This is a genomic window from Qipengyuania sphaerica (assembly GCF_019711595.1).
GTDB lineage: Bacteria > Pseudomonadota > Alphaproteobacteria > Sphingomonadales > Sphingomonadaceae > Qipengyuania > Qipengyuania sphaerica.
In genome coordinates this window covers 1-55,609 of the sequence record NZ_JAIGNR010000004.1, presented here as the reverse complement: position 1 = coordinate 55,609, position 55,609 = coordinate 1, and the positions used below count along the sequence as shown (strand labels likewise).

The 55,609-nt window shown below is 62.5% G+C and carries 62 protein-coding genes and 1 riboswitch (1 of these 63 cut by a window edge); of the genes, 45 read left to right on the top strand and 17 right to left on the bottom strand.

The genetic code is table 11. The annotated features are described in order from the left end of the window. The 4 genes from addA to K3178_RS12230 all read left to right on the top strand — a co-directional run. On the top strand, window positions 1-2,545 hold the 3' portion of the coding sequence (gene addA / locus K3178_RS12245; RefSeq protein WP_221571722.1) for a double-strand break repair helicase AddA. 938 nt of this gene lie to the left of the window's left edge; only the last 2,545 of its 3,483 coding nucleotides appear in the window; the start codon falls outside the window, past its left edge; its stop codon occupies window positions 2,543-2,545. Between the two features lie 54 nt (window positions 2,546-2,599). Next, window positions 2,600-2,920, top strand: a complete 321-nt coding sequence (gene trxA / locus K3178_RS12240; RefSeq protein WP_221571721.1) for a thioredoxin — start codon at window positions 2,600-2,602, stop codon at window positions 2,918-2,920. A 70-nt stretch (window positions 2,921-2,990) separates the two neighbouring features. Beyond that, the gene (locus tag K3178_RS12235) at window positions 2,991-3,779 is read left to right on the top strand and encodes a LysR substrate-binding domain-containing protein (protein ID WP_221571720.1); all 789 of its coding nucleotides are present in this window, start codon (window positions 2,991-2,993) and stop codon (window positions 3,777-3,779) included. Between the two features lie 31 nt (window positions 3,780-3,810). Then, entirely contained in the window at window positions 3,811-4,302 is a 492-nt protein-coding gene (locus K3178_RS12230) for a GNAT family N-acetyltransferase (RefSeq protein ID WP_221571719.1), read from the top strand. Here K3178_RS12230 and K3178_RS12225 read toward each other — a convergent pair. After that, entirely contained in the window at window positions 4,263-4,895 is a 633-nt protein-coding gene (locus tag K3178_RS12225) for a GNAT family N-acetyltransferase (RefSeq protein ID WP_221571718.1), read from the bottom strand. The genes K3178_RS12230 and K3178_RS12225 overlap by 40 nt on opposite strands. A gap of 138 nt (window positions 4,896-5,033) precedes the next feature. Further along, window positions 5,034-5,672 carry a hypothetical protein gene (locus K3178_RS12220; protein WP_247713769.1) on the bottom strand — a complete coding sequence of 213 codons (639 nt, stop codon included), beginning with the start codon at window positions 5,670-5,672 and terminating at the stop codon, window positions 5,034-5,036. A gap of 212 nt (window positions 5,673-5,884) precedes the next feature. On the opposite strand from K3178_RS12220, the gene K3178_RS12215 reads away from it, so the two are divergent. The 36 genes from K3178_RS12215 (at window position 5,885) to K3178_RS12040 (ending at window position 32,183) form a co-directional block, all read left to right on the top strand. Then, window positions 5,885-7,867, top strand: a complete 1,983-nt coding sequence (locus K3178_RS12215; protein WP_221571717.1) for a hypothetical protein — start codon at window positions 5,885-5,887, stop codon at window positions 7,865-7,867. Window positions 7,868-8,216: 349 nt separating this feature from the next. Continuing rightward, window positions 8,217-8,588, top strand: a complete 372-nt coding sequence (rpsL, locus tag K3178_RS12210; protein WP_006831873.1) for a 30S ribosomal protein S12 — start codon at window positions 8,217-8,219, stop codon at window positions 8,586-8,588. Between the two features lie 23 nt (window positions 8,589-8,611). After that, window positions 8,612-9,082, top strand: a complete 471-nt coding sequence (rpsG, locus tag K3178_RS12205) for a 30S ribosomal protein S7 (protein WP_221571716.1) — start codon at window positions 8,612-8,614, stop codon at window positions 9,080-9,082. 113 nt (window positions 9,083-9,195) lie between these two features. Next, window positions 9,196-11,328 carry an elongation factor G gene (gene fusA / locus K3178_RS12200; RefSeq protein WP_221571715.1) on the top strand — a complete coding sequence of 711 codons (2,133 nt, stop codon included), beginning with the start codon at window positions 9,196-9,198 and terminating at the stop codon, window positions 11,326-11,328. 91 nt (window positions 11,329-11,419) lie between these two features. Beyond that, on the top strand, window positions 11,420-12,595 hold the full coding sequence (gene tuf / locus K3178_RS12195; protein ID WP_221571714.1) for an elongation factor Tu: 1,176 nt from the start codon (window positions 11,420-11,422) through the stop codon (window positions 12,593-12,595). A gap of 319 nt (window positions 12,596-12,914) precedes the next feature. Continuing rightward, entirely contained in the window at window positions 12,915-13,226 is a 312-nt protein-coding gene (rpsJ, locus tag K3178_RS12190) for a 30S ribosomal protein S10 (protein WP_006831877.1), read from the top strand. Window positions 13,227-13,472: 246 nt separating this feature from the next. Next, window positions 13,473-14,342, top strand: coding sequence for a 50S ribosomal protein L3 (gene rplC / locus K3178_RS12185; protein ID WP_221571713.1), 870 nt, complete (start codon window positions 13,473-13,475; stop codon window positions 14,340-14,342). A gap of 3 nt (window positions 14,343-14,345) precedes the next feature. Beyond that, window positions 14,346-14,969, top strand: coding sequence for a 50S ribosomal protein L4 (gene rplD, locus K3178_RS12180; protein ID WP_221571712.1), 624 nt, complete (start codon window positions 14,346-14,348; stop codon window positions 14,967-14,969). Beyond that, on the top strand, window positions 14,962-15,282 hold the full coding sequence (locus K3178_RS12175; RefSeq protein ID WP_221571711.1) for a 50S ribosomal protein L23: 321 nt from the start codon (window positions 14,962-14,964) through the stop codon (window positions 15,280-15,282). The genes rplD and K3178_RS12175 overlap by 8 nt, the downstream gene beginning before the upstream one ends. Then, complete coding sequence (rplB, locus tag K3178_RS12170) at window positions 15,282-16,118, top strand: 50S ribosomal protein L2 (protein ID WP_221571710.1); 837 nt, start codon at window positions 15,282-15,284, stop codon at window positions 16,116-16,118. The genes K3178_RS12175 and rplB overlap by 1 nt, the downstream gene beginning before the upstream one ends. Window positions 16,119-16,124: 6 nt before the next feature. After that, on the top strand, window positions 16,125-16,400 hold the full coding sequence (gene rpsS, locus K3178_RS12165; protein ID WP_160728631.1) for a 30S ribosomal protein S19: 276 nt from the start codon (window positions 16,125-16,127) through the stop codon (window positions 16,398-16,400). Beyond that, on the top strand, window positions 16,400-16,777 hold the full coding sequence (gene rplV / locus K3178_RS12160) for a 50S ribosomal protein L22 (protein ID WP_006831883.1): 378 nt from the start codon (window positions 16,400-16,402) through the stop codon (window positions 16,775-16,777). The genes rpsS and rplV overlap by 1 nt, the downstream gene beginning before the upstream one ends. Window position 16,778: 1 nt before the next feature. Further along, entirely contained in the window at window positions 16,779-17,474 is a 696-nt protein-coding gene (gene rpsC / locus K3178_RS12155; RefSeq protein WP_221571709.1) for a 30S ribosomal protein S3, read from the top strand. A gap of 21 nt (window positions 17,475-17,495) precedes the next feature. After that, entirely contained in the window at window positions 17,496-17,930 is a 435-nt protein-coding gene (rplP, locus tag K3178_RS12150) for a 50S ribosomal protein L16 (protein WP_221571708.1), read from the top strand. Continuing rightward, window positions 17,930-18,139 carry a 50S ribosomal protein L29 gene (gene rpmC, locus K3178_RS12145; protein WP_221544684.1) on the top strand — a complete coding sequence of 70 codons (210 nt, stop codon included), beginning with the start codon at window positions 17,930-17,932 and terminating at the stop codon, window positions 18,137-18,139. The genes rplP and rpmC overlap by 1 nt, the downstream gene beginning before the upstream one ends. A 10-nt stretch (window positions 18,140-18,149) precedes the next feature. After that, window positions 18,150-18,440 carry a 30S ribosomal protein S17 gene (gene rpsQ / locus K3178_RS12140; RefSeq protein WP_221428659.1) on the top strand — a complete coding sequence of 97 codons (291 nt, stop codon included), beginning with the start codon at window positions 18,150-18,152 and terminating at the stop codon, window positions 18,438-18,440. 56 nt (window positions 18,441-18,496) lie between these two features. Beyond that, the gene (gene rplN / locus K3178_RS12135; protein WP_006831888.1) at window positions 18,497-18,865 is read left to right on the top strand and encodes a 50S ribosomal protein L14; all 369 of its coding nucleotides are present in this window, start codon (window positions 18,497-18,499) and stop codon (window positions 18,863-18,865) included. After that, on the top strand, window positions 18,865-19,188 hold the full coding sequence (gene rplX / locus K3178_RS12130; protein ID WP_221571707.1) for a 50S ribosomal protein L24: 324 nt from the start codon (window positions 18,865-18,867) through the stop codon (window positions 19,186-19,188). Before rplN ends, rplX begins: the two co-directional genes overlap by 1 nt. After that, the gene (gene rplE / locus K3178_RS12125) at window positions 19,181-19,759 is read left to right on the top strand and encodes a 50S ribosomal protein L5 (protein ID WP_221571706.1); all 579 of its coding nucleotides are present in this window, start codon (window positions 19,181-19,183) and stop codon (window positions 19,757-19,759) included. Before rplX ends, rplE begins: the two co-directional genes overlap by 8 nt. A 41-nt stretch (window positions 19,760-19,800) precedes the next feature. Continuing rightward, a complete protein-coding gene (rpsN, locus tag K3178_RS12120; RefSeq protein ID WP_040963574.1) occupies window positions 19,801-20,106 on the top strand; it encodes a 30S ribosomal protein S14 in 306 nt (101 codons plus the stop codon). A gap of 11 nt (window positions 20,107-20,117) precedes the next feature. Continuing rightward, window positions 20,118-20,513, top strand: coding sequence for a 30S ribosomal protein S8 (gene rpsH / locus K3178_RS12115; protein WP_221571705.1), 396 nt, complete (start codon window positions 20,118-20,120; stop codon window positions 20,511-20,513). Continuing rightward, a complete protein-coding gene (gene rplF, locus K3178_RS12110) occupies window positions 20,513-21,046 on the top strand; it encodes a 50S ribosomal protein L6 (RefSeq protein ID WP_221571704.1) in 534 nt (177 codons plus the stop codon). Before rpsH ends, rplF begins: the two co-directional genes overlap by 1 nt. 1 nt (window position 21,047) lies before the next feature. Beyond that, window positions 21,048-21,392 carry a 50S ribosomal protein L18 gene (rplR, locus tag K3178_RS12105; protein WP_221571703.1) on the top strand — a complete coding sequence of 115 codons (345 nt, stop codon included), beginning with the start codon at window positions 21,048-21,050 and terminating at the stop codon, window positions 21,390-21,392. Beyond that, window positions 21,392-22,189, top strand: coding sequence for a 30S ribosomal protein S5 (rpsE, locus tag K3178_RS12100; protein WP_247713768.1), 798 nt, complete (start codon window positions 21,392-21,394; stop codon window positions 22,187-22,189). The genes rplR and rpsE overlap by 1 nt, the downstream gene beginning before the upstream one ends. 5 nt (window positions 22,190-22,194) lie before the next feature. Next, complete coding sequence (gene rpmD, locus K3178_RS12095) at window positions 22,195-22,380, top strand: 50S ribosomal protein L30 (protein WP_221571702.1); 186 nt, start codon at window positions 22,195-22,197, stop codon at window positions 22,378-22,380. A gap of 483 nt (window positions 22,381-22,863) precedes the next feature. After that, window positions 22,864-24,201 carry an SGNH/GDSL hydrolase family protein gene (locus tag K3178_RS12090; protein ID WP_221571701.1) on the top strand — a complete coding sequence of 446 codons (1,338 nt, stop codon included), beginning with the start codon at window positions 22,864-22,866 and terminating at the stop codon, window positions 24,199-24,201. Between the two features lie 135 nt (window positions 24,202-24,336). Beyond that, window positions 24,337-24,861 carry a 50S ribosomal protein L15 gene (gene rplO, locus K3178_RS12085; protein ID WP_221571700.1) on the top strand — a complete coding sequence of 175 codons (525 nt, stop codon included), beginning with the start codon at window positions 24,337-24,339 and terminating at the stop codon, window positions 24,859-24,861. A 104-nt stretch (window positions 24,862-24,965) separates the two neighbouring features. Further along, a complete protein-coding gene (gene secY / locus K3178_RS12080) occupies window positions 24,966-26,330 on the top strand; it encodes a preprotein translocase subunit SecY (protein ID WP_221571699.1) in 1,365 nt (454 codons plus the stop codon). Between the two features lie 31 nt (window positions 26,331-26,361). Next, on the top strand, window positions 26,362-27,006 hold the full coding sequence (locus tag K3178_RS12075; RefSeq protein WP_221571698.1) for an adenylate kinase: 645 nt from the start codon (window positions 26,362-26,364) through the stop codon (window positions 27,004-27,006). A 58-nt stretch (window positions 27,007-27,064) separates the two neighbouring features. Further along, entirely contained in the window at window positions 27,065-27,634 is a 570-nt protein-coding gene (locus K3178_RS12070; RefSeq protein ID WP_221571697.1) for an SRPBCC family protein, read from the top strand. A gap of 284 nt (window positions 27,635-27,918) precedes the next feature. Then, complete coding sequence (gene rpsM / locus K3178_RS12065) at window positions 27,919-28,287, top strand: 30S ribosomal protein S13 (protein ID WP_221571696.1); 369 nt, start codon at window positions 27,919-27,921, stop codon at window positions 28,285-28,287. A 56-nt stretch (window positions 28,288-28,343) separates the two neighbouring features. After that, window positions 28,344-28,733: a 30S ribosomal protein S11 gene (gene rpsK, locus K3178_RS12060; protein WP_160607305.1), complete on the top strand. Its 390-nt coding sequence runs from the start codon at window positions 28,344-28,346 to the stop codon at window positions 28,731-28,733. Window positions 28,734-28,843: 110 nt separating this feature from the next. Next, window positions 28,844-29,899, top strand: a complete 1,056-nt coding sequence (locus tag K3178_RS12055; protein ID WP_221571695.1) for a DNA-directed RNA polymerase subunit alpha — start codon at window positions 28,844-28,846, stop codon at window positions 29,897-29,899. 101 nt (window positions 29,900-30,000) lie between these two features. Continuing rightward, complete coding sequence (gene rplQ, locus K3178_RS12050; protein ID WP_221571694.1) at window positions 30,001-30,420, top strand: 50S ribosomal protein L17; 420 nt, start codon at window positions 30,001-30,003, stop codon at window positions 30,418-30,420. Window positions 30,421-30,619: 199 nt separating this feature from the next. Beyond that, window positions 30,620-31,228, top strand: a complete 609-nt coding sequence (locus K3178_RS12045; protein ID WP_221571693.1) for a hypothetical protein — start codon at window positions 30,620-30,622, stop codon at window positions 31,226-31,228. 160 nt (window positions 31,229-31,388) lie between these two features. Beyond that, complete coding sequence (locus K3178_RS12040; protein WP_221571692.1) at window positions 31,389-32,183, top strand: hypothetical protein; 795 nt, start codon at window positions 31,389-31,391, stop codon at window positions 32,181-32,183. On the opposite strand, the gene K3178_RS12035 is transcribed toward K3178_RS12040, so the two are convergent. Genes K3178_RS12035 through K3178_RS12025 form a run of 3 tightly spaced genes read right to left on the bottom strand, consistent with a single transcriptional unit; the run spans window position 32,180 to window position 34,895 of the window. Then, on the bottom strand, window positions 32,180-32,815 hold the full coding sequence (locus K3178_RS12035; protein WP_221571691.1) for a trimeric intracellular cation channel family protein: 636 nt from the start codon (window positions 32,813-32,815) through the stop codon (window positions 32,180-32,182). The two genes, K3178_RS12040 and K3178_RS12035, sit on opposite strands and share 4 nt — an antisense overlap. Continuing rightward, window positions 32,812-33,516, bottom strand: a complete 705-nt coding sequence (locus tag K3178_RS12030) for a PepSY domain-containing protein (RefSeq protein WP_221571690.1) — start codon at window positions 33,514-33,516, stop codon at window positions 32,812-32,814. Before K3178_RS12030 ends, K3178_RS12035 begins: the two co-directional genes overlap by 4 nt. A gap of 44 nt (window positions 33,517-33,560) precedes the next feature. Further along, window positions 33,561-34,895, bottom strand: coding sequence for an amidase family protein (locus tag K3178_RS12025; protein ID WP_221571689.1), 1,335 nt, complete (start codon window positions 34,893-34,895; stop codon window positions 33,561-33,563). Between the two features lie 124 nt (window positions 34,896-35,019). On the opposite strand from K3178_RS12025, the gene K3178_RS12020 reads away from it, so the two are divergent. Next, the gene (locus tag K3178_RS12020) at window positions 35,020-36,693 is read left to right on the top strand and encodes a dipeptidyl-peptidase 3 family protein (RefSeq protein WP_221571688.1); all 1,674 of its coding nucleotides are present in this window, start codon (window positions 35,020-35,022) and stop codon (window positions 36,691-36,693) included. Window positions 36,694-36,748: 55 nt separating this feature from the next. On the opposite strand, the gene K3178_RS12015 is transcribed toward K3178_RS12020, so the two are convergent. The 8 genes from K3178_RS12015 to K3178_RS11980 all read right to left on the bottom strand — a co-directional run bounded on the left by K3178_RS12015 (window position 36,749) and on the right by K3178_RS11980 (window position 45,887). Next, a complete protein-coding gene (locus K3178_RS12015) occupies window positions 36,749-37,540 on the bottom strand; it encodes a hypothetical protein (RefSeq protein WP_221571687.1) in 792 nt (263 codons plus the stop codon). 46 nt (window positions 37,541-37,586) lie between these two features. Further along, window positions 37,587-38,996, bottom strand: coding sequence for a dihydrolipoyl dehydrogenase (gene lpdA / locus K3178_RS12010; protein WP_221571686.1), 1,410 nt, complete (start codon window positions 38,994-38,996; stop codon window positions 37,587-37,589). Between the two features lie 10 nt (window positions 38,997-39,006). Then, complete coding sequence (gene odhB, locus K3178_RS12005; protein ID WP_221571685.1) at window positions 39,007-40,245, bottom strand: 2-oxoglutarate dehydrogenase complex dihydrolipoyllysine-residue succinyltransferase; 1,239 nt, start codon at window positions 40,243-40,245, stop codon at window positions 39,007-39,009. Window positions 40,246-40,274: 29 nt separating this feature from the next. Further along, window positions 40,275-43,109 (bottom strand): 2-oxoglutarate dehydrogenase E1 component, encoded by a 2,835-nt coding sequence (locus tag K3178_RS12000; RefSeq protein WP_221571684.1) that lies wholly within the window; start codon window positions 43,107-43,109, stop codon window positions 40,275-40,277. Window positions 43,110-43,142: 33 nt separating this feature from the next. Next, entirely contained in the window at window positions 43,143-44,033 is an 891-nt protein-coding gene (gene sucD / locus K3178_RS11995) for a succinate--CoA ligase subunit alpha (RefSeq protein WP_221571683.1), read from the bottom strand. Window positions 44,034-44,060: 27 nt separating this feature from the next. Next, a complete protein-coding gene (locus tag K3178_RS11990) occupies window positions 44,061-44,300 on the bottom strand; it encodes a hypothetical protein (RefSeq protein WP_221571682.1) in 240 nt (79 codons plus the stop codon). Beyond that, complete coding sequence (gene mdh / locus K3178_RS11985) at window positions 44,300-45,262, bottom strand: malate dehydrogenase (protein ID WP_221571681.1); 963 nt, start codon at window positions 45,260-45,262, stop codon at window positions 44,300-44,302. Before mdh ends, K3178_RS11990 begins: the two co-directional genes overlap by 1 nt. 292 nt (window positions 45,263-45,554) lie before the next feature. After that, on the bottom strand, window positions 45,555-45,887 hold the full coding sequence (locus K3178_RS11980; RefSeq protein ID WP_221571680.1) for a hypothetical protein: 333 nt from the start codon (window positions 45,885-45,887) through the stop codon (window positions 45,555-45,557). 167 nt (window positions 45,888-46,054) lie between these two features. Then, window positions 46,055-46,238, top strand: a riboswitch (cobalamin riboswitch). 90 nt (window positions 46,239-46,328) lie between these two features. Between K3178_RS11980 and K3178_RS11975 the strand changes: the two genes are divergently transcribed. The 4 genes from K3178_RS11975 to K3178_RS11960 are packed head-to-tail and all read left to right on the top strand — an operon-like array spanning window position 46,329 to window position 50,747. After that, window positions 46,329-48,275, top strand: coding sequence for a TonB-dependent receptor plug domain-containing protein (locus tag K3178_RS11975; RefSeq protein WP_345719899.1), 1,947 nt, complete (start codon window positions 46,329-46,331; stop codon window positions 48,273-48,275). Next, a complete protein-coding gene (locus tag K3178_RS11970; RefSeq protein WP_221571679.1) occupies window positions 48,272-49,078 on the top strand; it encodes an ABC transporter substrate-binding protein in 807 nt (268 codons plus the stop codon). Before K3178_RS11975 ends, K3178_RS11970 begins: the two co-directional genes overlap by 4 nt. Then, entirely contained in the window at window positions 49,075-50,028 is a 954-nt protein-coding gene (locus tag K3178_RS11965; protein ID WP_221571678.1) for a FecCD family ABC transporter permease, read from the top strand. Before K3178_RS11970 ends, K3178_RS11965 begins: the two co-directional genes overlap by 4 nt. Further along, entirely contained in the window at window positions 50,025-50,747 is a 723-nt protein-coding gene (locus K3178_RS11960; RefSeq protein WP_221571677.1) for an ABC transporter ATP-binding protein, read from the top strand. The genes K3178_RS11965 and K3178_RS11960 overlap by 4 nt, the downstream gene beginning before the upstream one ends. 25 nt (window positions 50,748-50,772) lie before the next feature. On the opposite strand, the gene K3178_RS11955 is transcribed toward K3178_RS11960, so the two are convergent. The 4 genes from K3178_RS11955 to K3178_RS11940 form a co-directional block, all read right to left on the bottom strand. Further along, window positions 50,773-53,025: a M3 family metallopeptidase gene (locus K3178_RS11955; RefSeq protein WP_221571676.1), complete on the bottom strand. Its 2,253-nt coding sequence runs from the start codon at window positions 53,023-53,025 to the stop codon at window positions 50,773-50,775. A gap of 158 nt (window positions 53,026-53,183) precedes the next feature. Beyond that, window positions 53,184-53,825: a hypothetical protein gene (locus tag K3178_RS11950; protein WP_221571675.1), complete on the bottom strand. Its 642-nt coding sequence runs from the start codon at window positions 53,823-53,825 to the stop codon at window positions 53,184-53,186. Beyond that, on the bottom strand, window positions 53,822-54,361 hold the full coding sequence (gene thpR / locus K3178_RS11945) for an RNA 2',3'-cyclic phosphodiesterase (RefSeq protein WP_221571674.1): 540 nt from the start codon (window positions 54,359-54,361) through the stop codon (window positions 53,822-53,824). Before thpR ends, K3178_RS11950 begins: the two co-directional genes overlap by 4 nt. Before the next feature lie 107 nt (window positions 54,362-54,468). Continuing rightward, complete coding sequence (locus tag K3178_RS11940; protein WP_247713767.1) at window positions 54,469-55,290, bottom strand: lysozyme; 822 nt, start codon at window positions 55,288-55,290, stop codon at window positions 54,469-54,471. Window positions 55,291-55,609: the final 319 nt, after the last annotated feature.

The following is a 55,609-nucleotide window of genomic DNA, read 5'->3' as shown; positions in this document are numbered from 1 at the left end:
CAAGCAGGAAATCATCGCCGAGGCCGTTCGCGCGGTCTCCGAACGCGCTGCGCTGCTCGATCTCGCCGCCTTCCTCGCCCCGCAACTTGAAGCAGGCCGCGCTTTCACAAGGCGCTGGGAAGAGGCCAAGGCGCGCGAGGGCCTCGTCGATTTCGACGACCTCATCCACCGCGCCGCTCGCCTGCTTTCCTCCAGCCAGATGGCCGACTGGATCCGCTACAAGCTCGACCGCAGCTTCGACCACATCCTTGTCGACGAGGCGCAGGATACGAACAAGGCGCAATGGGCCATCGTGAAAGCACTGACAGACGGTTACTTCGACGGCCTGGGCGCGCGCGGCACGGCCATCCGCACCATCTTCACCGTGGGCGATTACAAGCAGGCGATCTTCGGCTTCCAGGGCACCAGCCCGGAAAACTTCCGCGAGGCGCGCGACTATTTCCGCGACAAGATGGATAGCGCTGCACAGGCAGCTGCAGAGGCCCGCGCGAATGCCAATGCCGGAAAGCTGGAAGAATTCGACCTCGGCCGCAGCTATCGCACCAACCAGACCGTCCTGAGCTTCGTCGACCGCGCGATGGACGGCATCGGTTACGAAGGCTTCGGCCTCGAAGAGCCGTCCAAGCCGCACAAGGGCGCCGATGCGCCGGGCCTCGTCACGCTGTGGAACACGATCCACGCCGACAGCGGGATGGACGAGGGCGAGGAGGACGCAAGCTGGCTCGGCAAGCATGATCGCAAGCTGGCCGACAAGATTGCGCAGGAAGTTGCGGGCTGGCTCGATCCGAAGGGCGAAGGCTTCACCCTCGTAAAGGGAGACAAGCCCCGCCGCGCGGGTGCCGGCGATGTCATGGTCTTGGTGCAGAAGCGCCGCGAACTCGCCTCGCTGATCGTCGCGCGGCTCTATGCGCATGGCGTGCCCGTGGCGGGTGTCGACCGCTTGCGGCTCGGCAATCCGCTGGCGGTGAAGGACCTGATGGCCGCAATCCGCTTCGCCGCACAGCCATTGGACGATCTGACGCTCGCCAACCTCCTTGTCTCGCCGCTGATCGGCTGGAGTCAGGAGGATCTGCTGGTCTTCGGCTATCGCGAGAAGGGCATAAGGCTGTGGGAGCACCTGCGCACGTCAGACCAGCCGCGTGTCGCGCAGACTGTCGATAGCTTGCGCGAAATCCTGCGCCGCGCCGATTACGACAGCCCGCAGCAATTGCTTCATTGGATCCTCGTCGGCCCAATGGATGGCCGGCGCAAGCTGGTCGCCCGGCTGGGGCGCGAGGCCAACGATCCGGTCGACGAATTGCTCAACGCCGCCAATGCTTTCGCCAGCAGTCATGTCGCCAGCCTGCAGGGCTTCATCCGCTGGTTCGATGCGGGCGACGGGGAGCTCAAGCGCGAGGCGGGCGAGGGCGGAGACCAGGTCCGCGTGATGACCGTGCATGGCTCGAAGGGTCTGCAAGCGCCGATCGTGATCCTTGCCGACGCGGCGATCCGCCCCGACGCCTCGGGCGAACTGTCGCTGGAGGAAACCCCGCTGGGCGCGGACGAGAGCAATGTCGTGCCGCTGCCGGGCCTTACCAAGGACGAGAAAGTCGGTCCGGTGCGCGAGGTAGAGGAGGTCAATGCCGCACGCTCGATGCAGGAGCATTGGCGGCTGCTCTATGTCGCCATGACGCGCGCGGAGGAGGCGCTGTTCGTTGGCGGTTCGCTCGGTCCGCGCGATGCGAAGAACGGCCCGCACGAGGACAGCTGGTATGCGCGGCTGAAGCTCCTTTTCGATGGGGGCGAGGGGCTCGACGATCCGATCTGGGGCGCGCGCTGGGAAGTGGGCGAGCGGGCGCCCTCGGTGCCGCACTCGGGCAAGGCCGAGCTAGCGCCCGCTCTGGAACTGCCCGCCTGGGCGAACCAGCCCGTCGGCCCCGAACCGCGCCCGCCGCGTCCGCTCGCGCCTTCGGGGCTGGGCGAGGTGGAGGGGAGCGACCCACCGCTTCCGCCCGAAGTCGCCGCCGGAGCAGCACGGCGCGGGGTGCTGATCCATGCGCTGCTCGAGCGGATGCCCGAAGTCGCCACCGACCGGCGCGAGGACAAGGCGCGCGCATGGCTCGAAAGGCAGGCTCGCGATCTTCCCGGCGACGAACGCGAGGAAATGCTCGCCCGCGCACTCGATGTCCTCGCCGAGCCGGGGTTTGCCGATATTTTTGGCCCGGCTGCGCTCGCCGAAATCCCGCTAGCCGCGACGGTGGAGGGGCAGGTCGTCATGGGCACGGCCGACCGGCTGCTGGTCACGCCCGGCAAGGTCACCGTGGTCGATTTCAAGACCGCGCGCCGTCCGCCCACATCACTCGATGGCATTCCCGACAGCACCATGCGGCAAATGGCCGCCTATGTGGCTGCGCTCGAAACCATCTATCCGGGGCGCGCAGTGGAGGCCGCAGTGCTCTATACCCAGACGCCGCAATTGATCGCCTTGCCGCCTGCCAGACTCGCTGCCTACAAGAGCGCGTTTGCGGATCGGCAGGAAAGCTTTGCCCTGCCGCCCGTTGAGTAATTGCACGCGCCGCCCATATGAGCAGCCAAGACAGACACAGATCAGGAGTTACCCATGGCCACCATCAACGTCACCGACGCAGGCTTCCAGAAGGACGTTCTCGATAGCGACAAGCCCGTTCTCGTGGATTTCTGGGCCGACTGGTGCGGGCCGTGCAAGATGATCGCCCCGGCGCTCGAGGAACTTTCCGAAGAGCTTTCCGACAAGGTCACCATCGCCAAGATGGACATCATGGAAAACACCGGCGTGCCTGGTGCGATGGGCGTGCAGTCGATCCCCTATCTCGTGCTGTTCAAGGGCGGCGAGCCGGTCGCCAACATGCGCGGCGCTGCGCCCAAGGGCCAGCTCAAGCAGTGGCTCGAAGGCGCGCTCTAACACCCTCGCATTCCTATCCTTTTGGCCCGCATCTTGTGCTGCGGCGCAACATTGCTAAACGCGTGAGACCATGAAGCGCACGCATCTGCCCCTTAACGCCCTGCGCGTATACGACGCCGCGGCCCGCCACCTCAGCTTCACCCGCGCGGCTGACGAGTTGGCGGTGACGCCGGCTGCCGTCGGCCAGCAGATCCGCGCGCTCGAGGATCACCTCGGCACGGTGCTGTTCCGCCGCACCAGCAAGGGGCTGGAGCTCACACAGGAAGGCGCGGCGGGGCTCGACGCCTTGCGCGAAGGGTTCCTCAAGTTCGAGGAAAGTGTCTCCGCCATGCAGGCCGGGCAGGCCAGCGACAGCTACACCATCGCTTGTCCGCGCGAATTCTACGCCCAGTGGCTCGCCCCGCGGCTGGCGGCATTCGCCAAGCAGAACCCCGACATCAAGTTCGCCTTCGTGGCCGACGAGAATGCCGATTTCACCGAGGCGAACCTCGATTGCGCGATCCGTCTGGTCGATGGGCCGGGCGATCTCCAAGGCGTCGAACTCGCCGCCGCGCGCCGCGTGACGGTGGCTGCCCCCGGTGCGCCCGACCGCTGGATCGACTGGGGCCTGCCGCTGCAGGAAGGCGTGCAGGCGCATGTCACGGTGAGCAATGCCGGACAGGCGCTCTCGGGCGCGATGGCGGGGCTGGGCAAGGCGATCCTGCCCGAACTGCTCGCCAAGGAAGCGATCGAGGCTGGCCGGCTCGAAGTGCTCGACGGGCCTGAAACCGGCACGCGCGCCTACTGGCTGGTCGCGCCCACGCCACAATGGCGGACCAAGAAGGTCAAGGCACTCGTCGCTTTCCTGAGCGGTGAATAGCACACCCACCCTCCGCACAGAACGCTTCACCATGCGCCCGCTGCGGCGCTCGGATGCGGCGGCGCTGTTGCCCACGCTCTCGGACGAGGGGCAGTGCCGCTATCTCACGCGCCCGCTATTCGAGAGCGAGGAGGAACTGTGGGGCTGGCTCGCCGAACCCACATGGAACGGCCGCACCTGGATCGCCGAAGATGCAGCAGGCGAGGTGGCCGGGCGCTTCGTCGCAATCCCTGCGCATGAGGATGGCGTGGCCGAGATAGGCTACATCACCTGCGCCCACCGGCAGGGCGAGGGCGTAGCGCGCGAATGCACCGCCGCGCTGGTGCGCCATCTGATCGGGCAAGAGGGCCACCGCAAGCTCCTCGCCGAGGTGGATATGGAGAACGCCGCCTCGATCCGGCTGCTGGAACGGCTCGGCTTCACCCGCGAGGCGCTTTTCCGCGAGCACGAGACGACGCACAAGGGGCTGTGCGACGTGGCGATCTACGGCTTGCTGGCGTCCGACCCGTTGCCCGAAGGCTGATCCGCGAAGGCGGCGAAGACATCGGCCATGCCCGGCGGATCGCATTCGGCGCGCAGCTGGGCGATCGCCTCCTCCACATCCAGCGCGAATTCCATCACGCCGCTCTCGATCCGCTCGTAGCGGGCACCCAGCGCACGGGCGAAAGCGCGCGCGCTCGCATTGTCGCCGAGGATATTGACCGAGAACGCGTCCAGCCCCTCGCCGCGCGCATGGAGCAAGATGGTCGCGGTCAGCAGCTTGCCGAGGCCCTGCCCGTGGAACTCGTCGAGCACGCCCACGGAAAACTCGGCGCTGTCCGGATCGTCCGCCTCGCGGAAGGCGTGGACCGCGCCGATGGCGGGCTTGTCGGGGGCGGAGGTGTCGATCGCGCCCCAGGCGATGTGGTCGTGCCCGTCGACCTCGGTCAGCCGCTCGATCACCCAGTCGGGCGGGCTCGCCGCGCCGGAGAAGAAGCGCAAATAGCGCGACCGGGGGCTCATCTTCCCGATCCCGACACGCATCCGCTCGCCATCGTCCTCGCGGATCGGCCGGATGCAGACGGGGGTGCCGTTTTCCAGCCGCGTATGGATGGTGATGTCCGGGGCGAGGGCCATAGCGGTAGTGTATAGGAATTTTTGTAGTTACGCACCGACCTCCGTCGGTGCATCCTCGGGGCTGTTCCTTCGCTTCGCTACGGGCCCCTGCGGGCGCGCGGTCGCGCTTGCCGGGCCTCCGCCGGCCCGGTTCTGGCGCTACTCTTCATCCTCGCCGTATTCCTCCATCGGATCATAGCCGTATAGCTCGATCGCGCGGGCGTGGCGGCGGGCTTCCTTTTCCTCGGCGGTTTCGCGGTGCGGCTGCTGCACCTCGGCCAGCACTTCGGCGCGGATGCTTTCGTACAAGGGGTGGCCGGGCACGAGCTTCTGCGTGCCATAGCGTTCGGCCAGGCGGTGCTGGAGGAGGAAGCGCAGGAGGGTGTTGTCGGGCTTGTCCCAGGTGCCCAGCAGCTTGCCGGCAGAGACGATCGGCGTCGGCGTGCCGCACAATGCGCGTTCGAGCGCACAATCCTCCAGCCGCTGCACCCCGCGCTCCAGCGCCTCGTCCCAGGCCTCCGCAAACCCCTCCGCCCCGGGCCGCGCGCGCAGCTTGTAGAGCGCCTCCAGCGACTTGCCGATGGACTTGGCGGCCTGCCTGACGATGCCCGTGGCGGCGAGCGTGGAGACGAAACGGCGCTGGAGCTCCGGCGTGATCGAATTGCGACGGGGCGCCGTGTGGAGATAGGGCGCGAAACCGAGCAGCGGATCGTCGTCCTCCGGCTCAGGCGCAAGATGCGCGACGGCGGAGGTGGCCTGGCTTGGAATGGCGCGGGTAGGGGTAGGGTGGTCCGACATTAAAAGGTCCCTCTCTATCTGGCGAAATCACCGAGCCGCTAGGCGAGGCAAGCGCGACCGCGCGCCGGCCGGTTAGGTCGAAGCCAAGCCGCACGGACGTGCGGCGCCCGGCGTTTGAGGGACGAAAACAAAAAACTGCGAAGTAGGAAAACAGTTTTTGGCCGGTTCAGCCTAGTCGACAAGGCCCAATATGCTCAGTACCAACGGAAGTTATGAATTTCAGCGGACTGAAACGACTCATCGAATCTGCAGACGAGCACGCATTCTATGATGTGGCGCTCCTTCAACTAAGACAGCTCGGTTACGGCGACTTGCACGTTGTCGACGGACCTTATGACGGGGGCAAGGACGTCGAGTCCGACCGAAAACATGTACAGATTCAATTATCCGTCAGAAAAGATTGGGAAAAGAAAATAAAGGAGGAGTCGCTGAAAGCGCTCAAGTCAGGCGCAAGACATATTCTTTTTCTAACTAATCGACGAATAACTCCTCGGGCGGAGGCCAATTTTCTTTCTTCCTACCCTTATAAAAATCAGCTCGAACTCACAATTTATGATTCGAGTAGGATCGCTACGAACTTGTCACAGCCAGGTCGTATCGCGCAAAGTTATAAGTTGCTAGGCGTAGAAGTTAAGGGGAACACAAAGTTCTCGGTTTCTGACATCGCCGCAAGCGTTGCTCTGCTTTTCGGCGATGAGGCAAGTGAACTAAGGGAGGCGACTGCGGACTCCGTCGCCTTGTCTTGGCTCCGTTTTCATACCGGTGCGAGTGAAGAAGAGGCTATCGCCGGGATTGCGGGCATACTCCCGGGAGTTACTCCAGAGCGTTTGGCGAGATCGTCCCTCAGTCGCCTTCGCATAGCAGGGGAAATCACAGGGCCGAAAAGTGCGATGGCTCTGTCGGATTCTGCGAAAGCAAAGGTGGATAGTGCGGAAAGCGAACTCATCGCCGTGAGGGCTGCGGACATTCAGACAATTTCAGACCGATTGGAATTGCCTCAGGATGTCGCAGAAGAGCTTTTGGACATTTCCATCGAATTGACAATTCGATCGCAAAAGGCTGGATGGTCCGGTGCTATAGATGACGAGCTCGCTGGATTCCTTAAAGCCCATGGGCTGACTCGAAAGCGCTCAGAGATAAACGAAATCATCGCGAATCTCGGCACGGTGGCCAAATACAGTTACATCGGAACGATCGACAAGCTTTTCTCTTCAAACACCTTCGATATTATGCGGGCGTTTGGTGGCGTTAGAGAAATAAAGCTCGTTTTGGATACAAGCGTGACCTTGCCACTTTTGTTTGGCTTAGAATTCGGTTCAGATGCGACCGGTTACTCATCCGCTTCATCAGTTATGAAGGAGGTTTCTGACGGGCACGGATTTGAGTTATTTATTCCCAAGCCGTACCTGAATGAAATGGCTTCTCATGGCCACAAAGCGCTCGACTTTCTTGACCTCTACTCAACCTTCGAACCAGAGCTTCGAGGCGTAATGCGCGCCTCGCCCAACGCCTATTTGAGTCACTACGCCGCGATTTCCGAGAGAGCACAAGCGAAGGGCGAAGAGCTACTTTCGCTACAAGAATTCCTCGAACATTTTGGGATTCGACGCGGCTCAACCATTGGCAACGCGGAACGTGTCATTCGAGGATTAATGGAAGCTCATCAGATATTCGTCGTTTGGGATGGCAGGTATGACCAGGCAATCAAAGACGAGATAGCTGAACAAAAGCCGCATCATCCAGAGGTCGTTGTAAAGCATGATGCAGCAGTTTGCTCCAAGTTGAATGCTCATGCCAGTGAAGGGTTCATTTTTGCGACATGGGATAAAGTTCTCATCGATCTATTGCATGGTAGGCTTAGCGTTTATGCCGACAATCCGGGCCGGATCGTCGATTGGTTGGCTTTTACGCAGGGCATTGAAACGGGAATCGACGGAAGCGTCGAGATTTTGGCCGCGCTGGCAATCGTTGATGAGGGGAAAGCTGCGAAACTTGCTGAAAAACTTCAAGCCATCGAATCTGAAGATGCGGTATTTAAGCTAAACCAGATCATCCGTGATACGCGAAAGGCAAAGGGCGTCGAACGCCTTGAGTCGGGCGAAGTCGAAGAAATTTTAGATGTCGAATTGGCCTCGTTGGTCGCGGCGAATGATGATGAGGGAGTCGAGGACCTACCTTCAGTTCCAGAGGGATGACCTTGACCCATCCCTCCTCCCGCACTATGTGCGCGCCCATCCGGTGAGGGAATCGCCCTGCGTGTCTCCCACTCCGGCCAGATAGAGCTGAACATTGCCGGTCATGTCCCGGGGGCCTGTCGCTAATGCGATGAGGCTCTTTTCTATTGCAGCGGAGGTCACTTCCGTTCGGGGCAGCCGTCAAAGTAACCCGGTGGCCGTGTGGGCCGATGGGTGGAGCGTTTCAGGCTCGTGCGAACAGACCGCCCCGGTGCTTCATGCGCCGCGCGCGTCGCAACTGCACGAACCCGATACACCACCGGTCAACCCGCTAGTCGCCGCCATCACACGGTGAAGAGAAAGAACTCACATGCCGACTATTAACCAGCTGGTCCGCAAGGGCCGCGTTCCGCAGAAGGCCAAGAGCAAGGTCCCTGCGATGGAGCAGAACCCGCAGAAGCGCGGCGTTTGCACCCGCGTCTATACGACGACCCCGAAGAAGCCGAACTCGGCTCTGCGTAAAGTTGCCAAGGTCCGCCTGACCAACCAGCGCGAAGTCATCTCCTACATCCCGGGCGAAGGCCACAACCTGCAGGAGCACAGCGTTGTGCTCATCCGCGGCGGCCGTGTTCGCGACCTTCCCGGCGTTCGCTACCACGTCCTTCGCGGCGTGCTCGATACGCAGGGCGTGAAGGACCGCAAGCAGTCGCGCTCGAAGTACGGCGCGAAGCGTCCGAAGTAAGAACCCGTTTAGGAGTAAGATAGATGAGTCGTCGTCGTCGTCCCGAGAAGCGGGAAATCCTGCCTGATCCGAAGTTCAACGATCAGGTCCTTTCGAAATTCATGAACAACCTGATGTATGACGGCAAGAAGGCCGTTGCAGAAGGTATCGTCTACACCGCGCTCGACACCGTCGAAGCCAAGGCCAAGGCGAACCCGGTCGAGCTGTTCCACGCAGCGCTCGACAACATCAAGCCGCAGGTCGAAGTTCGCAGCCGCCGTGTCGGTGGTGCGACCTACCAGGTGCCGGTTGAAGTCCGTCCCGAGCGTGCACAGGCGCTGGCCATCCGCTGGCTGATCGGTGCGGCTCGCGGTCGTCCGGAAACCACCATGGCTGCCCGTCTCTCGGGCGAGCTGATGGATGCGGCGAACAACCGCGGCAATGCCGTCAAGAAGCGCGAAGACACGCACCGCATGGCGGACGCGAACCGCGCCTTCTCGCACTACCGCTGGTAAGCACCGGTTCGGGGACCGTTCCCTATTTGCGCGGAACGGTCGCCGGACGGTCACATTAGTTTTCCAAAGGGGCGGCGAATCCGTTGTCCCGAACACCCCACGAGGAATTCCACATGGCACGCGAATATCCGCTCGAGCGGTACCGCAATATCGGCATCATGGCCCACATCGATGCCGGCAAGACCACCACGACCGAACGCATCCTCTACTACACCGGCAAGTCCTACAAGATCGGCGAAGTCCACGACGGCGCCGCGACCATGGACTGGATGGAGCAGGAGCAGGAACGCGGCATCACCATCACCTCGGCTGCGACCACCACGTTCTGGACCGCGGAAGACGCGACCAAGGACCCGATGAGCTCGCCCGAAGCGATGCGTGAAGGCATGCCCAAGCACCGCATCAACATCATCGACACCCCCGGCCACGTCGACTTCACCATCGAAGTCGAACGTTCGCTGCGCGTGCTCGACGGCGCAGTGGCCGTTTTTGATGGAGTCGCCGGTGTTGAACCCCAATCCGAGACCGTCTGGCGCCAGGCCGACAAGTACGGCGTTCCGCGCATGTGCTTCATCAACAAGCTCGACCGTACCGGCGCAGACTTCTACTACTGCGTCCAGTCGATCATCGACCGCCTCGGCGCCACGCCGCTGGTGCTCTATCTCCCGATCGGCGCCGAAGCCGACCTGAAGGGCGTAGTCGACCTCGTCAACATGCGCGGCATCGTGTGGCAGAACGAAGATCTCGGCGCGAAGTACGAGTTCACCGAAATCCCGGCCGAACTCGCCGACAAGGCCGCCGAATATCGCGAGAAGCTGGTCGAGACCGCCGTCGAACAGGACGACGATGTCATGGAACAGTACCTCGAGGGCAACGAACCCGACGCGGCGACGCTCAAGCGTCTTATCCGCAAGGGCACCATGGCGCGCGACTTCGTTCCCGTGCTGTGCGGTTCGGCATTCAAGAACAAGGGCGTCCAGCCCCTGCTCGACGCGGTTGTCGACTACATGCCGTCGCCGCTCGACGTTCCGGCCATCAAGGGCGTCCTGCCCGACAGCGACAAGGAAGACACCCGTCCTTCGTCGGACGATGCTCCCTTCGCGGCTCTCGCCTTCAAGATCATGAACGACCCGTTCGTCGGCTCGCTCACCTTCACCCGCATCTATTCGGGCCAGCTCGCCAAGGGCAGCGTCCTGAACTCGGTGAAGGACAAGAAGGAAAAGATCGGCCGCATGCTGCTGATGCACTCGAACAACCGCGAGGACATCGATGAAGCATTCGCTGGCGACATCGTCGCAATCGCAGGCCTCAAGGAAACCACCACCGGCGACACACTGTGTGCATCCTCCGCTCCGATCATCCTCGAGCGCATGGAATTCCCCGAGCCGGTGATCGAGCTTTCGGTCGAACCGAAGACCAAGGCCGACCAGGAAAAGATGGGCGTCGCTCTAAACCGCCTGGCTGCCGAAGATCCGAGCTTCCGCGTCACCACCGACCACGAAAGTGGTCAGACGATCATCAAGGGCATGGGCGAGCTTCACCTCGACATCCTCGTCGATCGCATGAAGCGCGAATTCAAGGTCGAGGCGAACGTCGGTGCACCGCAGGTTGCCTATCGCGAATACCTCGGCAAGCCGGTCGACGTCGACTACACCCACAAGAAGCAGTCGGGTGGCTCGGGCCAGTTCGGCCGCGTCAAGGTCAAGGTCACCCCGGGTGAGCGCGGCCAGGGCTTCGTCTTCGAAGACAGCATCAAGGGCGGTAACATTCCGAAGGAATACATCCCGGCCATCGAGAAGGGCTTCCGCGAGCAGGCCGAGAGCGGCCATCTCGTCGGCTTCCCGATCATCGACTTCACGGTCGAGCTGTATGACGGTGCGTACCATGACGTCGACTCGAGCGCGATTGCGTTCGAAATCGCCGGTCGCGGTGCAATGCGCGAAGTGGCCGAGCGTTCGGGCATCAAGCTGCTCGAGCCGATCATGAAGGTTGAAGTGGTGACCCCCGAGGATTACCTCGGCGACGTCATCGGCGACCTCAACTCGCGTCGTGGCCAGATCCAGGGCACCGACAGCCGCGGCAACGCCCAGGCCGTCGAAGCCAACGTGCCGCTCGCGAACATGTTCGGTTACGTCAACGAACTGCGCTCGTTTACCCAGGGCCGCGCCCAATACACGATGCAGTTCAGCCACTACGACGAGGTTCCGGCCAACGTCGCACAGGAAGTCAAGGAGAAGCTTGCGTAAGCGAGCGGTCCGGTCTAGGGGCGGCGCCTGATTCCGCGGGCGCCGTTTCCATCCCGCAGAAATTCACATTCAAGTTAGAGGTTATTGGAAAATGGCGAAGGAAAAATTCGAGCGTAATAAGCCGCACGTTAACGTTGGCACCATCGGCCACGTCGACCACGGCAAGACCACGCTGACCGCAGCAATCACCAAGGTTCTCGGTTCGGCCGTCGATTTCGCAAACATCGACAAGGCTCCCGAAGAGCGTGAGCGCGGCATCACCATTTCGACCGCACACGTCGAATACGAAACCGACGCACGTCACTACGCACACGTCGACTGCCCGGGTCACGCCGACTACGTGAAGAACATGATCACCGGTGCAGCCCAGATGGACGGCGCCATCCTGGTCGTGAACGCAGCTGACGGCCCGATGCCGCAGACCCGCGAGCACATCCTGCTTGCCCGCCAGGTCGGCGTTCCGGCCCTGGTCGTTTACATGAACAAGGTCGACCAGGTCGACGACGAGGAAATCCTCGAGCTCGTCGAACTCGAAGTTCGCGAACTTCTGAGCTCGTACGACTTCGACGGCGACAACATCGCCATCGTCAAGGGTTCGGCCCTGGCTGCTCTCGAAGGCCGTGATCCGGAAATCGGTGAGAACTCGATCAAGGAACTGATGGACGCCGTCGACGCGAACATCCCGACCCCCGATCGTCCGGTCGACAAGCCGTTCCTCATGCCGATCGAAGACGTGTTCTCGATTTCGGGCCGTGGTACGGTTGTTACCGGCCGCGTCGAAACCGGCGTTGTGAACGTTGGCGACGAAGTCGAAATCGTCGGCATCAAGGACACCACCAAGACGACCGTCACCGGCGTCGAAATGTTCCGCAAGCTGCTTGATCGCGGTGAAGCCGGCGACAACATCGGTGCCCTGATCCGCGGCGTCGGCCGTGAAGAGGTCGAGCGTGGCCAGGTTCTGGCGAAGCCGGGTTCGGTTACGCCGCACACCGAGTTCAGCGCCGAAGTCTACGTCCTCTCGAAGGACGAAGGCGGCCGTCACACGCCGTTCTTCGCGAACTACCGTCCGCAGTTCTACTTCCGCACCACCGACGTCACCGGCGAAGTGATCCTTCCCGAAGGCACCGAAATGGTGATGCCGGGCGACAACGTGACGATCAACGTCAAGCTGATTGCTCCGATCGCCATGGACGAAGGCCTGCGCTTCGCAATCCGCGAAGGCGGCCGCACCGTCGGCTCGGGCGTTGTTGCTTCGATCCAGAAGTAAGCTACGGCTGATTTAGCTTGGGCCCGTCCTCCCGTGAGGGGAGGGCGGGCCTTTGCTTTAAGTGTGAGCGGTGAAAACGGCAGAAATGCACGGTTCGCCGCACCCGATGAATGCCTGTTCACGCTGGCGGAAATCGGGGGTTGCCAGAACGGGGTCTCCCCCGTATATGCGCGCCCACAGGACAGGGATTCGTCCCTGCTTAGAGAATTCATGGAAGGTCGCCCGCAACCGGGAAACCGGGCTCACAGTGGGGCTGACCTTTCTTTTTGTTTGCGGGCCACCCGCTGGTCCGCTTGGCTCTTTCGCATCGGTGTAGGTAATGGAAGCACAGAATATCCGCATTCGCCTCAAGGCGTTCGACCATCGCGTTCTCGACCAGGCAACTGGAGAGATTGCAGACACCGCGCGCCGCACGGGTGCCCTTATTCGTGGTCCCATTCCCATGCCGACGCGCATCGAGAAGTTCACCGTGAACCGCGGCCCGCACATCGACAAGAAGTCGCGCGAGCAGTTCGAGGTGCGCACCTACAAGCGGCTGCTCGACATCGTGCAGCCCAACGCCCAGACCGTCGACGCGCTGATGAAGCTCGACCTCGCTGCAGGCGTGAACGTTGAAATCAAGCTCGCCTAAGCGACCTGGTTTCGGTCCTCCTGCCGGACCTTAAAGCGGCAGGGAAGTTTCAGGGGCACTCGATAGCCCCGCCCGATCGCAAGATCAGGCAAGACATCGGGATACCGCCGGATTTCATCCGGGACTGCGTCCCCCGTCTGCTTCCTTCGGGAGGCAATCAGCCCGGACGGGGGCGCGCATCGCACAATCGGGCTGGCAAGCACCTTGGGGATGAGCTCCTTGGTGCCTCTGTTGAGGAGTTTGACGATGCGCACAGGCGTTATCGCGAAGAAAGTCGGGATGACCCGCCTTTTCCAGGCAGACGGACGGCACGTTCCCGTGACCGTTCTCAGCCTGGAAAACTGCCAGGTCACCGCACATCGCACGGAAGACCGTGACGGCTATTATGGCGTCCAGGTTGGTTCGGGCGAAGCGAAGCAGAAGAATGTGAACAAGCCGCAGCGCGAAGCTTTTGCCAAGGCAGAGGTCGCGCTGAAGATGAAGGTCGGTGAATTCCGCGTGGACAGCGAGGAAGCCCTGCTTCCGGTCGGCGCCCGCATTTCCGCCGAACACTTCGTTGCCGGCCAGAAGGTCGACATCACCGGCCACACCCAGGGTAAAGGCTTTGCCGGCGCCATGAAGCGTTGGGGCTTCGGCGGCTTGCGCGCCACCCACGGTGTCTCGATCTCGCACCGTTCGCACGGTTCGACGGGTAACCGCCAGGATCCGGGCCGCGTGTTCAAGGGCAAGAAGATGGCCGGTCACATGGGTGACCGCCAGCGTACGCAGCAGAACCTCGAGATCGTGCGCACCGACGCCGATCGCGGCCTGCTCTTCGTCAAGGGCTCGGTCCCGGGTGCGAAGAACGGCTGGCTGATGGTTCGCGACGCCGTCAAGGTCGACATGCCGGAGAACCTGCCGTTCCCCGGCGTGATGTACCGCAACCAGGACGAGTTCAAATCGGACGAAGCCGATGCGGGCCTGATCGAAAGCGCCGCCGAGCATGAAGTCGGCACCGAAGTTTCCGCCGAGCAGCAGGAAAAGCTGATGGCCGAGCAGGAAGCTGGTGCGGATACCGAAACCACCACCGATACGCCCGCAGCCGACACCGGCTCGGACGAGAACAAGGAGGGCTGATCCGTGAAGGTGAAGGTCCAGAAAATCGACGGCAAGGCGTCGGGCGATCTCGAGCTGAACGACGATGTGTTCGGCGTCGAGCCGCGTGCCGACATCCTGCACCGCGTTGTCACCTGGCAGCTCGAAAACCGTCGCGCCACCGCACGCCCCACCCGCGAGCGTTCGGACGTTGCCCGCACGGGCAAGAAGTTCGGCCGCCAGAAGGGTGGCGGTACCGCACGTCACGGCGACCGCGGCGCTCCGATCTTTATCGGCGGCGGCAAGGCTCACGGTGCGCGCAAGCGTGACTTCGAGCAGTCGCTGAACAAGAAGGTCCGCGCTCTCGGTCTCAAGATGGCTCTCTCGAGCAAGGCTAAGGACGGCCTCGTTGTCGTCGACAGCCTCGAGCTCAAGGACGCCAAGACCAAGGCTCTGAAGGGCATGTTCGACAAGAATGGCTGGGCCGGCAAGGTCCTCGTCATCGACGGCGAAAGCGTGAACGACGGCTTCAAGAAGGCTGCCGGAAACCTGCCGGGCGTCAACGTCCTGCCGGCCATGGGTGCCAACGTCTACGACATCCTGAAGCACGACACGCTGGTCCTCACCAAGGACGCTGTCGAGAAGCTGGAGGGCCGTTTCAATGGCTAAGAAGCAGGCAACCGACGCACGTCACTACGACGTGATCCTCGCTCCGCACATCACCGAAAAGTCGACCATGGCTTCGGAGAACAATGCGGTCGTGTTCAAGGTCGCAGGCGATGCGACCAAGCCGCAGATCAAGGAAGCTGTGGAGGCGATCTACGCTGACCAGAAGGCCAAAGTCGTCGCGGTCAACACGATCAACGTGAAGGGCAAGACCAAGCGCTGGAAGGGCAAGCCCTACAAGCGCAACGACGTGAAGAAGGCGATCGTCACTCTCGCTGAGGGTTCGATGATCGACATCACGGAAGGTGTGAGCTGATGGCACTCAAGAACTACAAACCGACGAGCCCCGCGCGCCGCGGCCTCATCCTCGTCGACAAGTCGGGCCTGTACAAGGGCAAGCCCGTCAAGTCGCTGACGGAAGGGAAGCGCAAGACCGGTGGCCGTAACAACAAGGGCCATGTCACCTCGCGTGGCATCGGCGGCGGTCACAAGCAGAAGTACCGCTTCATCGACTTCAAGCGTCGCAAGTGGAACGTCGAAGGCACCGTGGAACGGATCGAATACGATCCCAACCGCACCGCTTTCATCGCACTCGTGAAGTATGACGACGGTGAACTGGCCTACATCCTGGCTCCGCAGCGTCTTGCTGTTGGCGACAAGGTCATCGCGGCCGAGAAGACCGACACCAAGCCCGGCAACGCCATGTTGCTCGGCCAGATGCCGGTCGGCACCATCTGCCACAACGTGGAAATGAAGCCGGGCAAGGGCGGCCAGATCGCCCGTTCGGCAGGTGCCTACGTCCAGCTGGTGGGTCGTGACCGCGGCATGGTCATCGTCAGGCTCAATTCAGGCGAGCAGCGCTATCTGCGTGCCGACTGCATGGGCACCGTCGGTGCAGTGTCGAACCCGGACAACCAGAACCAGAATCTGGGCAAGGCCGGTCGTCGTCGCTGGATGGGCATCAAGCCGCTGACCCGCGGTGTCGCCAAGAACCCGGTCGACCACCCGCACGGCGGTGGTGAAGGCCGGACCTCGGGCGGCCGTCACCCGGTCACTCCGTGGGGCAAGCCGACCAAGGGCGCCCGTACGCGCAACAACAAGCAGACGGACAAGATGATCATCCGTTCGCGCCACGCGAAGAAGAAGAGGTAATCCGACATGGCTCGTTCCGTCTGGAAAGGTCCGTTCGTCGAACTCAGCCTTCTGAAGAAGGCAGAAGAGGCGCAGGACGCCAACAGCACAAAGCCGATCAAGACCTGGTCGCGCCGCAGCACCATCCTGCCCCAGTTCGTCGGTCTCACGTTCAACGTGTACAACGGCCACAAGTTCATCCCGGTCTCCGTCTCGGAAGAGATGGTTGGCCACAAGCTCGGCGAATTCGCGCCCACGCGCACGTTCCCCGGTCACGCTGCCGACAAGAAGGGTAAGCGCTGATGAGCAAGCAGAAAGCACCCCGTCGCGTTGCCGACAACGAAGCTCTGGCAGTGGGCACGACCATTCGTGGTTCGGCCCAGAAGCTGAACCTCGTTGCCGAACTGATCCGCGGCAAGAAGGCCGAAGAGGCCCTCAACATCCTGGCCTTCTCGAAGAAGTCGATGGCCAAGGATGCCACGAAGGTTCTCGCCTCGGCGATCGCCAACGCGGAAAACAACCACAACCTCGATGTCGACTCGCTGGTCGTAGCCGAGGCTTCGGTAGGCAAGTCGATCACGATGAAGCGCTTCCACACCCGTGGTCGCGGCAAGTCGACGCGCATCCTGAAGCCGTTCAGCCGCCTGCGCATCGTCGTCCGCGAGCAGGAGGAGGCGTAAGATGGGCCATAAGAGCAATCCGATCGGTCTGCGCCTGCAGATCAACCGCACCTGGGACAGCCGCTGGTACGCCGAAGGGCGTGACTATGCCAAGCTGCTGGCCGAGGACATCGAGATCCGCAAGTACATCCTCGAGAACGCTGCCCAGGCCGCTATCTCGAAGGTCGTGATCGAGCGTCCGGCAAAGCTCTGCCGCGTTTCGATCTATGCTGCGCGTCCCGGCGTCATCATCGGCAAGAAGGGCGCGGACATCGAGAAGCTGCGTGCGCAGCTGTCGAAGATGACCGAAAGCGAAGTGAAGCTGAACATCGTCGAAATCCGCAAGCCGGAAGTCGATGCCAAGCTCGTCGCCCAGGGCATTGCCGACCAGCTGATCCGCCGCGTGGCATTCCGCCGTGCGATGAAGCGCGCGATGCAGTCGGCCATGCGTCTTGGTGCAGAAGGCATCAAGATCATGTGTGGCGGCCGTCTCGGCGGTGCTGAAATCGCCCGCGTCGAACAGTATCGTGAAGGCCGCGTGCCGCTGCATACGCTGCGCGCCAACATCGATTACGCTGAAGCCGAAGCGCTGACCGCTTATGGCATCATCGGGATCAAGGTGTGGGTCTTCAAGGGCGAAATCCTCGGCCACGACCCGACCGCGCAGGACCGTCTCATGATGGAATCGCAGACGTCCGGCGTCCGTCCGGCTCGCTGATTGCAGGTATAGGAAAGAACCATGCTGCAACCGAAGAAAACCAAGTACCGCAAGGCGTTCAAGGGCAAGATCCATGGCAACGCCAAGGGCGGCACCTCGCTCAATTTCGGCTCCTACGGGCTGAAGGCTCTCGAGCCCGAGCGTATCACCGCACGTCAGATCGAAGCGGCTCGCCGCGCGATCACGCGTCACATCAAGCGCCAGGGTCGTCTCTGGATCCGCGTCTTCCCGGACGTGCCGGTTTCGAAGAAGCCTGCCGAAGTCCGTCAGGGTAAGGGCAAGGGTTCGGTCGAATACTGGGCAGCTCGCGTGAAGCCGGGCCGCATCCTGTTCGAACTCGACGGCGTTGCCGGCCCGCTGGCCGCCGAAGCGTTCAGCCGCGCGGCGATGAAGCTGCCGGTCAAGACCAAGGTCGTGGCCCGCCTGGGCGACACCTCGCACCTCGGAGGCGAATAATGAGCAAGATCGAAGATCTGCGCCAGAAGAGCGACGACCAGCTGGACGAAGAGCTGACCACGCTCAAGCGCGAACAGTTCAACCTGCGTTTCCAGGCTGCGACCAACCAGCTCGAAGCCCCGGCACGCATCCGTGAAGTCCGTCGTTCGATCGCCAAGATCAAGACCCTGCAGGGCGAACGCGCCCGCGCAGCGGCAGCCAAGGCGTAAGGAGTAGACCATGCCAAAGCGTATCCTTATCGGCACCGTCACCTCCGACAAGACCGACAAGACCGTAACCGTGCTCGTCGAGCGTAAGGTGAAGCATCCCCTCTACGGGAAGATCATTCGCCGCTCGAAGAAGTACCACGCTCACGACGAGAAGAACGAGTACGCACTCGGCGACGTCGTGCGCATCGAAGAAACCAAGCCGATCTCGAAAACCAAGACCTGGATGGTCAAGGATCGGGTGACGGCAGGCGGAACCCAGGCTGTCGAGGCCGACCTCGAAGTCGAAGCCGCAGGCAACTGACGTTTTAGGAACTGCCGGGCACTTGTCCCGGCAAGCCAAGAGAAGGAACCGGATCGATGATCCAGATGCAATCCAATCTCGACGTCGCGGACAACAGCGGCGCCAAGCGCGTCCAGTGCATCAAGGTACTGGGCGGCTCGAAGCGCCGTACCGCGTCCGTCGGCGACGTGATCGTGGTTTCCGTCAAGGAAGCCCAGCCGCGCACGAAGGTGAAGAAGGGCGATGTCCATCGCGCCGTCATCGTGCGTACGAAGAAGGACGTGCGCCGCCCCGATGGCAGCGTGATCCGCTTCGACAGCAACGCCGCAGTTCTCGTCAACAAGAACGAAGAACCCATCGGCACCCGTATCTTCGGCCCGGTGGTCCGCGAACTTCGCGGCCGCGGCTTCATGAAGATCATCTCGCTTGCTCCGGAGGTGCTGTAATGGCCGCCGCTAAGATCAAGAAGGGTGACAGCGTCGTCGTCCTGTCCGGCAAGGACAAGGGCAAGACCGGCACCGTCGCGAAGGTCATGCCGAAGGAAGGCAAGATCGTCGTCGAAGGCGTCAACGTCGCTGCACGTCACCGCAAGCCGACCCAGCAGAACCCGCAGGGCGGCATCGAGCGTTTCGAAGCGCCGATGTCGATCAGCAAGGTCGCTGTGGCCGATCCCAAGGATGGCAAGCCCACCCGTGTCCGCTTCGAAACCTCGAAGGACGGCAAGAAGGTGCGCGTCGCCGTGAAGAGTGGGGAGACCATCGATGGCTGATTACACCCCCCGTATGAAGCAGCGCTACGACGACCAGATCGTCAAGGCGATGACCGAGAAGTTCGGCTACAAGAACCGTCTCGAAGTCCCGAAGCTGGAAAAGATCACGCTCAACATGGGTGTGGGCGAAGCCAGCCAGGACAAGAAGAAGGTCCAGACTGCAGCCGAAGAAATGGCACTGATTGCCGGCCAGAAGCCGGTCATCACCAAGGCCAAGAAGTCGATCGCGCAGTTCAAGCTGCGTGAAGGCATGCCGATCGGTGCGAAGGTTACCCTGCGCCGCGATCGCATGTACGAATTCATGGACCGCCTGGTCACCATTGCAATGCCCCGCATCCGCGACTTCCGTGGCCTCAACGCCAAGTCGTTCGACGGTCGTGGCAACTATGCAATGGGCCTCAAGGAACAGATCATCTTCCCCGAAATCTCCTACGACAAGATCGAGAAGGTTCGGGGCATGGATATCATCGTGACAACCACGGCGAAGACCGACGAGGAAGCTCGCGAGCTCCTCAAGCTGTTCGGCTTCCCGTTCCCGGCTGAAAAGTCGGAAGAGAAGGAGGCGGCGTGAGCCGCTTCCGGATCGCAGGATAAGGAAGGAACTTAAGTCCAATGGCGAAACTGAGTTCGATCAACAAGAACGAGCGTCGCAAGAAGCTCGTGAAGCAGTATGCGGATAAGTTTGCGAAGCTGAAGGCTATCGCGGACGACGAAAGCCTCGATGAAGGGGAGCGCCTGATCGCTCGCCTGAAGATGGCGGAACTCCCGCGCAATGCGAATCCCACCCGCGTACGCAACCGCTGCGCCACCACCGGCCGCCCGCGCGGCTATTACCGCAAGTTCGGCCTCAACCGTATCGAACTGCGTGACCTCGGCAACAAGGGCCTGATTCCGGGCCTCACGAAGTCGAGCTGGTGAGGTAAAGACAGATGGCTATGACCGATCCCCTGGGTGATATGCTCACCCGCATCCGCAACGGCCAGCAGGCGAAGAAGGACAGCGTCCTCTCGCCGGCGAGCAAGCTGCGTGCAAACGTCCTCGAAGTGCTTCAGCGCGAAGGCTACATCCGTGGCTACAGCGACGACACTTCGGGCAAGCACGCACAGCTGCGGATCGAACTGAAATATTTCGAGGGCGAACCTGCTATCAAGCACGTCGCTCGTGTCTCCAAGCCCGGCCGCCGCGTCTATGCGGGTTCGAAAGAACTCCCCGTGGTTCGCAACGGTCTCGGCATCACCATCGTCTCGACGCCGAAGGGTGTGCTTTCCGACGCGGAAGCCCGCACCGAAAACGTCGGCGGCGAAGTGCTGGCGGAGGTGTTCTGATGAGCCGCATCGGCAAGAAGCCGGTAGCGATCCCCAGCGGGGTCACTGCCAATATCGAAGACGGCACGCTGTCGGTTAAGGGTCCCAAGGGCACCCTGTCGATGGGCATGTCCGATCTCGTCGAATACAAGCTCGAAAACGACGAAATCAGCGTCAAGCCGGCCAACGACACGCGCGCCGCTCGCAACCACTGGGGTATGCAGCGCACGCTCGTTTCGAACCTGGTCGAAGGCGTGACCGAAGGCTACACCAAGGTCCTCGAGATCAACGGCGTCGGCTATCGTGCACAGGCACAGGGCAAGAAGCTCAAGCTTCAGCTCGGCTATTCGCACGACGTCGATCTCGATGTTCCCGAAGGTATCGAGGTGAAGACCCCGGACCAGACGACCGTCGAAATCAGCGGTATCGACAAGCAGGCCGTGGGCCAGTTTGCGGCGAACGTCCGCAAATGGCGCAAGCCCGAACCCTACAAGGGCAAGGGTATCAAGTATCGCGGCGAGTATATCTTCCGCAAGGAAGGGAAGAAGAAGTAAGATGGCAAAGCTTTCTCTTTTCGAACGTCGCCGTCGCCGCGTCCGTACCGCTCTCAAGAGCCGTGCCGGTGGCAAGCCCCGCCTGTCGGTGCACCGCACCGGCAAGCACATCTACGCGCAGATCATCGACGATGCCGCCGGCAAGACGCTTGCCTCGGCCTCGACGCTGGGCGGCAAGGGCTCGGGCGCGAATGTCGATGCGGCCAAGCAGGTCGGCACCGATATCGCTGCCGCTGCCAAGAAGGCCGGCGTGTCCACCGTCGTTTTCGACCGCGGTGGCTTCCTGTTCCATGGCCGCGTCAAGGCGCTGGCCGACGCCGCTCGTGAAGGCGGGCTGGAGTTCTGATGATGGCTGACGAAAACAACAACGAAAACGCCGAAGCGCAGACCGAAGAAAAGGTCGCAACGGCGGAAACCGAGCACGCGGTAACCAAGGAAGAGCCGGCAATCGCCGACACTCCCTCGGAAGCAGCTGCCAACCAGGATCCCGCACAGGGTGCCGAAGGCCAGCCGCGCCAGCGTGGCGGCCGTGGTGGCAACCGTGACGGCGGTGGCCGTGGCCGTGGTGGTCGCGACAACCGTCGTAACAACCGCCGCGAGGAAGAAGACGACGGCATCATCGAGAAGCTCGTCCACATCAACCGCGTCAGCAAGACGGTGAAGGGCGGCAAGCGCTTCGGTTTCGCTGCCCTGGTAGTCGTTGGTGACGGTTCGGGCCGCGTCGGCTTCGGCAAGGGCAAGGCCCGCGAAGTGCCGGAAGCGATCCAGAAGGCTTCGGCTGCTGCTCGCAAGAAGATGATCCGCGTTCCGCTGAAGGAGGGCCGTACCCTCCATCACGACGGCAAGGGTCACTTCGGTGCCGGCAAGGTCACCGTTCGCACCGCGCCTCCGGGTACCGGCATCATCGCCGGTGGTCCGATGCGTGCCGTGTTCGAGAGCCTCGGCGTCGCCGACGTGGTGACCAAGTCGGTCGGCACCTCGAACCCCTATAACATGATCCGCGCCACCTTCGACGCGCTGACCGACCAGACTTCGCCGAAGTCGGTTGCCCAGCGTCGCGGCAAGAAGGTCGCCGACCTGCTCGGTCGTGGTGGTGCATCGGAGGCAGAGGCTGAAGCCGAAGCCGCCGCTATTGCGGAGTAAGCACGATGGCCAAAGCTAAAACCATCAAGATCAAGCAGATCGGTTCGCCGATCCGCCGTCCTGAGAGCCAACGCAAGATCCTGATCGGCCTGGGTCTCAACAAGATGCACAAGGTCGTCGAACGCCAGGACACTCCCGAAGTGCGCGGCGCGGTGGCCAAGGTCCCGCATCTGGTGGAAATCGTCGACTGACGCATTGTCCATCGATGGAAGACAGGAATGAACCCCGGCCCCAGCGGTCGGGGTTTTTTCTTGGGCGCTGAGCAGCTGTGAAGGCGGGCACGACGCCGATCATCGACTGGATCGGCAGGCTGGCCTGACAGACGGGACCGGGGGGATTCCGCCTGTGGCTCGCCTATCTGGTCTTCGTCCATCACATGTCGAGCTTCGCGGGGGGACAGGCTACGGTTTTCGTATTCTTCGGCTTCAGCGGAAACTGGCTTCAGACGATGTGGGCTGCGCGATAAAGGCGCGCGGCACGGCCTTACCGACTTATCGTGTCTCGCGTGTGGCGCAAAATCGCGGCCGACCCGCCGCATTTTGCCATCTCGATCATTTTCCTGCTGGGCTACGCTTCTTGTTAATCGATTGGGGATAGCAGGCAATGGCGCGCTTTTGCGCATTGTAGCGGAGCGCCTTCTCAAGTAAAATCCGCGATGGTTCTAAGGGGGCAGAATGAACCGCCTGATTTATCTTTCTCTCTTATTTATTTCTGCCAGCCTCATTTCGGGCTGTGGCGGTGAAGAATTGCTTGAGGACAGGGCCGAGCTGGCGACCGTCGAGCAGGGCGTCTCCCCCACAGAAGTGCCCGTCTATACAACCCCTAATCCGCGTCCCGAGGGGCTGGGAGTGCTCCGCCGGTCTATCGTCAATCGGCGGGAGCAGACCTACCTGCCGGTCGATATCCATATCCTGACGGCAAACGATCCGATGCTCACCGGAGCCACCGTTATCGGCTTCGACGATACGCGTATTCGCTATCTGGGCGGGCGACATAGCCAACCGCTGACCTGGCCTGGTCTGCTCTTCTGGTGGCCGCAGGGGCTCTCGACGATCGCGAACCCCGTCTACGAGACCGGAGGTTATTCCTTCGACCGGATGAGTGGGTGGGACGGGTTCCAGTTCATTCTGCCAGCCGGGCAGAGGCAATTCGAACTGTTCACCATCGATGCGGGCTTCATAGACGGGGTCTATATTGAGATCGACGGCGTGCGCACCTCGCCGGAGCCGCTCTCGCTGGGGCATGGTAACCGCGGCGACCTGCGCTACACGTTGCTCACGCTTCCGCCTTCGGTCGCCGACCGCGACATACGCATCGTCACCCAGCGATCCATGCTCGGCGAGATCAGACTGCCCTATGGCGGGAAGCTCGGAGCCCGCCGGCCGGAATGGGATGGCGGGCCCAAAGTCGTATTTGTCGGCGATTCGATCACCGAGGGGACGGGAGCCGGAAGCGCAACCGACGGCTGGGCTATCGAACTAGCCTATCGGCTCGGAATCGATGATCCGGTGGTCAGCGCCTTAGGCGGGACCGGTTATCTGAATCGGGTTGCCGACCGCCCCAATTTTCGTGAACATATAAGCGACGTTCTCGATGCGTTTCCGGGTGATCGGCCCGATGTCGTTTTCGTGGCTGGCGGGATCAACGACTGCGCGTTCAACAGCGCGAGCGACGTTGGGAACGAGGCCTTGGCCTACTTTCAGGAAATGCGCGCAGCGGCCCCCGACATGGCGATCGTGGTTTTCGGCCCCTTTGTCGGGCCTGCGGGATACGATCCCGTCCTTATGAACTGCGCGGAAGCGATTTTCGCAGCTGCCCGCAGTGTGCCGAACACCCACACGATCGATGTGTCAGGGTGGGTCACTCCGACGACGTCCACATTCATCTTCAATGGCGATGGGTCCGACCCGCATCCTGTGCGGACGGGACATCGCTATTACGCAAAGGTTGCCGAACAGGCGGTGCTCAAGCTTCTCGAGGACAGCTTGCCAGGAGACAAGCCGGGTAGTTGAAAGCTGCTGGACATGCGCTCCGCCATCGGTTAGGGGGCGCGCCTTCCATAACTGGCAGAACCAGTTCGGTTGCAGGGCACGACGCCTTGCCGACCATCCCAAAAGCGCGAACCAAAGCGAAAGCGAGTGCATATTATGAAACTTACAGATCTCCGCGACAATCCCGGTGCCCGCAAGGAGCGCATGCGCGTCGGCCGTGGCATCGGCTCGGGCAAGGGCAAGACCTCGGGCCGCGGCCAGAAGGGCCAGAAGAGCCGTTCGGGCGTCGCCATCAAGGGCTTCGAAGGCGGCCAGATGCCGCTTCACATGCGCCTGCCGAAGCGCGGCTTCAACAATCCGTTCGGCAAGGATTATGCCGAAGTAAACCTGGGCATGGTCCAGAAGTTCATCGACGAGAAGAAGCTCGACGCCAAGAAGGACATCGACCACGCAGCGCTGAAGGCCGCAGGCCTCGCACGCGGCGGCAAGGACGGCGTCCGCCTGCTCGGCAAGGGCGAGCTCAAGGCCAAGGCCAAGTTCATCGTCGCCGGTGCCTCGAAGGGCGCCATCGAGGCGGTCGAGAAGGCTGGCGGTTCGGTCGAAGTGATCGCCAAGGGCGAAAGCGAAGCTGAAAAGAAGGCCAAACGGACCGAAGCCAACAAGGCCAAGAAGTCCAAATAATACCGAAAAAGGGGGGGGCGGGGTTCGACATTCGTCATCCTGCTCCCTATCTGTCCGGTCAGCGCCGGGACGGGCCGGCGCCAAGCTAGGATCGAAGACGACCAATGGCATCACGCGCCGATAGTTTCGCGAGCAATATCAGCCTCGCCAATTTCTCCAAGGCCACCGAGCTGAAGCAGCGAATCTGGTTCACCATCGGTGCGCTGATCGTGTTCCGTTTCCTTAGCTTCGTTCCGCTGCCGGGCATCAACGCCCGCGCTCTGAGCGTGCTGGCCGACCAGACCCGCGGCGGCGTGGTCGACATGTTCAACATGTTCACCGGTGGCAGCCTCGAGCGCATGAGCCTCATCGCGCTGGGCGTCATGCCATACATCACCGCCTCGATCGTGGTGCAGATGGCTTCGGCGCTGCATCCCACGCTTGCGGCGCTGAAGAAGGAAGGCACCGTCGGGCGGCAGAAACTCAACCAGTATACCCGTTACGGCACCGTCCTGCTCTGCACCATCCAGGGCTGGTTCCTGGCTGCAGGCCTGGAAAGCTACGGCGCGTCCTCAGGCATCGCTGCCGTAGTCGATCCCGGTTACATGTTCCGCATCGGCGCGGTGATCAGCCTCGTTGGCGGCACCATGTTCCTGCTGTGGCTGGGCGAGCAGATCACCAGCCGCGGTATCGGTAACGGCGTTTCGCTGATCATCATGGCGGGCATCGTTGCCCAGTTCCCGACCTTCGTCACCAATATGACCAGTGGTTATAGCGAAGGCTCGATATCGACCGGTATCCTGCTCGGCTTCATCGCCATGGTAGTGGGCCTGATCCTGCTGATCAGCTTCTTCGAGCGTGCGCAGCGCCGCCTGCTGGTCCAGTATCCCAAGCGCGCAACCCAGCGCGGCATGATGCAGGCTGACCGCTCGCACCTGCCGCTCAAGCTGAATACCGCAGGCGTGATTCCGCCGATCTTCGCCAGCTCGCTCCTGCTGCTGCCGCTGACGATCACCCAGTTCGCGGGCAATTCGCTCGACACCGAAAGCTCGACCGGCAGCGTCCTGCAGACAATCCTGCAATACCTCCAGCACGGCCAGCCGCTGTACATGGCTCTCTATGCCATCGGCATCATGTTCTTTGCTTTCTTCTACACCGCGGTGGTCTTCAATCCCGAGGAAACAGCCGACAATCTGAAGAAGAACGGCGGCTTCATTCCCGGCATCCGTCCTGGCAAGCGCACCGAGGAATACCTCGACTACGTGCTGACCCGCATCACCGTGATCGGGGCAATCTACCTGACTTTCGTCTGCGTCGTGCCCGAATACATGATCGCCCAGACCGGCGTTCCGCTGTTCCTCGGCGGCACCAGCCTGCTGATCGTGGTCAACGTCACCGTCGATACGATCAGCCAGATCCAGTCGCACCTGCTGGCACACCAGTATGGCGATCTAATCAAAAAGGCCAAGTTGAAGGGCCGCCTGCGTTAAGGCAGGACACCGAGGAAGGGGACCTTACTCGATGGACATTATTCTTCTCGGCCCTCCGGGCGCAGGCAAGGGCACACAGGCGCAGCGGCTCGTGGAACATCACGGGATGCGCCAGCTCTCCACCGGAGACATGCTGCGCGCCGCGGTCAAGGCGGGCACGCCCGTCGGCATCAAGGCGAAGGCGATCATGGATGCGGGCGAACTCGTCTCGGACGAAATCGTCTCAGAACTGATCGATGCAGAGCTAACCGCGATGGGCAAGGAAACCGGCGCCATCTTCGACGGCTACCCCCGTACCGAAGGCCAGGCGGAAATGCTCGACGGCCTGCTCGCCAAGCATGGCCGCAGCCTTGATCATGTCATCGAACTGGAAGTGAACGAGGACGCGCTCGTCGAGCGCATCACCGGCCGCTTCAGCTGCGCCAATTGCGGTGCGGGCTATCACGATACGTTCAAGCAGCCCAAGGTCGAAGGCGTGTGCGACGAATGCGGCTCGACCGAATTCAAGCGCCGCCCCGACGATACGGAAGAAACCGTGCGTCACCGCATGCAGGTCTATCGCAGCGAGACTGCGCCGATCCTGCCCGGCTATGAGAAGCGTGGCATCGTGACCCGGGTCGACGGCATGGGCGCTATCGACGAAGTTACCGGCGCGATCGACGCAATCCTCGCCTGAGGGTTTCCAAAAGGCTTCTCCCGCAATAGACCTTTCCGCGAAGAGGGGGAGAGGTTCGATGCGTAAATCCGCCATTATTGCAGCCACGACGGCGTTCCTGCTTGCCATGCCCGCCAGCGCTGAAGTCGTGGAAAGTAGCGAGCACGGCTTCACCACCAGCGACAGCGCGGCCATTGCGGCTGCCCCACGCCAGGTGTGGATGGCGCTGATCAAGCCCGGCGATTGGTGGGCCGACGATCACAGCTGGTCGGGGGATGCATCGAACATGTCGCTCGTGCCGAGCGCGGGCGGATGTTTCTGCGAGAAGATTCCGGGGCAGGGCGATATCCCTCTCGACGGGAGCGCACGCCATGCAGTGGTTGTTCAAGCCATCCCTGACAAATCGTTGCGCCTGCGCGGCGGACTCGGCCCGCTCCAGGGCGAACCGGCTGAAGGTGTGCTCACAATTACCCTCGAACCCGTCGATGGCGGGACGCTGGTCGAGTGGACCTACAAGGTCGGCGGACCGATGAGTTTCGAGATCGACATGATCTCTGCGGCGGTGGACGGTGTGATGAGCCAGCAACTCCGCGGCCTCCAGGCGCATCTAGGCGCGCTTGATACGGACGGGGGCGGGGAAGGGGACTGATCCGCTTTTGACTGACGGGAACTCAGACTGTATAGCTGCCCTTGAAACAACGCGATGACCGCCCATATCGGCGGCCTCGGTTGTTTGCGTGCGCTGGAGGTTGACGCTTAGGGCGAATCCTACTAAGCGCGCACTCATTCGACACTTGTTGTGAGTCCGGCAGGCGGCAGCCTTTTGCACGCCATCCGGGCTTTTTGCGTTAGCTAGCGCCAGCAAGTCCAGCGAATACAAAGCGTTGAGATGGGGTCCCGCTTGAAGAGACCCTGTGGAGCATGGAGATTTAAGTGGCTCGTATTGCCGGGGTAAATATCCCCACCAACAAGCGCGTTATCATCGCGCTCACCTATATTCACGGAATCGGCCGTACCACGGCTGTCCAGATCGCCGACAAGCTCGGAATCGATCATTCGCGCCGCGTGCAGGACCTCAGCGACGAGGAAGTGCTGCGCATCCGCGAAACGATCGACGAAGACCACCAGGTCGAAGGTGACCTTCGTCGCAACACTGCGATGAACATCAAGCGCCTGATGGACCTGCGTTCCTATCGCGGCCTTCGTCATCGTGCCGGTCTGCCCGTTCGCGGCCAGCGCACTCACACCAACGCCCGCACCCGCAAGGGTAAGGCCAAGCCGATCGCCGGCAAGAAGAAGTAAGCTTCGGGTTCTCCCGAACGCTTTTCCCTTCTTGAGAATATAGAGGAAACTACACAATGGCACGCGAACCCGGCCGTATTCGGCGCCGCGACAAGAAGAACATTTCTTCGGGCGTCGCGCACATTAACGCCAGCTTCAACAACACGATGATCACCATCACCGACGCGCAGGGTAATGCCATCAGCTGGTCCAGCGCCGGCATGATGGGCTTCAAGGGCAGCCGCAAGTCGACTCCCTATGCCGCACAGGTCGCCGCCGACGATGCAGGCCGCAAGGCTGCTGAACACGGTGTGCGCACCCTCGAAGTCGAAGTGAAGGGCCCGGGCTCGGGCCGTGAAAGCGCACTGCGCGGTCTCGCCGCAGTCGGCTTCACGATCACTTCGATCCGCGACGTGACGCCGATCCCGCACAACGGGGTCCGTCCTTCCAAGCGTCGCCGCGTCTGATCCGTACCTGCCCGGTGGCCTGGGCTCCCTAGGCCGCCGACACCCACATCGGACCGGACGCTCCCACCACAGAGCTCCGGTCCTGCCCGCATCCACACCAGGGGAAATCCATGTCCGTCAACATCAAGAACTGGCAGGAACTCAAGAAACCCAACACCCTCGACATCAAGGACGGTGGCGACAAGGGCCGCAAGGCTACCTTCGTTGCCGAACCGCTCGAGCGCGGCTTCGGCCTCACGCTCGGCAACGCGCTGCGTCGCGTGCTCCTGTCCTCGCTGCAGGGTGCAGCCATCACCTCGATCAAGATCGAGAACGTGCTGCATGAATTCTCCTCGCTCGCCGGCGTGCGCGAGGACGTCACCGACATCGTCCTGAACGTGAAGCAGATCGCGCTCAAGATGGAAGGCGAAGGCATGAAGCGCCTCCAGCTCTCGGCCACCGGCCCGGGCGAAGTGAAGGCTGGCGACATCGCCGTTTCGGGCGACATCGAGGTCATGAACAAGGATCTCGTGATCTGCCACCTCGACGAAGGTGCCACGCTCAACATGGAGCTGACCGCCGACACCGGTAAGGGCTATCGTCCTGCCGTGATGAACCGTCCGGTCGATGCACCGATCGGTCTTATCCCGGTCGACAGCCTGTACTCGCCGGTCCGCCAGGTGAGCTACAAGGTCGAGAACGCCCGCGTCGGCCAGGAACTGGACTACGACAAGCTCTCGCTGACCATCGAGACCGACGGCACCGTCACTCCGGAAGACGCCGTGGCTTATGCCGCGCGCATCCTCCAGGACCAGCTGACGCTGTTCGTCCACTTCGAAGACGGCATCCCGCAGCCCAGCTCGGCCATGATCGGCCAGGCTGCAGAGCCGCAGGAAAACGACACCAACCAGCTCAACCGCTACCTTCTCAAGAAGGTCGACGAGCTGGAACTGTCGGTCCGTTCGGCGAACTGCCTCAAGAACGACAACATCATCTACATCGGCGACCTGGTTCAGAAGACCGAGGCCGAGATGCTCCGTACGCCGAACTTCGGCCGCAAATCGCTTAACGAGATCAAGGAAGTCCTGAGCTCGATGGGCCTGCGCCTCGGCATGGACATCCCGGGCTGGCCGCCCGAGAACATCGAAGAAATGGCCAAGAAGCTCGAACAGGAACTTCTCGGCTAATCGGGGCCTTCGGGCAACGAAGGGCAACGGCGGCGGGCCCTGACCGCCGCCAGCACTGGGCTACCTAGAACGGGCCCTTTTCGAACGAAGAAGGAAATACAATGCGTCATAAAATTGCAGGTCGTAAGCTCCAGCGTAAGACCGGCCACCGCAAGGCCCTGTTCCGCAACATGAGCGCCGCGCTCATCAAGCACGAACAGATCCTCACCACCGCCGCCAAGGCGAAGGAACTGCGCCCCTACATCGAAAAGCTGATCACGCTGGCAAAGCGCGGCGGCCTTTCGAACCGTCGCCTCGCGATGAGCAAGCTGCAGGACGAAACCCAGCTGAAGAAGCTGTTCGACGTCCTCGCCGAGCGTTATTCGGACCGTGACGGCGGCTACACCCGCGTAATCAAGGCCGGCTATCGCGACAGCGACGCCGCCGCCATGGCCGTGATCGAATTCGTCGACCGCGATGTCGACGCCAAGGGCCAGGACAGCGGCCCCGTCATGACCGACGAGGAAATGGAAGACGCGTAAGCGCTCTCCAGTTCGAGACAAGCGAAGGGCCGGGGGAGCAATCCTCCGGCCCTTTTGTTTGCGTCTTATTGTTCACAATACTAACCAGTTTCCTGAACATTGGCTGCCAGCGCGATTCAGGGTCGCCTCACTGCGACTCGCGTAGACCCTCAATCAACCGAGGCAATCCCGCCACGGTACGACATGAGGAGAGCCTCACATGATCAAGAATATCAAGCAGCTCGCGAAAGGTGGGATCGCGACGGCTACTGTGGGCGCAATGGCGCTTGCCGGTGCGACACCTGCCCAGGCTCGTGACCGCCACGACGATGGAATCAGCGTTGGCGATGTGATTGCCGGTGCCGTGATTATCGGCGGGATCGCCGCCATTGCCAATTCGGCCAAGCGCGACCGCGATTATTATCGCGACGGGCGCTATTATCGCGACGGACGCTATTACCGCGATGGTCGCGACTATCGCTACAACCAGTATCGCCACCGTGGCAATCCGCGTGCAGCCGTTGAACGCTGCGTCAATGCGGCCAAGCAGGATGCGCGACGCTATGGCGGCTACCGCTGGTCACGAGTGACCGAAATTCGCGATGTAGAAGACACGCGTTACGGCTGGCGCGTCAAGGGCCGGATGGTCGTCGATGGCCAGCGTGGCAATCGCTACGATCGCTACGATCGCTACGATCGCTACGACCGTTATGACCGCTATGACCGCCGTTCGCGCTACGATAATCGCGATGAAGGCAAGTTCACCTGCTATATCGAACGTGGACGTGTCACCAATGTCGATTTCAAGGGCATTAGCGGTCTCCGCTAAGACCTGAATACAAGAACGAGTTGGCGGCCCGGGGTGTCTCATCCCCGGGCCGCTTTTCCGTGCGCGGTTCAGCCAGAATAAAGGCTTTCGCGCGCATGAATGATCACATCTAAAAACGACTCGCGCCGGGTGGGGGTGCGGGAACAACAGGGATCGGCCCATGCCGCACATCAAGAACCTTGCCGCTGCGCCTGCCATGATCGCAGCGCTTTCGCTCACCGCCGCGCCGGCCTATGCGGCCGAAATGCCCTTGCCTGCCACGTCTCCTTCTTATGCAGGCGCCGATGTCGTCCAGCAAATCGAGGAAGCGGGGAAGGCCGAGCACCGTCGCTATCACCGCTATCGCTACCGTCGTGGCCCGGGTCTGGGAGATGTCCTCGCCGGTGTCCTCATCGTGGGCGCCATTGCCCATGTCGCAAAGGCCGCCTCGCGCGACGACCGCCGTTACCGTGACCGCGATTATCGCCGCGACGTGCGCTATGACGACACACGCGGTATCGACCGCGCGATCGAGATGTGCGTCGATGCTGTCGACCGCGAACGGCGCGTCGAAACCGTCGACCGCGTCGATCGTACGGCGCGCGGCTGGATGGTCGAGGGCACCGTCTCGCGCGGTGACGGCTTTACCTGCCGGATCGACAACAGTGGGCGCGTGACGGATATCGACTTCGGCGGACGCGGTGCGCGCTACGAGGACGACGATCGCGATTACGACGACCGCTACGAAGATATCCGTTACGAAAACGACCAGGGCGAGAACGAGCAGGGCGGCGACGACGGCCGACAGTGGGACGACGATCGCTATGCTTCGGAATGGAGCCGCGTCGATAGCGAGGCGCCTGCCGAAACCGCCCAGGCCGAGCAGCCGTCCTATCCGGGCGGACCTGTCGAGACCGATGAGGAGATCGACGGCGATCTGGAAATCGGTACCGGCTATCCGGGTGCCGGGGCCTAATCCTCGCTGGCAGCGCGCTCGTCATAGGACGGCAGCGCGAGATTGAAACGGATTGCAGCGAGGCGGAGGCCGAAGCCGGCCAACGTCGCTGCAATCCACACCCACCAGCGCGTGATGTCGAGCAGGTCGCCGATGACGGTCAGGCTGGCCGACAACGCGGCTGCAGTCACGTAGAGTTCCGGTTTCATCAGGATCGAAGGTCGTCCGGCGATGACGTCGCGCATGATTCCCCCTGCGCAGCCGGTGATCACGCCCATCAGGAAGCTGGGCACGGGCGGAACTCCGTATTCGATAGCTTTTGCGGTCCCAAGCACTGCGTAGGCCGCAAGCCCGAGGCCGTCGACCACCGAAAGGAACCGTCCCTCGAACCAGCGGGTCGGGGTGAACCAGGCGAACAAGGCCATCCCGAGGCAGATTGCAGCCACCCATGGGTCAGCAATCCAGAAGACGGGAGCGTCAATCAGCAGGTCGCGGATCGTGCCGCCCCCAACCCCTGTGAACAGGGCGAAGAAGGACAGGGTGACGAGCGTCTGCTTTTCCTTTGCCGCAACCAGCGCCCCAGTCAGCGCGAAGATCGCCACGCCGGCAAGATCCAGCCAGTCGAGCACCGGGGTGAGGATCTCTTCGTTCACGCCGCAACCTTCACACGGGCCTTGCGGCGTCGGAACATCAGGATGCAGCCGAGCAGCGCGCCGAGAACCGACAGGGCTGCAAACAGGATCAGGATCGGGTGGCTGGTGTCCTCGCGGGTTTTCAAATCCATGATGTGCAGGCCCCAGACGAAATCGAAGGTGCGCCACCATTCGGTCCGCACCGCCTCGATAGTGCCCGTCTCGGTCCCAACATAGACATGCGTGCCATCCTCGAGCGCGACCTGCCAAACGGGCACGGGGCGGCGAAAATCGAAGGGGACCTTGTCGGCATCGAAACGGGTCGCGCTCACGACACGGTCACCGCCCTCGATGCCCTGTTCGACGATCATCCGCGCCTCGATTTCCGAAAGCGGCGACATCCTCGCTCCATTCGCGCGGTATCGTTCGCTGGTGCCGTCCATATAGGTGATGCGGGTGACGGTCTCGCCGCGCTCGACCTGCGTGGTGACCGAGCGAACCGGGGCGGTGCTTTCCGAAGGCAGCGAAACCGAGATGTTCGTATCGCGAGGCAGGGCCTTTTCGACCACTTCCTTGCGCAAGTGGTTGCCGCGCACTTCCTCGATCGGCTTGATCACCATGATCAGGCCCGTCACCGTCCACATCAGCACCGGCACGCCGACCAGCCAGCCGAGCCAGATGTGCCACTTGGCGAAATTGAGCATCATGCGCTGCTGCGCCATTGTTTAGCGTCTCCCGTCAGGACGGGACGTTTGGGCGCTGGCGTTCAGGAGTGCAAGACCCGCCCGATCTCTTCTGCCGCCTCGATGGTTGCCAGGTCCGACCAGCGCGGGCCCATGACCTGCATGCCGCAGGGCAATCCGCCGCTCTCCCCGATGGGCAGGACGGTCGCGGGCAGGTTGGGGAAGGTCGCGACGCCCGCCCAGCAAAGGCCCGCCGCGCCAGGCACGTCGGAGCCGTTGATCGACAATTTGCCGTCGAAGACGCGCGTCTGGCTGTTGGGCACCGCGAGCACGGGAGCGGGCGGGGTCAGGACGAAGTTGAATTCGCCGAACACGCGCGCCCATGCCATCTCGTTTCTTGCCTGGATGTCGAGGAGATCGAACCAGTCGGTCGCGCTCGCCCGCTTCCCGTCCTTGGCAGGAGCGCCGCGCGCCATGCCGATATTGAGCATCCGCATATAATCCGAGTGCTGCTTCGCGAGGTCGGGGAGGAGGTCGCTCGACCGGCTGACCGAGACCCCGGCCTTCTCCAGTTCGCTCGCCATCGCTTCCATGGGGCCGCGCACCGTATCGTCGGTCGGGCACGAGGGGTGGTCGATCAGCACCAGCACCTTGCTGTCAGTCAGCTTCTGCGAGCGTTCGGAAAGGGGGATACTTGCGGTAATGCGCAAGAGCGTGGCGAGATCGGCTGCATTGCGCGCCAGCGGCCCGGCGATCGAAAGCGCAGCGTCATGCGCGCCGCGCCCTGCCATCAACGGGTGATCGTGGCCTTCCTTGCTGATCAGCCCCCAGCTCGATTTGTGGCCCCAGACGCCGCAGAAGTGGGCGGGTACGCGGACCGAACCGCCGATATCGGTGCCGAATTCGCACGGTACCATCCCGCTCGCTACCGCAGCCGCCGAGCCGCCCGAAGAGCCGCCGGGAGACCTTTCGTGGTCGTGCGGGTTATGCGTGCGTCCATAAACGGGGTTGGCCGATTGCCAGTCGGCAAGATCGGGCGGAACGTTGGTCTTGCCGAGGAAAACCACGCCAGCCTTCTTGAGCAGTTGCACCACGCGCGAATCCGCTTTGGCGATATTATCGGCGTGCGCCGTGTACCCCCATGTTGTCGGGAGGCCTTCGATATCGAAGCTTTCCTTGATCGTCATCGGTACGCCGAAGAGCGGCTGGTCGCTCTGGTGGCCGGCCTTGGTAAGCTGCGCGGCCCGCTCGCAGGCGCGCTCGAAATCGCACACCACCACGGCATCGATATGGGCATCCAGCCGTTCGATCCGCGCGATCGCGGCATCTACTGCTTCCAGCGGCGACATGTCGCCCCGCGCAATCATGGCGGCGGTCTCGATTGCGCCGGGTTCCTTGGTTAGGACGGGATATGCCAAGCCTCGATCTCCTCTCCTGCGCCTGTGTCGGTCAATCGCGCGTCAGCGTCAATCGCAATGGGAGACAAGCGCGGTTTCGGACGTTAAGCGCACTGCACGAAAACAAAATATCCCGGAGGAATCCATGCGCCACGCCATCCTGCCCCTTCTGCTCGCCACTGCCGCCTGCGCGCCGGCCATGACCGAAACCAACGTCGCGAGCACCGATGCAGTCGTTGCTGATGGCTACGATTTGCAGGCGCAATACGACAAGCTGGCAGTGATCGAGATGAATCCCGACACCAGCTACCTAACCGCCGAGGAACGGCAGGTGGTGAACCTGCTGATCGAGGCCAGCGGGTATATGGACGAGATCTACCTGCGCCAGCGTTTCGCCGGCAATCCGCTGATCCGGCAGGCAATCAGCAATTCCAAGCGCGCCGACCGCGACCTGCTGCTGACGATGTTCGACCGCTACTATGGCGCGTGGGACGATCTTGAGGAATTCCACCCCTTCTGGGGAGCGGAGGAAATGCCCCTGGGTGCAGGCTTCTACCCCGCCGACATGACGCGCGAGGAATTCGATGCCTATCTCGAAGCAAATCCTGACCAGAAGGAGGAATTGCTCGGTCCCTACACCGTGGTGCAGCGCGATGGCGACCGGCTGGTCGCGGTCCCCTATTCGGCTGCCTATGCCCAATGGCTCCAGCCCGCAGCTGCCCTGCTAAAGCAGGCCGCTGCAATAACAACCAATCCCAGCCTCAAGCGCTTCCTCAGCCTGCGCGCCGATTCCTTCCTTTCGGACGATTACTTCGAAAGCGAGATGGCTTGGATGGACCTGACGGATACACCGATCGAGGTCGCGATCGGGCCCTACGAAGTCTACACCGACCGCCTCTACGGCACCAAGACCGCCTTCGAGAGCTTCGTCACGCTGCGCAATCCCGAGGAAAGCGCCGCGCTGGCGAAATACAAGAACTACCTGCGCGACATGGAGGGTAACCTCCCGATCGAGGACCGGTACAAGAACTTCCAGCGCGGGTTCGAAAGCCCCATTGCGGTGGCCGACCAGGTCCATGGGGGCGGCGACAACGTCCCCGGCGTGCAGACCATCGCCTTCAACCTGCCCAACGACGAACGCGTGCGCGAGGCCAAGGGTGCGAAAAAGGTCATCCTGGCGAATGTGCTGGGTGCAAAATTCGACCGCATCCTGTCCCCGATGGGCGATATCGTGCTTGCCGAACCGCAGGCGGGGCTCGTGCGCAAGAAATATATGGAGATGAATACCCTCTTCCACGAGTTGTCGCACAGCCTCGGCCCGGGCACGATCACGGTCGATGGGGTTCAGACTACCGTCAATGAGGCGCTGCGCGACCGCTATTCCTCGCTCGAGGAAAGCAAAGCCGACGTGATGGGAATCTGGAATATCCTCTACATGATGGAAAAGGGTGAAATCCCGGCGAGCGAAAAGCCCGAACTTTTCGCGACCTACTTCACCGGCCTGTTCCGCTCGATGCGCTTCGGTACTGAAAGCGCGCATGGCTATGGCGCGGCGCTGCAATACGGCTACCTCAAGGAAAAGGGCGCGTTTCGCTGGGATGCGGGGGCCAACCGCTACGTCGTCGACAATGCCAGGATGGAGGCCGCCGTGCGCGACTTGCTGCACGAGCAACTGATGCTGCAGGCGACGGGCGATTACGAAGGCACCAAGGCCTTTTTCGAGCGCTATGCCAAGCTGGATGACTCGGCACGCGGGCGCTTCGCCGCGATGGATGCAATCCCGGTCGATATCCAGCCGGTCTATCCGGACGAGGTGTGATCGAAAGGCGCCCGACTCTTCGGAAGAGCGGGCGCATCTTCACATCTTCGGGAATTCAACGGCTGTTGGATTGGCTCTGGGCGGGCGCGATCATTGCGATGCCTAGCATTAATCCGAGGATCGACGCCGCGCCATAACCGGCGAGGGGGACAGGGTAGTCGCCGATGAATGACATCGCGAGAAATCCGCAATAGCTGGCAGCTACCGCGAGCGCTGTGTCCAAACGCGCTTTATTGTATTTTGTAAGGTAGAGGATCGGGGCGAGCAGCAAAGCCGCAAGGCCGATCGCCTGTGCCTTCAGATCCATCTCGACCCATAGCATCGGTACGATAGCTTCGACGAACTCGACCGCAGGAAGGTCACCCCTGGTCGAGGCCAAATAGGTGAGGGGAAGCCCGGCGGCCCCGACAGCGAGCGGACGCCAATCTTTTGACAGGTGGACAAGGGCGAAACTGGCGAGCGAAAGCGCGAGAACGCTGGCCGCGTCTGGTTGGGCGACAGATGCGATCATGGCGGCAGCAAGAATCCACCAACCTCGTTTGCCGAGCCGGATTGCGATCGCTGCCAGCATCGGGATCACCAGCATCCCGGAGTGTAGTTTCAAAGGGCCGAGCGGTAGCCAGCGGGTCACGCCGTCAAGCGAAGGCCCGGTCAGGATCGGCAGGGCAAGTAGGCAGACCAGAACTATTCCGATACCGGTAAGCGTGTTTGCCTTCTTGGGTATTCGGGCAAAAGCTATCGCCAGCAGCCCTAATGCAAAGGCGGTCAGATTGACCAGCGCGTAATGCCGGGGCGCCTCATGGAACCAGAAGACCAGCAGACCACCGACTAGCGGGAAAACCACCACTCGCGCGCCTTCGAGGGTTCGCGAGAGAGTGGCCTGTCCCATGCTGTCAGATGTGGATCGGCTTGCCCTGGACTGCCATTGCCGCTTCCTTGATCGCTTCGGAATGCGTCGGGTGGGCGTGGCAGGTGTAGGCGATGTCTTCGGATGTAGCACCGAATTCCATCGCCTGTGCGGCCTGCGCGATCATCGTACCGGCAACGCTGGCAATCGCCCACACGCCGAGCACGCGGTCGCTTTCCGCTTCGGCGATGACCTTCACGAAGCCGTCGGGCTCGTGATTGGTCTTGGCTCGGCTGTTGGCCATCATCGGGAACTTGCCGACCTTGACCTTGTCCTTGCCGCCCAGCTTCTCGATCGCCTCTTCCTGCGTCAGGCCTACGCCTGCGAATTCGGGCCAGGTGTAAACGACGCCCGGGATGATGTCGTGGTTCACGATGCCGGTCTGGCCCGCGATGTTCTCGGCGCAGGCGATGCCTTCATCCTCGGCCTTGTGAGCGAGCATCGGGCCGGGGACGACGTCGCCGATGGCCCAGACGCCGTCGACGGCGGTGCGGAAATCGTGATCGGTTTCGATCTGGCCGCGCTTGTTCACTTCGAGACCGATGTTTTCGAGGCCGAGGCCGTCGGTATTCGGCTTGCGGCCGATCGACACCAGCACGCAATCGGCTTCCAGCTCCTCGCTGTCGCCGCCTGCGCTGGGCTCGAGTGTCAGAGTGGCTTTCTTGCCCTTGACGGTGCAACCGGTGACCTTGGTCGACAGGCGCAATTCCATGCCCTGCTTCTTGAAGATCTTGGCCGCTTCCTTGCGGACATCGTCGTCCATGCCGGGCAGCAGCTTGTCGAGATATTCGACCACGATGACTTCCGCGCCGAGGCGACGCCAGACCGAACCAAGTTCCAGCCCGATGACACCGCCGCCGATGACGACCATCTTTTTCGGCACGGCGGGCAGTTCGAGCGCGCCAGTGGAATCGACCACCACATGCTTGTCGTTGCCGACCTCGACACCCGGCAGCGGAGTGACCGAGGAGCCGGTGGCGATAATCACGTTCTTCGCGGTGACCGTCTCGTCGCCGACCTTGACTGTATGCGCATCCTGGAAAGTGGCGTGGCCCTTCTTCCAGTCGACCTTGTTCTTCTTGAAAAGGAATTCGATGCCGCCCGTCAGGCCCTTAACCGCATCGCGGCGCTGGGCGTGCATCTTGTCGAGGTTGAGTTTGGGAGCGACCTCGATGCCCATGTCGGCCATCGCGCCATTGCTGGCAGCATCGAAATACTCGGATGCGTGCAGCATCGCCTTCGACGGAATGCAGCCTACGTTGAGGCAGGTCCCGCCCAGCGTCTCGCGGCTTTCGGCACAGGCTGTCTTCAGGCCCAGTTGCGCAGCGCGGATCGCGGCAACATAGCCACCCGGGCCAGCGCCGATGACGAGGACGTCGTAGTCGTATTCAGCCATGTGTCTTTCCTCAGAGGTCGATCAGCATCCGGGTCGGATCTTCGATCGCTTCCTTGATGATCTTCAGTGCGGTGACCGCCTCGCGGCCGTCGATCAGGCGATGGTCGTAGGACAGGGCGATATACATCATCGGGCGGATGACGATTTCGCCGTTCACGACGACCGGGCGGTCCTCGATGCGGTGGAGGCCGAGGACAGCGCTCTGCGGCGGGTTGATGATCGGGGTCGACATCAGCGATCCAAACACGCCGCCGTTGGATATGGTGAAGGTGCCGCCCTTCATGTCTTCCATCGTCAGCGTGCCTTCCTTGGCGCGCTTGCCGAAGTCGGCGATGTCCTTCTCGATGCGGGCGAAGCCCTTGTCCTGCGCGTCGCGGATGACGGGGACCACGAGGCCGTTGGGTGCCGACACGGCGACTGAGATATCGACGTAATCGTGATAGACGATCTCGTCGCCCTCGATATAGGCGTTGACCGCGGGCACATCTTTCAGCGCGAGGCAGGCGGCCTTGGCGAAGAAGCCCATGAAGCCCAAGCGGATGTCGTGCTTCTTCGCGAAGAGGTCCTTGTACTTCGCGCGCGCTTCCATGACCGCGCTCATGTCCACATCGTTGAAGGTGGTGAGCAGCGCAGCATTGTCCTGCGCACCCTTGAGGCGCTTGGCGATGGTCTGGCGCATACGCGTCATCTTGACGCGTTCCTCGCGGCGCTCGCCGGTAGCGGCGGGAGCCGGGGCAGGGGCGGGAGCCGAAGCTGCCGGAGCCGGTGCAGGATCGCCCTTGGCCTTGGCGGCGGCGATCACGTCTTCCTTGGTCAGGCGGCCATCCTTGCCGGTGCCCTTGATGGTCGAAGGGTCGACCCCATGTTCGAGCACGGCGCGGCGGACGGCGGGCGAAAGGGTCTGCGAGGCGTCCGAACCGACCGCTTCCTTGGCCTGTGCAGGAGCAGCCTTTTCGACACCAGAATCGGGTGCAGCGGCCTTGGGTTCGCTCGAAGGGGCAGCGCCGGCGCCACCTTCCTCGACTATCGCGAGGACCGCGCCGACTTCGACCGTATCGCCCACGGCGACCTTGAATTCCTTGATTACGCCGGCGACAGGCGAGGGCGCTTCGACCGCGACCTTGTCGGTTTCGAGACTGACGATCGGTTCGTCCACAGCGACGCTATCGCCGACATTCTTCAGCAGTTCGCCGATGGAGGCTTCGGTAACGCTCTCGCCGAGCGTGGGGACTTTGACTTCGGTGGCCATCTTTATGGGTTTCCTTCTGGAGGCCTGAATCAGGTGCAATTGCCGGTAGCAGCGGAAATGTCGCCGCCGTTGAGGCCGAGAGCGATGTTCACCAGCGCTTCCTGCTGGACCTGGTGGCGGCTGGCGAAGCCGGTGGCGGGCGATGCCGCAACCTCGCGGCCTGCGTAGCAAGGGCGCATGCCGTCCTTGCCCGCCTTGGTCGCCGCTTCCTCGATCAGCCGGTCGACGAAGAACCATGCGCCGTTGTTCTTCGGCTCTTCTTGGCACCAGACGATCGTTTCGAGGTTGGTCATCCGCTCGAGGCGAACGGCCAGCGGTTCGCCCGGGAAGGGATAGAGCTGCTCGATACGGACGATCGAGACGTCCTCGAGCCCCGCCTCGTCGCGGCGCTGCATGAGGTCGTAGGCGACCTTGCCGCTACACAGCACGAGGCGCTTGACCTTGTTGTCGTCGATGTCCGTCATGTCCGACTTGATGCGCATGAAGTGATGCTCGCCCATGAACTCCTCCGCGCTCGATTTCGCCAGCGGATGGCGGAGCAGCGACTTGGGGGTCATGATGACCATCGGCTTGCGGAACGGACGCAGCATCTGGCGGCGCAGGGCATGGAAATAGTTCGCCGGGGTGGTGATGTTCATCACCTGGATGTTGTCGTTGGCGCACAGCTGCAGGAAGCGTTCGAGACGCGCCGAGCTGTGTTCCGGACCCTGGCCCTCGTAACCATGCGGCAGCAGCAGAACGAGACCGTTTGCGCGCAGCCATTTGACTTCGCCTGCCGCAATAAACTGGTCGATCATGATCTGCGCGCCATTGGCGAAATCGCCGAACTGCGCTTCCCACATCACCAGGCTCTTGGGGTCCGCCATGGCGAAACCGTATTCGAAGCCGAGCACGCCGTATTCGGACAGCGGGCTGTCGTAGACTTCGAACTTGCCGTGCGGCAGCGTGCAGAGCGGTATGTACTTGCGCTCGTCCTTCTGGTCGATCCAGACGGCATGGCGCTGGCTGAAAGTGCCGCGACCGGAGTCCTGGCCCGAAAGGCGCACGCCGAAGCCTTCGGTGACGAGGCTGCCGAATGCCAGCGCTTCGCCGGTCGCCCAGTCGAAGCCTTCGCCGCTGGCGAACATCTCGCGCTTGGCATCGAGCACGCGGCCGAGCGTCTTGTGGATCGTCACGTCGTCCGGGACGGTGGTCAGCGTGCGGCCGAGACTGTCGAACAGCTTCTTGTCGAGCGCGGTTTCCACGTTGCGACGCGCGGTTTCCGGATCGGCCGGCTTGTTCATGCCCGCCCAGCGACCGCCGAACCAGTCGGCTTCGTTGGGCTTGTAATCCTTGGCGGCGGCGAATTCCTGCTCGAGATGCTCGTTGAACTCGTTGCACAGACCATCGGCATAGGCCTGGTCGATCACGCCTTCCTCGACGAGACGCTTGGTGTAGATCTCACTTACCTTGGGATGCGCGCGGATCGCATCATACATCAGTGGCTGGGTGAATTTCGGTTCGTCGCCCTCGTTATGGCCGAAGCGGCGATAGCACCACATGTCGATCACAATATCGCGGCCGAACTTCTGGCGGTATTCGATGGCGAGCTTGCAGGCGAAAGTCACTGCTTCCGGATCGTCGCCATTGACGTGGAGGATCGGCGCCTGGACGCCCTTGGCCACATCGCTGGGGTAGGGGCTTGAACGCGCGAACTGGGGCGAGGTCGTGAAGCCGATCTGGTTGTTGATCACGAAGTGCAGGCAGCCGCCGGTGTTGTAGCCGCGCACGCCCGAGAAGCCGAGGCATTCCCAGACGATACCCTGGCCCGCAAAGGCTGCGTCGCCGTGGAGCAGCACGGGCAGGACCTGCTCGTGCTTGCGAAGATCGTCGCGGATCGCCTGCTGGGCGCGGGTCTTGCCGAGCACGACAGGATTCACTGCCTCGAGGTGCGAGGGGTTCGGCACAAGGCTCATGTGCACGTCGATGCCGTCGAAGGTACGGTCGGTGCTGGTGCCGAGGTGGTACTTCACATCGCCCGAACCGCCGACATCGTCGGGGTTAGCGCTGCCGCCCGAGAACTCGTGGAAGATGACCTTGTAGGGCTTGCCCATGACGTTGGCGAGCACGTTCAGCCGGCCGCGGTGGGCCATGCCGTAGATGATCTCGCGCACGCCGAGCTGGCCGCCATATTTGATGACTGCTTCAAGCGCCGGGATCATGGACTCGCCGCCATCGAGGCCGAAGCGCTTGGTTCCGACGTATTTCTTGCCGAGGAACTTCTCGTATTGCTCGCCGCGGATCACGGCGGCGAGGATGGCGCGCTTGCCTTCCTCGGTGAACTGGATCGTGTCCTCGGGCGTCTCGAACTGGTCCTGGAGGAAGCGGCGTTCCTCCGTGTCCGAGATATGCATGTATTCGAGGCCGACCTTGCCGCAATAGGTCTCGCGCAGCACGCGGTAGAGCTCGCCCACGGTGACCCATTCGAAGCCGAACACGCCGCCGACATAGACCTCGCGGTCTTCCTGTCCGGCCAGCTTGTGCCATTCGAGCGTCAGGTCTTCGGGCACGTCGCGATGCGAGAGGCCCAGCGGGTCGAGATCGGCCGCAAGGTGCCCGCGGACGCGATAGAGACGCACCAGCAGCATCGCGCGGATGCTGTCGTCGGCGGCCTGCTCGATCGCCTTGGGATCGAGGGCCTTGCCCGCCTTTTCCGCCGCCTGTGCGACGGCGATACGCATCTGCGTGGGGTCGAGCGCCGCGGTCAAATCCGCGCCGCTATCAACCACATCCGCAAGCCAGCGGGGATTGCCCCAGCTGGGGCCTTGTTGCGGCCCCTCCTGGTCGCCCATTTCAGGCAGGAAGTTCTGGCTCTCGTTACCCATTTTCAGTCCTCATGGAGAGGGAGCGTTCGGCGGTTACGCCAGTTCCTTCAGCATCGCATCAAGCGTCGTGCCGAGTTCGGAAGGCGACGGGCTGACGCGGATGCCCGCATCTTCCATCGCCGCGATCTTGTCGTCCGCGCCGCCCTGGCCGCCCGAGACGATCGCACCGGCATGGCCCATGCGGCGGCCCGGAGGCGCCGTGCGGCCCGCGATGAAGCCGACCATCGGCTTGCTGCGGCCCTTGGCGGCCTGTTCCTTGATGAAGGCAGCGGCTTCTTCTTCCGCGCTGCCGCCGATTTCGCCGATCATGATGATTGACTTGGTCTCGTCGTCGTCGAGGAAGAGGTCGAGCACGTCGATGAAGTTGGTGCCGTTGACCGGATCGCCGCCGATGCCGACCGCGGTGGTCTGGCCGAGGCCGACCATGGTGGTCTGGTGGACGGCTTCATAGGTCAGCGTGCCCGAGCGCGAGACCACGCCGACGCTGCCCTTCTTGAAGATGGAGCCGGGCATGATGCCGATCTTGCACTCTTCGGGGGTCAGCACGCCGGGGCAGTTCGGGCCGATCAGGCGCGACTTCGAACCGGTCAGCGCAGCCTTCACCTTGACCATGTCGAGCACCGGAATACCCTCGGTGATGGCGACGATCAGTTCCATCTCGGCATCAATCGCCTCGAGGATGGCGTCGGCCGCGAACGGCGGCGGCACGTAGATGCATGAGGCAGTCGCGCCGGTCTCGGCCTTGGCCTCGCGCACGGTGTTGAATTGCGGCAGGCCGATATGGTCGGTGCCGCCTTTGCCCGGGGTCACACCCGCAACCATCTGCGTCCCGTAATCGAGCGCCTGCTGCGTGTGGAAGGTACCGGTGTTGCCGGTCATCCCCTGGGTGATGACCTTGGTGTTCTTGTCTACGAGGATGGACATTAGAGGCTCCCGGAATTTATCGATTTCTTAGACGTGGGTAGACGACAGGTAGCCGCCCAAGATGGATGATGCGAGCATCGGCAATCCGCTAAGGGCGGTGTCGATTTCCCACTGACTGCGGCTGAGACCGACGATGGCAAAAAGCGCGGCCACAATGGCCATTGGGATGATGACGAGTAGCGAAAGTAGGGGGTGGACCAACCCAAGTAGGTAAGCGCCCGCTGCCGGAGCAACGAGCACACCCAGTACAAGGGTAAGCCCCTTCATTACTTCAGGCTCTCGTCGAGGCCCTTGCAGGCCTCGAGCAGTTCCTCGACCGCATCTGTCGAGACCTTGAGGTTGCTCTTTTCCTCGTCCGAGAGCTCGATCTCGATCACTTCCTCGGTGCCGCCCGCGCCAATCATGGTGGGCACGCCGACATAGAGGCCGTCGAGGCCGTACTTGCCTTCGACATAGCTGGCACACGGCAAGATGCGCTTCTGGTCGCCTAGGTAAGCTTCGGCCATCGCGATCGCGCTGGTGGCGGGGGCGTAATAGGCCGAGCCATTGCCGAGCAGGCCGACGATCTCGCCGCCGCCCTTGCGGGTGCGGTCGACGATTTCATCGATGCGGCTTTCCGAAACGCCCTTGATCTTGGCGAAGTCGTTGACCGGGATACCGTTGATCGTGGTGTAGCTGGTGACCGGGACCATGGTGTCGCCGTGGCCGCCGAGGACGAAGGCATTCACGTCCTTCACCGAGACGTCGAATTCCCAGGCGAGGAAGGTGGCGAAGCGCGCGCTGTCGAGCACGCCGGCCATGCCGACGACCTTGTTGTGCGGCAGGCCGCTGAATTCGCGCAGCGCCCAGACCATCGCGTCGAGCGGGTTGGTGATGCAGATCACGAATGCGTCGGGACAGTTGTTCTTGATGCCTTCGCCGACCGACTTCATCACCTTGAGGTTGATGCCAAGCAGGTCGTCGCGGCTCATGCCGGGCTTGCGGGGCATGCCGGCGGTGACGATGACCACGTCCGCACCCGCGATATCGGCGTAGTCGTTCGAACCCTTGATGTTGCAGTCGAAGCCTTCGATCGGGCCGCACTGCGACAGATCGAGAGCCTTGCCCTGCGGCATGCCCTCGGCGATGTCGAACAGGACGATGTCGCCCATTTCCTTTTTCGCGGCGAGGTGGGCGAGCGTGCCGCCGATCATGCCGGAACCGATAAGCGCGATCTTCTTGCGTGCCATAGGGATTGAACGTCCTTCGAACAGCGCGGGACCGAATGTCTGCCCGTTATGGCGCGCGGCATGTCCCGCGTGGGTGCGCGCGCCCGGTGTTACGAGGGGCGACCTAGGCTTGGGAGAAGGTGATTGCAACAGTCAAAAGGTCGCAGAGACGAACTATCTTTGCAAATAGTTCGCAATAGCAATAGGGCTATGTTTCCGCACGTTTACCGCATAGACGAACGGGCGCGCATGGGAGTTCCACGCGCGCCCGTCCGGGCTCAGCTTTTCCGGGCTGACTGCCCGCAATCGAGGATCAGCCGATCAGGCGATCCTCGGCAGGGCGGCGAGCCGCCTCGAAACGTGCCGCTGCCCCGGCATCGAGTTCGCGGCAAATGCCCAGCCAGTAGCGGTAATCTTCCTCGTGCGAGGCAGTTGCCGCCAGCGTGGCATTATCGAGCGCGACCGGCACCGCGCGTAGACCGTGTTCAGCGAAATGGCGCAAAGCGCTCTCGGTATTCTCGCTCATGATCCCCGTTCCTTCCGATCTGTCATGATCGTTGGCGACCGGGCCGATCTCCGCACGTGAGAGGATTTTGGCTATCGGCGAGCGCGCGGCTCTACGCGCTGCGGCGAAACGTACGGACATCGGCTCGGGCTCCCCATGTACTTTGCCGGTCCCGACTCTTGTCGTTGGTGACCAGCGTTCCGGCTCATTGACTATTGTTATAGGGGGAGGGCGCTAAACAAGCGTTCCGCATCGTGCTTGCAATTGAGTTAAAATGTTGCCGAGGGCTTTGCGAAAGCTTCACCATCATCTATTGGCGTCGCATTGGTACGGGTCAAGGGAACGCGGTTGGATGCCGCGGCTGCCCCCGCAACTGTAACCGGTGAGGCGCGCTCCGATGTGCCACTGCCCCGAGCTTGATCTAGGGGTGGGAAGGCGGGGCGGGCTGCAAGAACCGGGAGCCAGGAGACCTGCCTGTACCAGTCGTTCGGCCGCGGGCGGGGTGTACCGATGGCATACGGGGAAGAGGCAATCCCGCCTCCTTCCGTCATGAACGGCAGTTGCGTTCATGATGGAGGTTTCGTGTACAAATACCTGTTTTTCCTTTCGGCTTCGGCTCTGGCCGTTCCTGCCATGGCGCAGGATTCGACCGAAGATGCGCTGGCTGACATCATTGCCGCGCAGGATGAGCAAATCGAGGAGGACGCCGGGCCGGAGGCTACGGGCGCGATCATTCTTCCTGGCATTCGTGCCCAGACGATAACGGTCACCGCAAATGGCCTCGGGACCGATATCCGCAACACCGGGCAGGCGGTAACTGTCCTGCAAAGCGATGAAATCGAAAACGTCCAGGGGGCCGATCCAACCCGCGCCCTGCGCCGTACACCCGGCCTTTCGCTGTCTCGCAATGGCGGAACCGGCGGCTTTACCGGCGTGAATATCCGCGGCGCCAATGCCGAGCAGGTGCTTGTGCTTGTCGACGGCGTGCGCGTGTCGGACCCGGCATCGCCCGCAGGCGGTTTCGACTTCGGCAATCTCCTCACCGGCACGATGGGCAAGTTCGACATACTGCGCGGTTCGAACAGCACCATCTGGGGATCGGACGCGGTCGGCGGGGTGATCGACATCTCTACCCGCGCCGAGACGGGCATGCGCGGCAGCGTGGAATACGGAGCACGCGATACCCTCTTCGCCAGCGTTGGGGCGGGTGTGGACGATGACGGTGTCTACTATGGCCTCACCGGCTCGTGGTTCTCGACCGACGGCTTTTCTGCTGCTGCAAGCGGCACCGAACCCGACGGTTTCCGGCAGTTTGCGCTCGGCATGGTCACATTCGTCGACCTGACCGACCGGCTCGAAGCCTTCGCCCACGCCAATTTCAGCGAGGGCGACCTCGAGATCGACGGCTTCTCCATCTCGCCGCCTTACGGCCTCGTCGACAGCGACGACACGCAAAAGACCACACGCCATTGGGGCGATATCGGCCTCGCCTGGTATGGAAACGACCTCACGCTGCGCGCCAGCTACAGCCTTGCCGATACCGAGCGCGTAAACCGAAATGGCGCAGGCGCCGAGACTTTCGTCAGCGACGGCCATTCCGAGCGCCTTGCCTTGCGCGGCGAATACCGCCTGCTCGGCGGCCTAGTCGCGGCATTCGGCGGTGAGCACGAGTGGAGCGACTATGTCACCAGCTTCGACGCGCCCGCCGACACGAGCACCAGCGGGGCCTATGCGCAGCTCGGCTGGGTGCTGGGACCGCTCGCCGTCCATGTCGGCGGCCGAATAGACGACCACGAGGATTTCGGGACCGAAGCAACATTCGGCGGCGATCTCAGCTACCAGTTCCGCCGCGACTGGCGTGTGCGCGCGAGCCTTGGCGAAGGCTACAAGGCGCCCACGCTCTACCAGCTCTATTCAGACTACGGGAACGAGGCGCTTGTGCCCGAGCACAGCGCCAGCTTCGATCTCGGCATCGAGAGGGGGCAGCGCGGGAGCGGTTTGCACCTCGCGCTCACTGGCTTCCGCCGCGAGAGCGAGGATCTGATCGGCTACACCAGCTGCTTCAGCGCAAGCCCGCCCGCTCTGTGCGAGGATGGCCGCTTCGGTTTCTACGAGAACACCGGCCGCGCCCGCGCACAGGGGATCGAGGCGGAGGCAGGCTATGACCTGACCGATGGGCTCCGCCTTTCGGGCGTCTACAGCTTCGTCGATGCCGAAGATCGCGAGAGCGGCAATGACCTCGCTCGCCGTCCGCGCCATTTCGGCACGCTGTTCGCCGACTGGCAGAGCGATTTCGGGCTCGGCCTCGGCGCGGATTTGCGCATCGTGGGGTCGAGCTATGATGACAACGGCAATTTCACCCGCCTCGGCGGGTACGAAGTGCTCGACGTGCGGGCCACGCAGGAGGTGGGTGACCATCTCGAAGTCTTCGGCCGGATCGAGAATGTGCTCGATGCGGATTACCAGACGGTCGCGGGCTATGGCACGGCCGGAAGGGGCGTCTTCGCCGGGGTGAGGGCGCGGATGTGATCCGCCTGCTACCCCTCGCGGCCCTGCTGCTTGCAGGATGCGGGGCGGAGGGGGACCGCCGGGCCAGCGAGCGGCCTACCATCGTGAGCCTCAATCCCTGCACCGATGCAATCCTTGCCGAAATGGCTGCACCCGGCCAGTTGCTGGCCATCTCGCATTACAGCAAGGACCCCAGGGCCAGTTCGATGGATCCGGACGACGCCGCGCGTTTCGCGGCGACCGGGGGCACGGTCGAGGAAATCCTCGCGCTCGATCCGGATATAGTGGTGGCGAGCACATTCATCGCGCCTGCCACGCGATCTGCGCTCGAAGATCTCGGCCTACGGGTCGAGGCATTCGGCAATACGGCGAGCGTGGAGGATAGCCTGGAGCAGGTTCGCGCGCTGGCCGAAATGGCGGGCGACCGAGCAGCGGGCGAGACACTGGTGCGCGATATCGAGCAAGCCCTCGAACTCGCTCAAGGGTCGGGCACCCCACTCGAGGCTGCACTCTGGCAGCCGGGCGGCATCGTTCCGGGCGAAGCCTCGCTCGTCAGCGACCTGCTGCGGCGCACCGGATTTCGCAGCTACTCGGCAAGCCGAGGGATGGCGCAGGCGGATTATCTCTCTCTCGAGCAAGTCGTGGCCGATCCGCCGGAGGTCCTGCTGGTGGCGGGCGGCGAGACCGGCCAGCGCCATCCGGTGCTGGACGAGGTCGTGGGAATGCGCCGCGAGAGTTTCGATACGCGCCTCATCTATTGCGGCGGCCCGACGATCATCCGTGCCGCACGGCGCCTGGCCGATATCCGAAAGGATGCATCGTGAAACGCGCCTCGCTTGTCTTCGCGGGTCTCCTGCTGATCGCGCTACCGCTTTCGCTACTGGCCGGGCGCGTATGGATCGATCCCGCTGCAACACCGAATGCCGTTCTGATCCTCAGCGAACTGCGCCTGCCGCGCGCCATGCTGGCAATCATAGTGGGCGGCGGGTTGGGAGCGGCCGGGGCGGCCATGCAGGGCTACCTGCGTAATCCGCTCGCCGATCCGGGCCTGTTCGGGATTGCGCCCGGCGCGGCGCTGGGAGCGGTGGTCGCGCTGTGGTTCGGTTTTGCCGCCAGTGCATGGCTGCTGCCGCTTTTCGCGCTGATCGGCGCTGGCGGGGCGATGGCGCTACTCGCTGCAATAGCCGGACGTACCGGGGGCATCGCCCTGTTCACACTCGCGGGACTGATGGTGGCGAGCCTCGCAGGCGCTCTCACCGCTTTTGCCATCAGCATGGCGCCGAATGCCTTCGCGATGAGCGAGATCGTGCTTTGGCTCAACGGCGCGCTGACCGACCGCAGCTGGCGCGAAGTGTGGATCGCCGCGCCCCTGGTGGCATTAGGCGTTTTTCTGCTCTGGCGCACAGGGCGCTCGCTCGACGCTCTCACACTGGGCGAACCGGTCGCGCGTTCGCTTGGCATCGACAGTTCGCGACTGCTCTGGCTGCTCATCCTCGGCATCGGCCTGACGGTGGGCGCAAGCGTGGCGGTGGCTGGTATCATCGGCTTCGTCGGGCTGATTGTCCCGCACCTCGTGCGCCCGCTGACCGACCGGCGGCCGTCGCAACTGATCCTGCCGAGTGCTTTGGCAGGTGCGCTTCTGGTTCTCGTCGCGGATTCACTGGTGCGCATCCTGCCGCTGGTCACCGAACTCAGGCTCGGAATCGCGCTCAGCCTGCTTGGCGCGCCCTTCTTCCTCTGGCTGCTGCTGCGGATGCGTAGGGGGCTTGCATGATTCTCGAAGCGCAAGGCCTGTCGATTGCGGGACGTCTCGATGGCGTGACCTGTTCGCTGAGACCCGGCGATGTGACGGCGATCTGCGGGCCCAACGGGGCCGGCAAGTCATCGCTGCTGCTGGCGCTCGCCGGATTGCTCGATCGCGACGAGGGTTCGGTGGCTCTTGGCGGGACACTTCATGCCGGATTGGCCGACCGCGCCCGCCGCATCGGATACCTGCCGCAGGCGCCCGAAATCGCATGGGACGTGACCGTGCGCTCCATCGTCGAGCTGGGCCGCATACCCTGGCGAGACCAGGCGCGCGAGCCGGTCGATGCCGCGATCGAGGCGCTCGACCTTGCAGGGTATGAAGACCGCCGCGCCCAGGCCCTGTCGGGCGGCGAACAGGCGCGCGTGCTGCTTGCCCGCGTTCTCGCGGGGCAGCCCGACTGGATACTCGCCGACGAACCGCTCGCCGCGCTCGATCTTGCACACCAGAACGCGCTCATCCGCCACCTGCGCGCCGCAGCAGATCGCGGGACGGGCGTAGTTCTGGTGCTGCACGACCTTGCCATGGCGATGAACCATGCAGACCGGGTGCTGGTGCTGGAAGAGGGCAGAATGGTAGCTGACGGCGAACCCTTGGAAGCTCTCAGCGAAGACCGGATCTCGCGGACCTGGGGCGTAAATGCCCGCTGGGTCCACGAAAAAGGGGCCAGGGCGCTGATAGCGACCTGACCCCCAATTCGGACATCGAAATCCGTCAGTTTCCGGTGGTCGATCCCATGGCACCGCCATCGTCCGATACGCCGCTTTCTGCGGACGCATCGCCTGCTACGAGGCCAAGCGCCTGCAGCATCGGGGTCACATCCGGGCGACGACCGGCGAAGTTCTGGAACATGGTGAAATAGTCCATCGTCCCGCCGCGGCTGAGAACGGTGGCGCGGTAATGATCGCCATTTTCCCGCGTCAGCCCGCCATTGTCGCGGAACCACTTGCGGCTGTCATGGTCGAGCATCTGCGTCCACAGATAGCTGTAATAACCTGCCGAATAGCCCGTCGGGCTGCTGAAAATGTGATTGAAGTAGGTGCTGCGATAGCGCGGCGGCACGAGATCGACTTCCAGTCCGAGCTCCTCCAGCGCGTTGCGTTCAAAGGCATCGACCTTTTCCGGTGTATCGAGCGCGGCAGCCTCGGCAGGCGACAGAGCTGCCCACTTCATGTCGAGTAGCGCCGCTTCGAGCGTTTCGCCGAAGTCGTAGCCCTGGTTGAACTTGGAGGCAGCGTCGATCTTGTCGATCATCGCCTGCGGGATCGTCTCGCCCGTTTCGTAATGCTTGGCATAATTGCGCAGCACTTCGGGCCAGACCGCCCACATCTCGTGGACCTGGCTGGGATATTCCACGAAGTCGCGGGCCGTGTTCGTACCCGACAAGCTCTCGTAACGCTGGTCGGCGAAGAAGCCGTGCAGCGCGTGGCCGAACTCGTGGAAGATGGTCTCCACATTGTCATAGGTCGCCAGCTGCACCTCGCCTTCGGGAGCCTTGGTGATGTTGAGGACGTTGTAGATCACCGGCTTGGTGCCCCACAGCTTGGTCTGCTCGACCAGATTGCCCATCCATGCACCGCCACGTTTCGACGGGCGCTGGAAGGGGTCGAAATAGAACAGGCCAAGTTCGCTGCCGTCACGGTCGAACACGGTGTAGGTCCAGACATCGGGGTGCCAGGTCGGGATGTCGCTACGACGCTCGAAGGTCAGGCCGTAGAGCTTTTCGGCCATGTAGAAGACGCCGTCCTCCAGCACCTTGTCGAGCTGGAAATATTCCATCATCGCATCCTGGTCGAGCTCGTACTGCTCGGCCTTGATGCGGTTGGAATAGCGATACCAGTCCCACGGCTTGACCTCGAAGTCGAAGCCGTCGGCCCTGATTGCCTCGTTGAGGATCGCTGCTTCGCGGCGCTGCGTGGCGGCAAGCGGCGGGACCATCTGCTCCATGAAATCGAGCGCGGTCTTGGGCTTTTCGGCCATGCGGTCCCACATCGCGTAAGTCGCCCAATCCGGCGCCCCGAACAGCGCGGCCTTTTCGGCGCGGAGTTTGGCAATCTGCGCAATCAATGCGCGGGTGTCGATATCGGTCGTGCCGTCGGCGCGGTGATAGCTCGCCATGAACAGCTTTTCGCGTGCGGCGCGATTGCTCATGTTCGGAAGCAGCGGTTGCTGCGTGGTGTTTTGAAGGGCGAGGGCGAACTTGCCCGGCTGGCCGTTCTCGGCTGCACGATCGGCCGCGGCCTGGATATCGGCCTCCGACAGGCCTGCCAGTTCTTCGCGAGTGTCGAAGAAGACCGGCTGGTCGGCCATCGCGTTGGCGAATGCCTGGCCGGCTTCGGTGGTCAGGCGCGACAGTTCGCCGTTGATTGCCTTGACCCGATCACGCTGGGCGTCGGTCAGCAGCGCACCGGAATGCACCATGTCAGCGTAGGTGTCTTCGAGAAGCGCTGCGTCCTCCGGCGTCATCGTCATTGCCGCGCGGTTGTCATAGACAGCCTTCACGCGGGCGAAGAGAGCGGGGTCCAGATTGATCGAATCGTAATGCGCGGTCAGGGCCGGGCTGATCTCGGTATCGATTTCCTTCAGGCGGTCGTTGGTGTTGGAGCCGGTGTAGATTCCGAACACGGCGGAAACGCGCGAAAGCATCCGGCCCGACTTTTCCAGCGCGACGATCGTGTTCTCGAAAGTGGGCGCAGCCGGGTTGGCCTTGATTGCGGCCACTTCGGCCTTCTGGATTGCCATCGCCTGCTCGAACGCGGGCAGGTAGTCCTCGTCGGAAATCTCGCGGAAATCGGGCGTCTTGAACGGGAGCGTGCTCTCGGTGGCGAAATAGCCGGTGCCCTTGGGGATCGATACGGCGGCATCTACGGCGGCGTCGGCGATCGGGTCCATTTCTCCTCCGGGTGCGGTGGTGCAGGCAGAAAGAAGTGCGGCGGCGGCAGTGGTGGCCAGGATTTGGGCCTTCATGGTCTCTCCATTTTTCTTGCGAATGCGTATGGTTCCAACGCGCGAGGAGGCACATCGGTTGCAATTGCGACGACCTGCCCGAAGCGGATATAAAGGGGAAGGGCAAGTTCGCTGCCGCCCAACAGGCGATTTTGGTCTGCGAACTGCAGGAGCCGGTTCTAGTCGAGCCGGGTTCCCTCGCCGCGCTCCGCCTGCTCGCGGGCGGCAACAGCAGCTTCTGCTAGCGCCTGGCGATTGACGGTCATGACCCTCGGCTGGCCGCTATCGTCGACGACCAGCCACAGCGAACCCAGTTCGAAAAAGGCGCCCTGGTCCTTCTCGACGGTCATTTGCGAGAGGTCGAGCCGCTGGAGCATGTCCAGCATCCGTGCATCGAAGACCTCGTCGAACAACTCGTCGACCTGGTCTTCGGTCAGTTCGCGGCGCTCGCCCTCGTCTGTGATGTAGAGGAGGGGGATGCCGAGGTGTTCGAGCAGCCGCGCCTTGTTGCCGCTGCTCGCAGCTTCGCGAAGGGCGGATATGGCCGCCTCGAACTGGCTCGGGCTGGCCCCGGTTGCACAGGAAACGGCGCCGCCCTTGACCGCATCGTGTGCACGGTCGAATTCGATGTCGGGCTCTTCCTGTTCCGACCAGACCATCAGCAGGCAGTTATCCGCCGGATCGGGTGAGGATTCGGCTTCCACGGTCTGCAGCAGCCGCTGGCGCGCTGGGTCTTCCGCAGTCTGCTCGTTGGTAACCGGCGAACAGGCGACGGCCAGCGCACCGCAAAGCAGGAGGGGAAGGGGGCGAGGGTTCATCATGTCCTTGCGCAATAGGTAACAATCGGTTCGTAAAGCGAGCCTTGCTGCCGCAGAGTGCTCTCGTAGAGGATATAGTCCTCTACCTGCCATGGTCCAAGGTGCAGCCCCGCGTGGCGTGCAAGGAACGGGCCGACCGGACCAGCAGAGGAATTGAGCCGCGCCAGCGTGATGTGAGGGGTGAACTTGCGGGTCTCTGCCGGGATGCCGCAACGTTGGCACAGGCGCTCGATCTTCGCTTGCAGCCTCGTGAGCCCGGGTGAAGGGGCAACGCCTGCCCAGAGCGTCGTCGGGGTGGATTTGCGCTCGAAGATACCGGTGCTTGCGATCGTAAGCTCGAACGGATCGAAATCGAGCTTCGTGGCAGCCTCGGCAATGTCGTCTGCCGTGTGTGCATCCACTTCACCGATATAGCGCAGCGTCAGGTGAAGCTGGCCGTCGTCCTGCCAGCGCGCGTTGTCCACTTCCTGCATGATGTCGAGCAATGCTGCCCGGATGGGGCGGGGCGGCTTTATTCCGAAGAAAAGTCGGTGGGTCACTGGTCTGCCGTCCGATCGACGATGCAATGCGTTTGCGGTGGGATCGCTATTCGAGAAGATCGCGACACACGGCAGTCCAAGACGGAAGATCCTGCCGCGGCTCGTGCTTAGCCTATGGTGCTTCTAGCCTCGCGTGGATCCTCATAGGAAGCATCCATGAATATCTTGGCGCGGCGTTCGGAACGGAATTCGAGGCCACGGGCCACCTTGCCGGCAGCATGCGTATAGTCGAGCTCCTTCGCGATGCCATCGTAGTCGGCGGCCTTGATCGCCTCGTTGAGGCGCGGACTTTCACGTTCGGACACATTGCCGAGGCCAACGTTATATACGAGGTCGAGAAGAGCATCGAATTCGTGCTGGTGCAGCGGAAGATCGCCGACCAGTATCCGTACGCCGCGTTCGGCCGTCACGAGATCCTGCTCGAGGAAGTCGAGAACCTGCTCGTCGGATATGCGGTCGCCCACGCGCAGATTGTCGGCCGGGCGGACCAGATGGCCGACGCCCACCGTCGGATATCCGGCCACGTCGCGATAAACGGTGTAGCGAACGCCTTCTTCCTCGATCAGCGCCTGCTTGAACTCTTCGCTGGCCTTCAGGAGGTGGGCGGGTTTGCGGATATCATTGAGTTCGCTGACCTGCGTCGAAATCGGCGCGGACAGCTTGGCCTTGTCCTTTGCCACCGGAGGTCCGGTAAATGCCGCGAGGCCCATCGCACCCGTACCGAGCATGATGGACGCGCGCTTGCGCGTCGATAGCTTCGGCTTGACCTTGTACACCGATGCTGCGGCGCGGCGTGCGCGTTTGAGGTCGCGACGATGATTGCGATGCCTGCGGATGCGCGAGAGAAGGCCGAGCGCCTTCCTCTGTTCACCCGCATGCGGGGTGGAAGTCCATTTCTCGTCGTCGAGCGGGCGGTCCAATTCGGCCATGATGGCCTTGAGCCGGGCGCTCTGGATCGAATCTTTACTGGGCCGGGGGGCAGATTTCTGGCCTGCGGACGTCCCGATCCTTTCTTCTTGATTGTCTGGCATGGGTGCGATGTGCCTCGAATTTCGTAATCTTTGCATCCGGTTGTCAGGATTCTCCTGCTCCGGGCGGCCCAATCGTCGCGGAAGACGGTTTTCTTTCGCGGAAGGCCGTGTGTGCTTGGATAACGTTTCGGGACCATCATCGGGTCCACGCTTCACCGGATGTAGCGCACAGATGGCGGGCTGGCGAAGGGGGCGTATTACGCCGAAAAAACCGGCC

Bases quoted from the DNA above. Each gene is read 5' to 3' on its own strand.
- trxA (WP_221571721.1), top strand. From the start codon at position 2,600: ATGGCCACCATCAACGTCACCGACGCAGGCTTCCAGAAGGACGTTCTC.
- K3178_RS12235 (WP_221571720.1), top strand. From the start codon at position 2,991: ATGAAGCGCACGCATCTGCCCCTTAACGCCCTGCGCGTATACGACGCC.
- K3178_RS12230 (WP_221571719.1), top strand. From the start codon at position 3,811: ATGCGCCCGCTGCGGCGCTCGGATGCGGCGGCGCTGTTGCCCACGCTC.
- K3178_RS12225 (WP_221571718.1), bottom strand. From the start codon at position 4,895: ATGGCCCTCGCCCCGGACATCACCATCCATACGCGGCTGGAAAACGGC.
- K3178_RS12220 (WP_247713769.1), bottom strand. From the start codon at position 5,672: ATGTCGGACCACCCTACCCCTACCCGCGCCATTCCAAGCCAGGCCACC.
- K3178_RS12215 (WP_221571717.1), top strand. From the start codon at position 5,885: ATGAATTTCAGCGGACTGAAACGACTCATCGAATCTGCAGACGAGCAC.
- rpsL (WP_006831873.1), top strand. From the start codon at position 8,217: ATGCCGACTATTAACCAGCTGGTCCGCAAGGGCCGCGTTCCGCAGAAG.
- rpsG (WP_221571716.1), top strand. From the start codon at position 8,612: ATGAGTCGTCGTCGTCGTCCCGAGAAGCGGGAAATCCTGCCTGATCCG.
- fusA (WP_221571715.1), top strand. From the start codon at position 9,196: ATGGCACGCGAATATCCGCTCGAGCGGTACCGCAATATCGGCATCATG.
- tuf (WP_221571714.1), top strand. From the start codon at position 11,420: ATGGCGAAGGAAAAATTCGAGCGTAATAAGCCGCACGTTAACGTTGGC.
- rpsJ (WP_006831877.1), top strand. From the start codon at position 12,915: ATGGAAGCACAGAATATCCGCATTCGCCTCAAGGCGTTCGACCATCGC.
- rplC (WP_221571713.1), top strand. From the start codon at position 13,473: ATGCGCACAGGCGTTATCGCGAAGAAAGTCGGGATGACCCGCCTTTTC.
- K3178_RS12175 (WP_221571711.1), top strand. From the start codon at position 14,962: ATGGCTAAGAAGCAGGCAACCGACGCACGTCACTACGACGTGATCCTC.
- rplB (WP_221571710.1), top strand. From the start codon at position 15,282: ATGGCACTCAAGAACTACAAACCGACGAGCCCCGCGCGCCGCGGCCTC.
- rpsS (WP_160728631.1), top strand. From the start codon at position 16,125: ATGGCTCGTTCCGTCTGGAAAGGTCCGTTCGTCGAACTCAGCCTTCTG.
- rplV (WP_006831883.1), top strand. From the start codon at position 16,400: ATGAGCAAGCAGAAAGCACCCCGTCGCGTTGCCGACAACGAAGCTCTG.
- rpsC (WP_221571709.1), top strand. From the start codon at position 16,779: ATGGGCCATAAGAGCAATCCGATCGGTCTGCGCCTGCAGATCAACCGC.
- rplP (WP_221571708.1), top strand. From the start codon at position 17,496: ATGCTGCAACCGAAGAAAACCAAGTACCGCAAGGCGTTCAAGGGCAAG.
- rpmC (WP_221544684.1), top strand. From the start codon at position 17,930: ATGAGCAAGATCGAAGATCTGCGCCAGAAGAGCGACGACCAGCTGGAC.
- rpsQ (WP_221428659.1), top strand. From the start codon at position 18,150: ATGCCAAAGCGTATCCTTATCGGCACCGTCACCTCCGACAAGACCGAC.
- rplN (WP_006831888.1), top strand. From the start codon at position 18,497: ATGATCCAGATGCAATCCAATCTCGACGTCGCGGACAACAGCGGCGCC.
- rplX (WP_221571707.1), top strand. From the start codon at position 18,865: ATGGCCGCCGCTAAGATCAAGAAGGGTGACAGCGTCGTCGTCCTGTCC.
- rplE (WP_221571706.1), top strand. From the start codon at position 19,181: ATGGCTGATTACACCCCCCGTATGAAGCAGCGCTACGACGACCAGATC.
- rpsN (WP_040963574.1), top strand. From the start codon at position 19,801: ATGGCGAAACTGAGTTCGATCAACAAGAACGAGCGTCGCAAGAAGCTC.
- rpsH (WP_221571705.1), top strand. From the start codon at position 20,118: ATGGCTATGACCGATCCCCTGGGTGATATGCTCACCCGCATCCGCAAC.
- rplF (WP_221571704.1), top strand. From the start codon at position 20,513: ATGAGCCGCATCGGCAAGAAGCCGGTAGCGATCCCCAGCGGGGTCACT.
- rplR (WP_221571703.1), top strand. From the start codon at position 21,048: ATGGCAAAGCTTTCTCTTTTCGAACGTCGCCGTCGCCGCGTCCGTACC.
- rpsE (WP_247713768.1), top strand. From the start codon at position 21,392: ATGATGGCTGACGAAAACAACAACGAAAACGCCGAAGCGCAGACCGAA.
- rpmD (WP_221571702.1), top strand. From the start codon at position 22,195: ATGGCCAAAGCTAAAACCATCAAGATCAAGCAGATCGGTTCGCCGATC.
- K3178_RS12090 (WP_221571701.1), top strand. From the start codon at position 22,864: ATGAACCGCCTGATTTATCTTTCTCTCTTATTTATTTCTGCCAGCCTC.
- rplO (WP_221571700.1), top strand. From the start codon at position 24,337: ATGAAACTTACAGATCTCCGCGACAATCCCGGTGCCCGCAAGGAGCGC.
- secY (WP_221571699.1), top strand. From the start codon at position 24,966: ATGGCATCACGCGCCGATAGTTTCGCGAGCAATATCAGCCTCGCCAAT.
- K3178_RS12075 (WP_221571698.1), top strand. From the start codon at position 26,362: ATGGACATTATTCTTCTCGGCCCTCCGGGCGCAGGCAAGGGCACACAG.
- K3178_RS12070 (WP_221571697.1), top strand. From the start codon at position 27,065: ATGCGTAAATCCGCCATTATTGCAGCCACGACGGCGTTCCTGCTTGCC.
- rpsK (WP_160607305.1), top strand. From the start codon at position 28,344: ATGGCACGCGAACCCGGCCGTATTCGGCGCCGCGACAAGAAGAACATT.
- K3178_RS12055 (WP_221571695.1), top strand. From the start codon at position 28,844: ATGTCCGTCAACATCAAGAACTGGCAGGAACTCAAGAAACCCAACACC.
- rplQ (WP_221571694.1), top strand. From the start codon at position 30,001: ATGCGTCATAAAATTGCAGGTCGTAAGCTCCAGCGTAAGACCGGCCAC.
- K3178_RS12045 (WP_221571693.1), top strand. From the start codon at position 30,620: ATGATCAAGAATATCAAGCAGCTCGCGAAAGGTGGGATCGCGACGGCT.
- K3178_RS12040 (WP_221571692.1), top strand. From the start codon at position 31,389: ATGCCGCACATCAAGAACCTTGCCGCTGCGCCTGCCATGATCGCAGCG.
- K3178_RS12030 (WP_221571690.1), bottom strand. From the start codon at position 33,516: ATGGCGCAGCAGCGCATGATGCTCAATTTCGCCAAGTGGCACATCTGG.
- K3178_RS12020 (WP_221571688.1), top strand. From the start codon at position 35,020: ATGCGCCACGCCATCCTGCCCCTTCTGCTCGCCACTGCCGCCTGCGCG.
- lpdA (WP_221571686.1), bottom strand. From the start codon at position 38,996: ATGGCTGAATACGACTACGACGTCCTCGTCATCGGCGCTGGCCCGGGT.
- odhB (WP_221571685.1), bottom strand. From the start codon at position 40,245: ATGGCCACCGAAGTCAAAGTCCCCACGCTCGGCGAGAGCGTTACCGAA.
- K3178_RS12000 (WP_221571684.1), bottom strand. From the start codon at position 43,109: ATGGGTAACGAGAGCCAGAACTTCCTGCCTGAAATGGGCGACCAGGAG.
- sucD (WP_221571683.1), bottom strand. From the start codon at position 44,033: ATGTCCATCCTCGTAGACAAGAACACCAAGGTCATCACCCAGGGGATG.
- K3178_RS11990 (WP_221571682.1), bottom strand. From the start codon at position 44,300: ATGAAGGGGCTTACCCTTGTACTGGGTGTGCTCGTTGCTCCGGCAGCG.
- mdh (WP_221571681.1), bottom strand. From the start codon at position 45,262: ATGGCACGCAAGAAGATCGCGCTTATCGGTTCCGGCATGATCGGCGGC.
- K3178_RS11980 (WP_221571680.1), bottom strand. From the start codon at position 45,887: ATGTCCGTACGTTTCGCCGCAGCGCGTAGAGCCGCGCGCTCGCCGATA.
- K3178_RS11960 (WP_221571677.1), top strand. From the start codon at position 50,025: ATGATTCTCGAAGCGCAAGGCCTGTCGATTGCGGGACGTCTCGATGGC.
- K3178_RS11955 (WP_221571676.1), bottom strand. From the start codon at position 53,025: ATGAAGGCCCAAATCCTGGCCACCACTGCCGCCGCCGCACTTCTTTCT.
- K3178_RS11950 (WP_221571675.1), bottom strand. From the start codon at position 53,825: ATGATGAACCCTCGCCCCCTTCCCCTCCTGCTTTGCGGTGCGCTGGCC.
- K3178_RS11940 (WP_247713767.1), bottom strand. From the start codon at position 55,290: ATGGCCGAATTGGACCGCCCGCTCGACGACGAGAAATGGACTTCCACC.